Origin of the sequence: Pseudoalteromonas porphyrae (assembly GCF_001298125.1) — a bacterium.
In the GTDB taxonomy this organism is placed as follows: Bacteria; Pseudomonadota; Gammaproteobacteria; order Enterobacterales; family Alteromonadaceae; genus Pseudoalteromonas; species Pseudoalteromonas neustonica.
The window spans coordinates 1-57,671 of sequence record NZ_LHPH01000017.1 but is presented as its reverse complement, the minus strand read 5'-3'; the positions used below and the strand labels follow the sequence as shown (position 1 = coordinate 57,671).

Annotated in this window: 58 protein-coding genes and 4 tRNA genes (1 of these 62 running past the window's edge); 30 read left to right on the top strand and 32 right to left on the bottom strand. The window is 39.1% G+C overall.

Annotated elements, in window-relative coordinates; translation table 11 throughout:
• From htpG to ADS77_RS14450, 10 genes are all read right to left on the bottom strand, one after another.
• On the bottom strand, positions 1-929 hold the start of the coding sequence (gene htpG / locus ADS77_RS14490; RefSeq protein WP_054205764.1) for a molecular chaperone HtpG. The gene continues 985 nt to the left of window position 1, outside the view; only the first 929 of its 1,914 coding nucleotides appear in the window; the start codon lies at positions 927-929; the stop codon falls past the left edge of the window.
• Between the two features lie 143 nt (positions 930-1,072).
• Positions 1,073-1,786 carry an RluA family pseudouridine synthase gene (locus tag ADS77_RS14485; RefSeq protein WP_054455056.1) on the bottom strand — a complete coding sequence of 238 codons (714 nt, stop codon included), beginning with the start codon at positions 1,784-1,786 and terminating at the stop codon, positions 1,073-1,075.
• A 128-nt stretch (positions 1,787-1,914) separates the two neighbouring features.
• Positions 1,915-2,523, bottom strand: a complete 609-nt coding sequence (gene recR / locus ADS77_RS14480; RefSeq protein ID WP_054205762.1) for a recombination mediator RecR — start codon at positions 2,521-2,523, stop codon at positions 1,915-1,917.
• Positions 2,524-2,531: 8 nt separating this feature from the next.
• Positions 2,532-2,858: a YbaB/EbfC family nucleoid-associated protein gene (locus ADS77_RS14475; protein WP_004588122.1), complete on the bottom strand. Its 327-nt coding sequence runs from the start codon at positions 2,856-2,858 to the stop codon at positions 2,532-2,534.
• A gap of 58 nt (positions 2,859-2,916) precedes the next feature.
• Positions 2,917-5,256: a DNA polymerase III subunit gamma/tau gene (dnaX, locus tag ADS77_RS14470; protein ID WP_054455053.1), complete on the bottom strand. Its 2,340-nt coding sequence runs from the start codon at positions 5,254-5,256 to the stop codon at positions 2,917-2,919.
• 3 nt (positions 5,257-5,259) lie between these two features.
• The gene (apt, locus tag ADS77_RS14465; RefSeq protein WP_054205791.1) at positions 5,260-5,799 is read right to left on the bottom strand and encodes an adenine phosphoribosyltransferase; all 540 of its coding nucleotides are present in this window, start codon (positions 5,797-5,799) and stop codon (positions 5,260-5,262) included.
• Positions 5,800-6,025: 226 nt separating this feature from the next.
• Complete coding sequence (locus ADS77_RS22890; protein WP_268794909.1) at positions 6,026-6,148, bottom strand: hypothetical protein; 123 nt, start codon at positions 6,146-6,148, stop codon at positions 6,026-6,028.
• Positions 6,149-6,219: 71 nt separating this feature from the next.
• On the bottom strand, positions 6,220-6,969 hold the full coding sequence (locus tag ADS77_RS14460; protein WP_054455050.1) for a DUF2063 domain-containing protein: 750 nt from the start codon (positions 6,967-6,969) through the stop codon (positions 6,220-6,222).
• A gap of 1 nt (position 6,970) precedes the next feature.
• Positions 6,971-7,795 carry a DUF692 domain-containing protein gene (locus ADS77_RS14455; protein ID WP_082355699.1) on the bottom strand — a complete coding sequence of 275 codons (825 nt, stop codon included), beginning with the start codon at positions 7,793-7,795 and terminating at the stop codon, positions 6,971-6,973.
• Positions 7,796-7,897: 102 nt separating this feature from the next.
• The gene (locus ADS77_RS14450) at positions 7,898-8,386 is read right to left on the bottom strand and encodes a hypothetical protein (RefSeq protein WP_054455047.1); all 489 of its coding nucleotides are present in this window, start codon (positions 8,384-8,386) and stop codon (positions 7,898-7,900) included.
• 362 nt (positions 8,387-8,748) lie between these two features.
• On the opposite strand from ADS77_RS14450, the gene ADS77_RS14445 reads away from it, so the two are divergent.
• Positions 8,749-9,705: a tRNA-dihydrouridine synthase gene (locus ADS77_RS14445; RefSeq protein ID WP_054205758.1), complete on the top strand. Its 957-nt coding sequence runs from the start codon at positions 8,749-8,751 to the stop codon at positions 9,703-9,705.
• Between the two features lie 71 nt (positions 9,706-9,776).
• Positions 9,777-10,130 carry a TraR/DksA C4-type zinc finger protein gene (locus ADS77_RS14440; RefSeq protein WP_054205757.1) on the top strand — a complete coding sequence of 118 codons (354 nt, stop codon included), beginning with the start codon at positions 9,777-9,779 and terminating at the stop codon, positions 10,128-10,130.
• Between the two features lie 7 nt (positions 10,131-10,137).
• Here ADS77_RS14440 and ADS77_RS14435 read toward each other — a convergent pair whose 3' ends face one another.
• From ADS77_RS14435 to pyrC, 10 genes are all read right to left on the bottom strand, one after another.
• Entirely contained in the window at positions 10,138-11,190 is a 1,053-nt protein-coding gene (locus tag ADS77_RS14435) for a hypothetical protein (RefSeq protein WP_054205756.1), read from the bottom strand.
• A 63-nt stretch (positions 11,191-11,253) separates the two neighbouring features.
• Entirely contained in the window at positions 11,254-12,513 is a 1,260-nt protein-coding gene (locus ADS77_RS14430; protein ID WP_054205755.1) for a tetratricopeptide repeat protein, read from the bottom strand.
• A gap of 10 nt (positions 12,514-12,523) precedes the next feature.
• Complete coding sequence (locus tag ADS77_RS14425; protein ID WP_054205754.1) at positions 12,524-13,141, bottom strand: energy transducer TonB; 618 nt, start codon at positions 13,139-13,141, stop codon at positions 12,524-12,526.
• Positions 13,141-13,545 (bottom strand): ExbD/TolR family protein, encoded by a 405-nt coding sequence (locus ADS77_RS14420; protein WP_054205753.1) that lies wholly within the window; start codon positions 13,543-13,545, stop codon positions 13,141-13,143. Before ADS77_RS14420 ends, ADS77_RS14425 begins: the two co-directional genes overlap by 1 nt.
• A 14-nt stretch (positions 13,546-13,559) precedes the next feature.
• Positions 13,560-14,084 carry a MotA/TolQ/ExbB proton channel family protein gene (locus ADS77_RS14415; protein ID WP_054205752.1) on the bottom strand — a complete coding sequence of 175 codons (525 nt, stop codon included), beginning with the start codon at positions 14,082-14,084 and terminating at the stop codon, positions 13,560-13,562.
• Positions 14,084-15,448, bottom strand: coding sequence for a MotA/TolQ/ExbB proton channel family protein (locus ADS77_RS14410; protein ID WP_054205751.1), 1,365 nt, complete (start codon positions 15,446-15,448; stop codon positions 14,084-14,086). Before ADS77_RS14410 ends, ADS77_RS14415 begins: the two co-directional genes overlap by 1 nt.
• A 6-nt stretch (positions 15,449-15,454) precedes the next feature.
• Complete coding sequence (locus ADS77_RS14405; protein ID WP_054205750.1) at positions 15,455-16,225, bottom strand: DUF3450 domain-containing protein; 771 nt, start codon at positions 16,223-16,225, stop codon at positions 15,455-15,457.
• 461 nt (positions 16,226-16,686) lie between these two features.
• Positions 16,687-17,298 (bottom strand): response regulator transcription factor, encoded by a 612-nt coding sequence (locus ADS77_RS14400; RefSeq protein WP_054205749.1) that lies wholly within the window; start codon positions 17,296-17,298, stop codon positions 16,687-16,689.
• A 397-nt stretch (positions 17,299-17,695) separates the two neighbouring features.
• Positions 17,696-17,899 carry a cold-shock protein gene (locus ADS77_RS14395; RefSeq protein WP_054205748.1) on the bottom strand — a complete coding sequence of 68 codons (204 nt, stop codon included), beginning with the start codon at positions 17,897-17,899 and terminating at the stop codon, positions 17,696-17,698.
• Positions 17,900-18,214: 315 nt separating this feature from the next.
• Positions 18,215-19,267 carry a dihydroorotase gene (pyrC, locus tag ADS77_RS14390; RefSeq protein WP_054455044.1) on the bottom strand — a complete coding sequence of 351 codons (1,053 nt, stop codon included), beginning with the start codon at positions 19,265-19,267 and terminating at the stop codon, positions 18,215-18,217.
• Between the two features lie 404 nt (positions 19,268-19,671).
• Here pyrC and ADS77_RS14385 point away from each other — a divergent pair, with 404 nt between their 5' ends.
• Entirely contained in the window at positions 19,672-22,041 is a 2,370-nt protein-coding gene (locus tag ADS77_RS14385) for an EAL domain-containing protein (protein WP_054205746.1), read from the top strand.
• Positions 22,042-22,096: 55 nt separating this feature from the next.
• Here the strand turns inward: ADS77_RS14385 and ADS77_RS14380 are convergent, their stop codons facing one another.
• Both ADS77_RS14380 and bamC read right to left on the bottom strand, forming a co-directional pair.
• Entirely contained in the window at positions 22,097-23,485 is a 1,389-nt protein-coding gene (locus ADS77_RS14380; RefSeq protein ID WP_054455042.1) for a YjiH family protein, read from the bottom strand.
• 67 nt (positions 23,486-23,552) lie between these two features.
• Entirely contained in the window at positions 23,553-24,611 is a 1,059-nt protein-coding gene (gene bamC, locus ADS77_RS14375; RefSeq protein ID WP_054455041.1) for an outer membrane protein assembly factor BamC, read from the bottom strand.
• A 351-nt stretch (positions 24,612-24,962) separates the two neighbouring features.
• Here bamC and ADS77_RS14370 point away from each other — a divergent pair, with 351 nt between their 5' ends.
• Both ADS77_RS14370 and bcp read left to right on the top strand, forming a co-directional pair.
• A complete protein-coding gene (locus tag ADS77_RS14370) occupies positions 24,963-25,496 on the top strand; it encodes a glycine cleavage system protein R (protein ID WP_054205743.1) in 534 nt (177 codons plus the stop codon).
• Positions 25,497-25,506: 10 nt separating this feature from the next.
• Positions 25,507-25,986, top strand: coding sequence for a thioredoxin-dependent thiol peroxidase (bcp, locus tag ADS77_RS14365; protein WP_054455040.1), 480 nt, complete (start codon positions 25,507-25,509; stop codon positions 25,984-25,986).
• Between the two features lie 435 nt (positions 25,987-26,421).
• On the opposite strand, the gene ADS77_RS22385 is transcribed toward bcp, so the two are convergent.
• The gene (locus ADS77_RS22385; RefSeq protein WP_161803887.1) at positions 26,422-26,574 is read right to left on the bottom strand and encodes a hypothetical protein; all 153 of its coding nucleotides are present in this window, start codon (positions 26,572-26,574) and stop codon (positions 26,422-26,424) included.
• Positions 26,575-27,268: 694 nt separating this feature from the next.
• Between ADS77_RS22385 and ADS77_RS14360 the strand changes: the two genes are divergently transcribed.
• The 10 genes from ADS77_RS14360 to ADS77_RS14315 all read left to right on the top strand — a co-directional run bounded on the left by ADS77_RS14360 (position 27,269) and on the right by ADS77_RS14315 (position 35,124).
• On the top strand, positions 27,269-28,378 hold the full coding sequence (locus ADS77_RS14360) for an AAA family ATPase (protein ID WP_054455038.1): 1,110 nt from the start codon (positions 27,269-27,271) through the stop codon (positions 28,376-28,378).
• Between the two features lie 139 nt (positions 28,379-28,517).
• Positions 28,518-29,123, top strand: a complete 606-nt coding sequence (locus ADS77_RS14355) for an RNA polymerase sigma factor (protein ID WP_054455036.1) — start codon at positions 28,518-28,520, stop codon at positions 29,121-29,123.
• A 208-nt stretch (positions 29,124-29,331) separates the two neighbouring features.
• Positions 29,332-29,952, top strand: coding sequence for a hypothetical protein (locus tag ADS77_RS14350; RefSeq protein WP_054205733.1), 621 nt, complete (start codon positions 29,332-29,334; stop codon positions 29,950-29,952).
• Between the two features lie 15 nt (positions 29,953-29,967).
• A complete protein-coding gene (locus ADS77_RS14345; protein ID WP_054455034.1) occupies positions 29,968-30,588 on the top strand; it encodes a hypothetical protein in 621 nt (206 codons plus the stop codon).
• A gap of 254 nt (positions 30,589-30,842) precedes the next feature.
• A complete protein-coding gene (locus tag ADS77_RS14340) occupies positions 30,843-31,346 on the top strand; it encodes a hypothetical protein (protein WP_054205731.1) in 504 nt (167 codons plus the stop codon).
• A gap of 59 nt (positions 31,347-31,405) precedes the next feature.
• The gene (locus ADS77_RS14335; protein WP_054205730.1) at positions 31,406-32,026 is read left to right on the top strand and encodes a hypothetical protein; all 621 of its coding nucleotides are present in this window, start codon (positions 31,406-31,408) and stop codon (positions 32,024-32,026) included.
• Positions 32,027-32,088: 62 nt separating this feature from the next.
• The gene (locus tag ADS77_RS14330) at positions 32,089-32,709 is read left to right on the top strand and encodes a hypothetical protein (RefSeq protein ID WP_054455032.1); all 621 of its coding nucleotides are present in this window, start codon (positions 32,089-32,091) and stop codon (positions 32,707-32,709) included.
• A 334-nt stretch (positions 32,710-33,043) separates the two neighbouring features.
• Positions 33,044-33,265, top strand: coding sequence for a hypothetical protein (locus ADS77_RS14325; RefSeq protein WP_054455030.1), 222 nt, complete (start codon positions 33,044-33,046; stop codon positions 33,263-33,265).
• 253 nt (positions 33,266-33,518) lie between these two features.
• Positions 33,519-34,379: a glycosyl hydrolase family 18 protein gene (locus ADS77_RS14320; protein WP_054455028.1), complete on the top strand. Its 861-nt coding sequence runs from the start codon at positions 33,519-33,521 to the stop codon at positions 34,377-34,379.
• Positions 34,380-34,731: 352 nt separating this feature from the next.
• Positions 34,732-35,124, top strand: coding sequence for a LysM peptidoglycan-binding domain-containing protein (locus ADS77_RS14315; RefSeq protein ID WP_054205724.1), 393 nt, complete (start codon positions 34,732-34,734; stop codon positions 35,122-35,124).
• Between the two features lie 222 nt (positions 35,125-35,346).
• Here ADS77_RS14315 and ADS77_RS14310 read toward each other — a convergent pair whose 3' ends face one another.
• The gene (locus ADS77_RS14310) at positions 35,347-36,090 is read right to left on the bottom strand and encodes a class I SAM-dependent DNA methyltransferase (RefSeq protein WP_054455026.1); all 744 of its coding nucleotides are present in this window, start codon (positions 36,088-36,090) and stop codon (positions 35,347-35,349) included.
• A gap of 272 nt (positions 36,091-36,362) precedes the next feature.
• On the bottom strand, positions 36,363-37,028 hold the full coding sequence (queE, locus tag ADS77_RS14305) for a 7-carboxy-7-deazaguanine synthase QueE (RefSeq protein ID WP_054455024.1): 666 nt from the start codon (positions 37,026-37,028) through the stop codon (positions 36,363-36,365).
• Between the two features lie 130 nt (positions 37,029-37,158).
• On the opposite strand from queE, the gene queC reads away from it, so the two are divergent.
• Positions 37,159-37,839 (top strand): 7-cyano-7-deazaguanine synthase QueC, encoded by a 681-nt coding sequence (queC, locus tag ADS77_RS14300; protein WP_268794910.1) that lies wholly within the window; start codon positions 37,159-37,161, stop codon positions 37,837-37,839.
• Between the two features lie 87 nt (positions 37,840-37,926).
• Here queC and ADS77_RS14295 read toward each other — a convergent pair whose 3' ends face one another.
• Positions 37,927-38,376 carry a methyltransferase family protein gene (locus tag ADS77_RS14295; protein ID WP_054205720.1) on the bottom strand — a complete coding sequence of 150 codons (450 nt, stop codon included), beginning with the start codon at positions 38,374-38,376 and terminating at the stop codon, positions 37,927-37,929.
• A gap of 203 nt (positions 38,377-38,579) precedes the next feature.
• Here ADS77_RS14295 and ADS77_RS14290 point away from each other — a divergent pair, with 203 nt between their 5' ends.
• Entirely contained in the window at positions 38,580-38,822 is a 243-nt protein-coding gene (locus ADS77_RS14290; protein ID WP_054205719.1) for a hypothetical protein, read from the top strand.
• Here ADS77_RS14290 and ADS77_RS14285 read toward each other — a convergent pair.
• The 5 genes from ADS77_RS14285 to ADS77_RS14265 all read right to left on the bottom strand — a co-directional run bounded on the left by ADS77_RS14285 (position 38,817) and on the right by ADS77_RS14265 (position 44,905).
• Positions 38,817-39,833: a hypothetical protein gene (locus tag ADS77_RS14285; RefSeq protein ID WP_054455019.1), complete on the bottom strand. Its 1,017-nt coding sequence runs from the start codon at positions 39,831-39,833 to the stop codon at positions 38,817-38,819. The two genes, ADS77_RS14290 and ADS77_RS14285, sit on opposite strands and share 6 nt — an antisense overlap.
• Positions 39,834-39,925: 92 nt before the next feature.
• Entirely contained in the window at positions 39,926-40,600 is a 675-nt protein-coding gene (locus ADS77_RS14280; protein ID WP_054455017.1) for a tRNA (adenine(22)-N(1))-methyltransferase, read from the bottom strand.
• The gene (locus ADS77_RS14275; protein WP_054455015.1) at positions 40,601-41,536 is read right to left on the bottom strand and encodes a class I SAM-dependent methyltransferase; all 936 of its coding nucleotides are present in this window, start codon (positions 41,534-41,536) and stop codon (positions 40,601-40,603) included.
• A complete protein-coding gene (uvrB, locus tag ADS77_RS14270; protein WP_054205715.1) occupies positions 41,529-43,529 on the bottom strand; it encodes an excinuclease ABC subunit UvrB in 2,001 nt (666 codons plus the stop codon). The genes ADS77_RS14275 and uvrB overlap by 8 nt, the downstream gene beginning before the upstream one ends.
• On the bottom strand, positions 43,526-44,905 hold the full coding sequence (locus ADS77_RS14265) for an MATE family efflux transporter (protein WP_054455013.1): 1,380 nt from the start codon (positions 44,903-44,905) through the stop codon (positions 43,526-43,528). The genes uvrB and ADS77_RS14265 overlap by 4 nt, the downstream gene beginning before the upstream one ends.
• 1,087 nt (positions 44,906-45,992) lie before the next feature.
• Between ADS77_RS14265 and ADS77_RS14260 the strand changes: the two genes are divergently transcribed.
• The 13 genes from ADS77_RS14260 to ADS77_RS14200 all read left to right on the top strand — a co-directional run bounded on the left by ADS77_RS14260 (position 45,993) and on the right by ADS77_RS14200 (position 56,724).
• A tRNA-Asn gene (locus tag ADS77_RS14260) sits at positions 45,993-46,069 on the top strand.
• Between the two features lie 21 nt (positions 46,070-46,090).
• Positions 46,091-46,167: transfer RNA gene (locus ADS77_RS14255), tRNA-Asn, on the top strand.
• A 23-nt stretch (positions 46,168-46,190) separates the two neighbouring features.
• Positions 46,191-46,267: transfer RNA gene (locus tag ADS77_RS14250), tRNA-Asn, on the top strand.
• Between the two features lie 21 nt (positions 46,268-46,288).
• Positions 46,289-46,365, top strand: a tRNA-Asn gene (locus ADS77_RS14245).
• A gap of 157 nt (positions 46,366-46,522) precedes the next feature.
• Entirely contained in the window at positions 46,523-48,466 is a 1,944-nt protein-coding gene (locus ADS77_RS14240) for an EAL domain-containing protein (protein ID WP_054205713.1), read from the top strand.
• An 818-nt stretch (positions 48,467-49,284) separates the two neighbouring features.
• Positions 49,285-49,866, top strand: a complete 582-nt coding sequence (gene rsxA, locus ADS77_RS14235; RefSeq protein WP_054205712.1) for an electron transport complex subunit RsxA — start codon at positions 49,285-49,287, stop codon at positions 49,864-49,866.
• Position 49,867: 1 nt separating this feature from the next.
• Positions 49,868-50,422 (top strand): electron transport complex subunit RsxB, encoded by a 555-nt coding sequence (gene rsxB / locus ADS77_RS14230; RefSeq protein ID WP_054205711.1) that lies wholly within the window; start codon positions 49,868-49,870, stop codon positions 50,420-50,422.
• An 8-nt stretch (positions 50,423-50,430) separates the two neighbouring features.
• Entirely contained in the window at positions 50,431-52,983 is a 2,553-nt protein-coding gene (rsxC, locus tag ADS77_RS14225; RefSeq protein WP_054455011.1) for an electron transport complex subunit RsxC, read from the top strand.
• The gene (gene rsxD / locus ADS77_RS14220; protein ID WP_054455009.1) at positions 52,980-54,038 is read left to right on the top strand and encodes an electron transport complex subunit RsxD; all 1,059 of its coding nucleotides are present in this window, start codon (positions 52,980-52,982) and stop codon (positions 54,036-54,038) included. Before rsxC ends, rsxD begins: the two co-directional genes overlap by 4 nt.
• Complete coding sequence (rsxG, locus tag ADS77_RS14215; protein ID WP_054455007.1) at positions 54,035-54,673, top strand: electron transport complex subunit RsxG; 639 nt, start codon at positions 54,035-54,037, stop codon at positions 54,671-54,673. The genes rsxD and rsxG overlap by 4 nt, the downstream gene beginning before the upstream one ends.
• Positions 54,670-55,380 carry an electron transport complex subunit E gene (locus tag ADS77_RS14210; protein ID WP_054455005.1) on the top strand — a complete coding sequence of 237 codons (711 nt, stop codon included), beginning with the start codon at positions 54,670-54,672 and terminating at the stop codon, positions 55,378-55,380. The genes rsxG and ADS77_RS14210 overlap by 4 nt, the downstream gene beginning before the upstream one ends.
• Before the next feature lie 36 nt (positions 55,381-55,416).
• Positions 55,417-56,049, top strand: coding sequence for an endonuclease III (gene nth / locus ADS77_RS14205; protein WP_054205706.1), 633 nt, complete (start codon positions 55,417-55,419; stop codon positions 56,047-56,049).
• Between the two features lie 252 nt (positions 56,050-56,301).
• A complete protein-coding gene (locus ADS77_RS14200) occupies positions 56,302-56,724 on the top strand; it encodes a hypothetical protein (protein ID WP_054205705.1) in 423 nt (140 codons plus the stop codon).
• A 263-nt stretch (positions 56,725-56,987) separates the two neighbouring features.
• On the opposite strand, the gene ADS77_RS14195 is transcribed toward ADS77_RS14200, so the two are convergent.
• Positions 56,988-57,455, bottom strand: coding sequence for a hypothetical protein (locus ADS77_RS14195; RefSeq protein WP_054455003.1), 468 nt, complete (start codon positions 57,453-57,455; stop codon positions 56,988-56,990).
• Positions 57,456-57,671: the final 216 nt, after the last annotated feature.

The following is a 57,671-nucleotide window of genomic DNA, read 5'->3' as shown; positions in this document are numbered from 1 at the left end:
ACATAAAGCTTTAAACCACTTTGGCGTTCACGGTTCCATAAATCAAATGGGGCCTTCTTAGGGATATAAAGTAGGCTTGTATATTCAGTTTTACCTTCTACTTTATTATGTCCCCAGCTAAGCGGCTCTTCCCAGTCATGGCTTACATGCTTATAAAATTCTTTGTACTCTTCATCAGAAAGCTCTGATTTATCGCGAGTCCAAAGTGCAGTCGCGCGGTTAATGCTTTCCCACTCACCTGGTACTGCTGGTGTTTTTTCGCCATCTTCACCTTCAGACTCAGGTACTTCTGCTTTGTACATTTGTACAGGTGTAGAAATATGATCTGAGTATTTAGTCACGATGCTACGCAGACGCCAATCATCAGCAAACTCTGTTTCATCTTCACGAAGGTGTAAAATGATGTCTGTTCCGCGGCCTTCTTTTTCAATTTCTTGTAATGTGTATTCGCCTTCGCCTTGCGACTGCCATTCAACACCGGCTGCTTCACCAGCTTTGCGAGTGCGAACAGTAACTAAGTCTGCAACAATAAATGCTGAGTAAAAACCAACACCAAATTGGCCAATTAACTGTGAGTCTTTACCTTGATCACCTGTTAAGTTTTTAAAAAACTCAGCTGTGCCTGATTTAGCAATTGTGCCTAAAGAGCTGATCACTTCATCGCGTGTCATACCAATGCCGTTATCAGAAATAGTGACCGTATTGGCTTCTTTGTCTGCACTGATACGTACTCTAAGATCAGCATCACCTTGGTAAAGCTCACCGTTTGAAAGTGCTAAAAAGCGTAATTTATCTGCCGCATCTGAGGCATTTGACACAAGCTCACGTAAAAATATTTCTTTATTTGAATAAAGTGAGTGGATCATCAGGTTTAATAGTTGTTTAACTTCCGTTTGAAAGCCTAATGTTTCTTTTTGTGCTGCAGTCATTGTGTTTCTCCAATTAGCAAAGTCTCTGCGTTATGCACTTAATATGGGGCGCGGTTCGTTAACTTCAAGGGGAAATATAAAAAAGGCAAACGAAATAATTATTTAAACTGAGTAAATAGGCTATTAACATTTAAACTTAACGCTTAAAATAAACATGGCGAATGGCCGTGGATCTGCTCGCCACTTTTTGGATGCTGAAAAAATAAGTCACTGGCGTGTAAAAGCAACCGTGCTGCCATTGCTTCGCTCGTTTCATTTTTATATAGATCACAACCCAAAATAGGGTGACCCATCTCTTTACTGTGGATCCTAAGTTGATGAGTACGCCCTGTCATAGGCATATACTGCACTAAACTTCGCTTTGGTTGGTCAATACGCTTTAATACCTTGTAGTCACTTACTGCGGTTTTGCCTGTAATCTCACAAATTTTAACTAAAGGGAAAAGTAACGTGTCTTTCGCTATCGGTGCGATAACCTGCCCTTCATCTTTCACAACCCACCCTTGTAACATCGCTATATAGTGTTTTGTAATCGCTCGGTTCTGAAATTGCTTATTAAGCTGCTTTGATGATTCAGCATTTAGCCCCACGACCATAATACCTGATGTGCCATAATCTAATCGATGCGGTAATTTGGCTTCAGGGAAAGGCGGACTAACTCCTGCTTGCCCATTTACTAATCGATAATGTACCGAGTCCCAATTAAGTGGATTTCTACCCGACAAGCTCAATAAACCACTGGGTTTGTTGATTAATAAAATATCTTCATCCTGATAGAGTATGTCTAAAAAGCCGGTGCATATTGGGGCGACAAAATCATCAACTATGCTGGGAGTTATTACGTGCTGTTCAGGCATTTATATTCCTGCTAATACCAATTTTATTAAAAACATATTTATGTGAGTTTTGCTAAAAGCCATTAAAAAGCCTGCATAACTAAGTTAATGCAGGCTTTTTCTTTCAAAGTGTTTAATTACGCTAACAGTTAATTTTCGGTAACTGCCCTGCGACCACTAAACGCATGCATTAATGTCATGCCATCGAGTAAGTCAAGCTCACCACCGACAGGTATACCATGAGCAATACGCGAAGCCTCTACTTTATAACGATGACAAAGCTGCGCAATATAATGCGCAGTGGTTTCACCTTCGACCGTTGGATTGGTGGCTAAAATCACTTCGTTAATACCGCCTTGCTGTAGCTTTTTCTCAAGGGTATCTAAGCCTATTTCGTTAGGACCAATACCATCAATAGGTGATAAATGCCCCATCAAAACAAAGTATAAACCTTGATACTGCCCTGTTTGTTCAATAGCCAAGACATCAGTAGGCGATTCAACAACACATAAAACACCACTGTCTTGGCGCTTTATGCTTAAACAAATATCACAGTGTGGCTGCTCTGCAAATGTACGACACGATTGACAATGACCAATTGCAGTCATCGCTTTTGTTAATGCATTACCCAGCTGGCTCCCACCTTTACGGTCGCGCTCAAGTAAATGAAATGCAATACGTTGCGCTGATTTTGGGCCAATGCCCGGTAAGCAGCGTAATGCTTCTATTAACTGACTTAAACTCTCTGAAAGTTGCATATTTTAACTTAAAACGGCATTTTCATGCCTGGTGGTAATTGCATACCGCCAGTAACTTTGCCCATACGCTCTTGTGTTTCATCAGCTACACGGCGTACTGCGTCATTACATGCTGCTGCAAGTAAGTCTTCAATCATGTCTTTATCATCTTCCATTAAACTTTCATCAAGCTCAACGCGGCGAACATTATGATTACCAAGCATCGTTACTTTAACAAGACCTGCACCTGCTTCACCAACAACTTCCATCGTTGCGATTTCGTCTTGGGCTTTTTGCATGCGCTCTTGCATTTGTTGCGCTTGCTTCATCATGTTACCCATTCCACCTTTAAACATAACTCTCTCTCTTTATATAATCTTTAATTGGCATGAAGATAAGGGCTATTGCAAAAAATTACAATGCCTGAATACTGTTTTCGTCGATTATTGCAGAAAATACCTGCTGTAATTGCACGATATTTTCATCGCTGTTGATCACATCAATCGCCTGCTGGTGACGCCCCGCATCTATTTTTTGCTGGATTAAATAAGGGGAATCAATCACCCCGACTTCAAAGTTAATGCTTAATTCAACATTATGCTCATAAATACTGGCCAGTGCTGCCGTTAATTTTTGTCTCAGCATAGGTGTATCAAGGTGTTTTTGCGATGCGTCAACTTCTAAATGTAATTGTTGCTGCTGTTTTGAATAAATTGAGTGCAGTGCAAATTGGCGCATCCGCCCGCCAAGCCCCATTCGCTTAATTAAATAAGCCCATTCATCTTGTTGATGCGCAAAACGGATATCGCTGATCGGGCTTTGAAAATCATCGGGCACTTGAATGTTTATTTCTGGCTCAGGTGCAGCCACCATTTTTTGTGGATTAATTTGCTCTAGTAACTCTGGCGCTAAATTTTCAGTAATTGTTTGATGTTTTTCTTTAAAGTCAGGTTTTATAATTTTATTTGGTGCAATGTTTGCCGTGTAGCCGTTAGCCTCAGCTTGGCTAGTTGTCCCCGCTATTTGGGGTTGGGACTTTTTTACCGGTGTACTGCGCTCAACCGCCGGTATCGTCGTCGTTACCGGCTCTGCTGATACTTTGCCACCAGAAAGCGTGCCTGCACCCGAAATATTTCTATCACGTAAAATACGTGCGATTGCAGACTGCGCTTGTGCTTCTTTTTGACTAATATCTGTGGTAGCGGAATAGTCAGAAAGTGAATTATTACTTGGTACAACCGCCGCGTTTCCAATTGGTTCAATGCTATGCTGATGGTCACTAATATTTTGTTTTTGAGCATGGTTAGTATCGCCATCAAAGCCTTGATCCACAGCGTTACTCATCACATCATCATATTGTGATGCTAATTGTTGCTCAAGCTCAGTTTCTGGATCAGCTGCAGCTACATGAGCAGGTGCTATATCAACTGGCGCAGTTGGCTCTTGCTCCATCGCCACTGTGTTGTGGGGAACTGCGGCCGGTTTTTTCTCTGATGCGGTGGCCGCTGATGTAGTAGCTGATGTTCCCGCTGGCAATCTAACTTGATCGTCATTACGCTCTGATGGTGCTTGCTTGTTTTTATTTAGAATGTCTCTGAGCGAGCCTGCTCGAGAACGTTTTTCATCCGCTGATGATCCAGCCGATACTGTGTTGGCAACTATTTGGTTATCAATTGGTTGAAATGCTAATAAACGCAGCATAATCATCTCAAAGCCTAAACGCGGCTCTGGCGCCCATTGGAGATCTTTTTTACCATTGAGCAGTAATTGATAATAAATTTGAATTTGCTGTGAGTCACAACTCAACGCTACTTCGCTAATAAATTCACGATTATATTCATCTAATTTTGCAGCGTCTGGGACTAATTGCGTCAATTGCGCTAGATGCGTCAGACCAATTAAATCATCTAAAAGGGCTATATAATTTGGGTTTTGAGTGGCAATCTGCTCTATTTGCGCCATCAATGCAGCGCCATCTTGCGCCAATAATGCCACTAGCAAGTGCTGGCTATAATGGTTGTCCATCAACCCTAACATTGCTTGTACCGCTTGATGCTTAATATCACCATTGGTTTGGGCAATGGCTTGATCAGTTAAACTCAATGCATCACGCATACTGCCATCAGCAGCTTTAGCGATAATTTGCAGTGCTTGGGTTTCAAAACTTAACTGTTCTTCGCCTAATACATATTCAAGTTGCTGGAGTATTTCGGGTTGCGATAACGCATTAAGATTAAACTGCAAACAGCGAGATAAAATGGTAACCGGTAGTTTTTGTGGATCGGTAGTCGCCAATAAAAACTTAACGTGTTCAGGTGGCTCTTCCAAGGTTTTTAATAATGCATTAAAACTGTGCTTTGAGAGCATGTGTACTTCATCGATCAGGTACACTTTGTAACGGCCACGCGTTGGCGCATATTGTACATTATCGAGAATTTCTCGAGTATCTTCCACTTTGGTCCGAGATGCCGCATCTATTTCAAGTAAATCAATATAACGACCCGTTTCAATATCGACACAACTACTGCACTTTCCACAAGGCTCAGCCGAAATGCCTTCATCACAATTTAAGCTTTTTGCAAAAATACGTGCGATGGTGGTTTTACCCACCCCGCGTGTCCCAGTGAACAAATAAGCGTGATGCAGTCTATTTTGCGTCAAAGCATTTACCAATGCTTGTTTCACATGGGACTGACCGACCAATTCATGAAAGGTCTGTGGACGCCATTTTCTCGCTAGGACTTGATAACTCATTAATTACTCGCCTTCGAATTCAACCAATTTTAGGATTTTAATGCCCATTTTTGCAATACGTTGCTCGCCACCTAGTTCAGGTAAAGAGACTACAAATGCCGCATCTGTGGCATGGCCACCAAGCTTGTGAACTAACTTAGCCGTTGCTTCAATCGTACCACCAGTCGCTAATAAGTCATCCACTAATAATACTTTGTCGCCAGGGACAATAGCATCCGTATGTAGCTCTAATACATCTTCACCATACTCTAGTTGATAATCTTGCGAGATCACTTCGCGCGGTAGTTTACCTGGTTTACGAACTGGAATGAAAGGGATACCTAGTGCATATGAAAGTGGCGCACCAAAAATAAAGCCACGTGATTCAGTACCAATGATCTTTGTGAAGCCTTGATCTTTATAAGCAGTTATAAATGCATTAATCGTCGCTTGAAACGCGGCAGGGTCAGCCATCAACGTAGTTACATCACGGAACATAATGCCCGCTTTTGGGTAATCTGCAATGGTGGTAATGCTGTCTTTAATAATAGATGGAGTTGTCATAATTTTAGCTGTCATACATGTAATATTACAAAGCAGGTAATTATATACCCAAGCCACCCCAAGAAGCGAGTTTCAGTAGGAATAAAACGTGATTTATAAAAACCACAGGAGGCAATTTAGAATATCTGTTAATGTACGAGGCGTGTGGTATAAGTAAAGTGTTGGTAAGGAGTTAAAATGATAAGACTGCACAAAATACAGCCTTAGTATAATTTACTAGGGTAAATTAAGACACGGTTGTGATCCAACCTAATATTGCATTTAAACACCCAACTACTGCAAATATAGCTAAAAACGCAATAAAATACATAGCGTTAAATGGGTCTTTAAAATCTTTATCTTCTGACATGGGGACTACCTTTATTAAGCGCGACAAATAAAGCGCATATGATAGTCGATGTAAAAAAATCAATAAAGCGTTTAACCTTGATTTTTTGTCACGATCACACCACGTTCAACCATCGCGGTTAATGTCTGGGTAGCCCCTTGCAATAATTGCTCTTCTGTAAATTGCGGTGCGTGCTGAGCGACTTGCTCAATAACCGTAGCTAAATAAATTCCTGATGTTGACTCTATTATAGATAAGAGTAATGCTGTCATTGCATTGGTAGCTATAAACTGCACTTCATCTTCAGTATCACGATATACAACAAAGTAATGCGGCTGTTGCGATGGTTCTGAAGGTTGAAATTCGCTAGTAATGTGTTGCACTGGGTATTGATAACTTAAATTTCGGGCACAGCTACTAAGGTAAAGCGGTGTGTTACTTAGCTGTGTGGTGATAATTCGTTCCATAATGTCTAGCTGTGTAATCGATACATCAAGTTCTATCCATTCATAATGCGCAAGTTCAAGCATAAAAGCGGGATCACTTTCTAGCATTTTATAGTCGCTACTTAAATAATGAATAAACTCTCCCGCAATATCCAAAAAATAAGGGGATTGGCAATCGTGCTCAGCAAAAAAACAGCGAACTAACTGTAACCAGTCATCATCACTGTAGAGTGTTTTCAGAACCGGGAAACCAGATGAAATAAAGCCATTTATATTATTAAAAAATAAGTCGCGATAGATAGCCATTCGGCGATCTTCAATACCGTTAGGCTTTGGGTGCAATTGTGGTTCACGAATATGCGCCATAAACGCGTGTTGCGTGTCAATAAAGTTCATATCAGGCACTTTCTTTACTCTGAGGTATAGCGTTCTTCGCTTGTAGACAATGAATTATATCCAGTTCTTTAACTAGATCGGGAATAGCAGGAATATTAAAGTCACGCTCTAATAAGGTAGGAAATACCCCGTGATATTTATAAGCGCTATCGAGTAGTTGCCATACAGGGTCTATTACATCTGCGCCGTGAGTATCAATAATTAAATCATCGGCTTCATTGTAATGTCCAGCAACATGGCCATAAGCAATACGCTCTGACGGTAAGTTTGCTAAGAAATGGTCGCCGTCATAGCCATGATTTATTGAATTTACATAAATGTTATTTACATCGAGTAATAACTTACAATCAGCTTGTTGTAATATCTCAGTGGTAAATGCAAGCTCGCTCATTTGTTGACCTGGAGCCGCATAATAGGACACATTTTCAATAGCAATTTGCTGCTCTAAAATATCCTGTACTTGCTTAATACGCGGTACAACATGTTTAATTGCTTCTTCAGTGAATGGGATGGGCATTAGATCATACATATGACCAGTACCAGAGCAATAACTAAGATGTTCACTAAAGCGCTTTATGTTATGTGTTTCAAAAAATACTTTTAACGATTTAATAAACGCAATATCTAACGGTTCAGGCGAGCCAATCGATAACGATAAACCATGACAGACAAAGTTATTTGTATCAGTAAGTGATTTAAATTGCTTGGCAAATCGCCCTCCGAGTTTTAGCCAATTTTCCGGAGCCACTTCCATAAAATCAATTTGCTTTGGTACCTGAATGAGTAATTCATCCAACATTTCTCGGCGTAAACCAAGCCCCACCATACCAAATTCATCTTTATTAGATATTCCCATAGATACTCCTTAATTTAAAAAGGCCCGCAAAGGCCTTTTTAATAGAATTAACTTAATGCTATTACAAAGTGATTAGTGGCTACCGCCACATTTACCTTCACCACATTTGCCTTCTTTTTTCGCTTTTGTGTCTTTTGCATCGCCGCCACATTTACCTTCGCCGCATTTGCCTTCTTTTTTCGCTTTTGCGTCTTTAGCATCGCCGCCACATTTACCTTCGCCGCATTTTCCTTCTTTTTTCGCTTTTGCGTCTTTAGCGTCGCCGCCACATTTACCTTCGCCGCACTTACCTTCTTTTTTCGCTTTTGCGTCTTTAGCATCACCGCCACATTTACCTTCGCCGCACTTGCCTTCTTTTTTCGCTTTGTCATCTTTAGTTTTAGCATCGCCACCGCATTTACCTTCGCCACATTTACCCTCTGTAGCATCAACTTGGTAGCCAGTTACCATTTGCTGAAATTCAAATGGGTTTGCATGAACATCAGCAGAAATAAAACTTGTGCTGCCTACAACTACCGCGCCTAATGTTAACGCAATTGAATTCTTTTTAATTGTATTCATTTTATGACTCTCTCTAAAACATAAAGGTTATACTAAGTAGACCTTGCTAAAAAAATAATATTTCATTCAATCACAACTTTTTATTAATTTTTTACCAGAGCCCTACAAAATACGCACAACAGAAGATAACTATGAGAGTAAAATAAGGATTTATCAAGGTTATATTTATATCCAAGCCACCAGAGAATTTAAGATCAAGGCGATTTATACTGCGTTATTGATTTTAACAATAGAGCAAACTATTACTTGCAACCAATGCCTTACCTAAATCACTTTTTACTCCAACTGAAACTGCATCTTGAGGTGGCTTAGGTATACAGGTAAACTACGCCTCCTTTTCAGTTGTATAAAGTTCCCCTATCATGAAATTAGTTTTAGCGCCTATGGAAGGGGTTGTCGATTTTAAAATGCGTCAACTGCTCACCGAAATTGGTGGCTTTGATCTATGCGTAACCGAATTTGTGCGCGTTATTGATGCCTGCCTGCCAGATAAAGTATTTCATCGCTATTGCCCTGAGCTTCATAATAATGGCTTAACTCGCTCAGGAACACCCGTGCGTATTCAATTACTTGGGCAAGTTGCGCACGCATTAGCTGCAAACGCAGTAAGAGCGATAGAACTTGGTTCACATGGTGTTGATCTAAACTTCGGTTGCCCTGCTAAAACGGTTAATAAGAGTAAAGGCGGCGCTGTACTGTTAAAAGATCCAGAGCATATGTATGAAATCATCAAAGCTGTACGTGATGCTGTGCCAAGCGAGCATCAAGTAACAGCTAAAATCAGATTAGGCTTTGATGATGATAGTAACAGTCAAGAAATTGTTGATGCTGTTGTCAGTGCTGGCGCTAGTAGCATTGCCATTCATGCCCGCACAAAACGTGATGGCTATAACCCACCCGCTTATTGGGAAAAAATTCCTCCATTAATCAAAGGTAAAGATATTGCTGTTGTAGCAAATGGTGAGATTTGGCAAGTAGAGGATGCCATACTATGCCAAAAGCGAAGTGGTTGTGCCGATTTAATGTTGGGTCGTGGTGCACTTTCGCATCCTGATTTAGCACGCAAAATTAAAGCTCATTTTAATGGCGAGCAATATGTCAGTCTTCAATGGGAACATGTGCTGTATCATCTAATTCATTCTGCTATACACCATGACCCAGCTAAAGATGAAAAGTATTTTGCTTCTCGTACTAAGCAGTGGTTGGGCTATTTAAAACGTCAATATAGCCAAGCTGATATTTTATTCGATGAGATCAGGCGTCTTAAAACAAAAGAAGACGTTGCCGATGTTTTGAAAAAATACGCTATTGCACCTTAATTTGACGCACATCATAGTGCGCTTTTTTTTATTGATGAATACTACAGCATTGCTCAATGGGGAAACTAATAATGATCAATGCTCAAAACCACCTGCTAATACTAAATGGCGAATTAAAGAAAGTAAGAACGTCTTTACTCTCAGCACTGTCGAACTCAAGTAACCTATTACACCATTCGCTCGTTGAAACATTAAAACAAAATAATCCAGAGCACTGGCTAGAATTAACTGATAGGCAGCTTGGGAATGAATATAGATCGCTTATTATTCGTCTAGAACAGCTAGAAGCCGCAGTCTGCCAAGTAGATATTGGGCAATATGGTTATTGCTGTGACTGTGAAGAAAAAATTGACTCGCAACGTTTAAATGCAGATCCAACAATTCAACGTTGTGCCAGCTGCGAGTCTAAGATAAAAAGTAATTAGTTCACGTTTACTTTTTATCTAAAAGAAATGAAAAGCTAAAGCTCGATCCAGGATAAAAAACAATGTCCTCAACCAAGTATTGAGCTTGCTGCGGTGTTAAGCTTAAGTGCTTAAGCAAGTTAACTTTGGCTTGTTGTGGTGTCCAAGCATGGTAGTGAATACCAACGTCGGTCTCCATCATCGCCAACCAAAATACTTGATCTGGTGCTGTTAGCTCTGATTTTTTACTTAACACAGCTTTAGTAAGGTCTTGATAATTTTGTGCCCAGTCAAAACCTATGCTCTCAATCGCGGTTGGTTTGAGCCACTGCTCTAATACTGAATACTGATGATCTAGCGCCAACGTCAATCCAAAACTTTCCCTTTGTCTTACTTTTAATTCAGACTGTACCGCTACCAACCAATTTAATGGAGGCTTAGTCATACCAGAAAAATAATTTAATTTACTTTGATACCATGGACCCCCATTCGCTAAGCCATGTAAACCTGCGCTTCCTCTAGGTATATAAGCTAATAAGTACTCATTAAAACCTTGTAATGCTAATTGTACATTTGAAGGTAAGCTGGGCCGATTTAAACTTACACTCACCTGCTGTTTTAACATACCCAATTCGATTGAATTTAGCTTTAGATTGCTTTCCTTGGCAAGTATCAACTGCTGTTGATTAAAATTAATCCAGCTTGCTATCTGCTGTGATATATCGAGCGTCTGATTATAGTTAAGCATATTTTCAAGCACAGGAATATGTGCTGGCCAGGGAAAATAGCGCTCAGGAAAACGCTCAGCAATAATTAAATAATCCAACAGCCTTTGCTCTGTTGGCTCTAAATCAAACGTATTAATTCCTTGATAAATTAAATGCCGTTTTTCTAAATAAGCGTTTGTGAATGGCCATTGCTCCTCACTCACTTGCTTAATTGATCCGTTAGTTTTTAGTAATTGGTTTAATGTTTGCAGGGTCTGTAAAGCATGATCTTTTGTTTGATACTGCGTGTGACTTTCACCACATCCACTTAATAAAAAACCGAGAAAGCACACCGTTAGTAAATGTTTTATCATGAGTATAATCCAATAAAAAAAGCCCCTATGGGGCTTTTTATAAATTGCTACAGCAAATTAAAGTTAAATCTTAACACCGTTGCGAGCGGCTTTATCTTTAATATAAGTTGACCAACCTTTTGCAAACTTACGTGTGCGAGGATCATCCATTGCTTTAACAATAGCAGCATAAGCTTGCTTATACTTTTCTTGATAGTAATAAGCTTCTGCTAAATCTGTATATATAGTTCCTTTCTTATCAGAACCTAATTCCAGAGCTTTGTTCAAACGAACAACGGCTGCACTATAGTTTTGCGACTGAAGCAATAATGAACCTGCTTTGCGGTAAAACTCAGCATCGTCATCAAATTTTGCCGCTTCTTCATAGTACTTAGCTGCTTTCTCTATTTCTTGAGAGCGATGGTAATTACTTGCCACTGCAGAGATATTTTGTTTTGTACGTTTAACTTTCTTCTCATTGATCGCATCTTCTAAAACTTTAGCAGCTTTAAAAGGTATTGCATTCAAAGAGTAGAAGTTAGACAAAACTTTATAATCAACTTCAGTTTCAAAGTAGCCATTATTAAATGCGACTTCCATCGTCGAAAGACCGGTTTTATAGTCTTCCGTCTGGAGGTAGTATTTACCTAAGCCTACCCATGCTTTTTTATCATCAGGCCAAACACGAACAATCTCTTCACCAACTTTAACCATATTTTTATAGTCTTTAAGTTCAAAATAAGAACCTAATTTTAATTGGTAAGGGCCTTTATTTGGCTCTTTTTGAAGTTTAATTGCCTTATCTGCCGGTTCAAAAACATCTTTGAATTTTCCTAGCTGATGATTCGCTTGGGCGATGCGTGTGTAAACAGTTGCATCTTCTTGACCAGTAAAGTCCATCCACGCAACATACGCTTTTTTCGCTTTTTCATACTGCTCTGTGCCAGCTAACATATCACCTAATGTTTTTAAGCTTTGCTCATGATCAGCAAAGTTTAAAATATCAGGCGCAACAGCTAGTTCTAGGTATTTAATCGCAACTTTATACTGCTCTTTTTGCGCATACATACTACCTAAGTAGCGGTTAACTGTCGCTTTATCAAAGTCATCTGATGGCTCAAGCTCTTTAAGCATAGCAATTGCTTCATCAAGCTTTTCTTCGTTATAAAGCTCAAACGCTTTAATAACTTTCTTACCAACACGCTCTCCCATCACTCTAGTTTTTACTTTTTTACGCTCTTCTATCTTTGCGTAATCAGGCGCCGCTAAAGCAGGTGCAGTAAATACTGCACCTGAGAAAGACATAAGTACCGCAAGTGCTGTTACTTTAGATAAATTTCTCATACTTGCCTCCTTAATTGCCTTGGTTAAGTTTAAAGTCTAGCTGAACTTGTAAACCAACTTGTTTTTGTGGTTTTCCGTCAATAATCTTAGGACGGTACTTCCACTTACCAAGCGCACGTTTAGCTTCTCTATCAAAGATACGTTTAGGGTCTGCGTCGATAACATCGATGTCAGTCACTCCACCTAGCTCATCAATTGAGAATGAAAGTTGTACCCAACCTTCTTTACCATCACGTGCTGCTTGTGTTGGATATTTAGGTTCAATTCGAACGATAGGTGTCGCATCACCGTCACGTCCAAATGCACCTGGACCACTTAAACCACCTGCCGAACTTCCCACATCGATGCTGCCCATATTAAATGACATAGCACCCGGATTTGGGTTGTTGTTTTCCGGCTGTGGCGGCTGCGGTTTAGGCGGCTGCTTTGGCGGTGGTGGAGGCGGAGGCGGTACACGCTTCCTCTCTTGCACCTTAGATTCAGGCGGATTCGTCATAATTTCGACTATGATCTGCTCTTTTTGTTCCGTATTACGGTCAGCCCCACCAGAGATGAGGAAAGCCATGAAGTAGAACAAGCCGAAAGTAACTGCCCCACCTGCAATCAGTGAAAACAGAAAACGAATCATTACTGATCTCCAGCTATTGAAATTCTCAGGTTATCGCCCGTCGCTTTAATCTGGTCCATAACTTTAACCACTACGCCATGTTTTGCATCTTTGTCAGCTTGCAAAATTACAACTTCAGTAGGTTGTTCTGCTAATAAACTTTCAATTTTTGCTGAAACACGTTCAACATCAACTTGCTGTTTATCAATCCAGATTTCGCCGTTGTCACGAATAGCAATAAAAATGTTAGCATTTTTTTGCTTCGTAGCTTGGGCCGCTTTTGGTTTATTGACCTCGATACCAGCCTCTTTAACGAACGATGTAGTTACGATAAAGAAAATAAGCATGATAAATACGATGTCAAGCATCGGTGTCATATCGACCGTTGCATCTTCTTCTTCACGAAAACGTTGTTTACGTGCCATATTTAATTCTCTCTCTAGTGATGAGGCATACTATCAATAAGTTTGGCTTTCACCATTTTAGCTTTTGTCTCAAGACGTGAGCTAAAAAATACTCCAGATAGTGCCGCAACCATTCCAGCCATTGTTGGGATTGTTGCCATTGAAATACCTGATGCCATTAAACGTGCATTACCCGTACCTTGGCTTGCCATGGTTTCAAAAACCGCGATCATGCCTGTTACTGTACCAAGTAAGCCAATTAAAGGACAAACAGCTACCAATGTTTTAATCAACAACATACGCTGATCTAATTTTTCAGACGCTTCAGAAATCCATGCTTCACGGATTCTGTGTGCGTACCAAGACGTAGTGTCTTGGCGGGCATCCCACTTAGCTATAATTCCCTTCGATAAACGAGGAAACTCTGCAAGTAAGAACCAATAGCGCTCAATCATTAAAACCCACATAAGAAAGAGTGCTATCGCGACCACGTATAAAACCTGGCCGCCTGTGCCAACAAAATCCCTGATAGATTCCCAGATTTCCATCAGGACTAGCATTAGGCTTTCTCCTTCTCCGCGTGAGTAGCGATGATACCTGCGCTTTGCTCATCAAGGATGTGTAATACCGACTTACTACGACCCGCAACAACAGCGTGAAGAAGAATAAGTGGTAGTGCAGCAATTAGACCTAGCGCAGTAGTTACAAGTGCTAGAGAGATGTTACCTGCCATGATCTTCGGATCACCTGTACCGAACAATGTGATTGTTTGGAACGTTAAGATCATACCGATTACCGTACCTAGTAGACCAAGTAGTGGCGCGATTGCAGCAAGGATTTTGATAATGTTGATACCAGCTTCAATGCGTGGCGTTTCACGAAGAATCGCTTCATCAAGCTTAAGCTCAAGGTTTTCAACGTCTTGATTCTTATTATCATGGTACACTTTAAGAATACGACCCAATGGGTTATTTGTATTCGGTGTAGCAAGATTTTTAAGCTGGCTGTTGATTTTGCTTTTTGTAAGCGTTAGGTCAACAAAACGAGCTAGGAAGATTAATAAACCTAAGCCTAACAACGCAGTGATGATGTAACCAACAACGTCACCTTGATGATAGTACTCTTCAAGTGTCGCTTTTTGTGTATTGATACGTAAGATCGCACCACGAGTTGGATCCACATAAACACCAGCAAAGTTATCAGATGAAGTATTTGCTAAATCATCAATACCTGCAAGGATAAAACCGTCTGGTTGCTTACCTAGTGGCTGAATCGATTTAGTTTCAGGTGAATAGATTAAGTATCCGTCATCTGTTACTAAGTTGAAGTTACCAATACGCGTTACTTTCTTGATAGATGCATTACCGTCAAGACCTGCAACTTCAGTTTCAAATGTTGAAACCTTCGCTGACTCAGTCATTTCAGTTTGTAAAGAAATCCAAAGCTCTTCAAGTTCACGAACTGTTGGTAATTCTTTAGCAGCAGCTAATGAACGTAAGATTTCAGCACGGCCTGGCTTTTCAGCAGATACAAGTGACGCTTCAATTGAACCGATTGCATCTTGAGCTGCACGACGTACAACACCAAACATCTCACCTAAAGTACCTTGTGCACTTTGTAGAGCTGCTGCTTTCTCATTCATTGTATTTTCGTTTTGTGCATATTCTTTAGTTAAACGAGTTCCACGCGACTTTTCAGACGCTAATTGGCTTTTCGCTTTATTAAGTAACGCTTGCTTGTCAGCACGAGCAGAAAGAAACTCTTGCTCACGTTGCTTATTGATTTTGCCTTCAGAGATACGCTCTTGTTTTACTTGCTCAAGAATTTTATCTAGAGCAGCAGAACTTGCATGTGCATTAAGCGCGGTACCTGCAGAAACAGACAGTACTGCTGCAACAGCAAAACCTTTAAATAGTTTCTTCATTATTGATTACTCCGCGCCAAAGATTGGTAGTTTAACAAGTTCTAATGTCGCTTGCTTACGCGCCATACGGATAACTTCTTTAACAGGTTTTAGGTATTCATCACCTAATTCTTTCCACTGCTTAGTGTTGTTATCCCAAACCCACGCGTGCTTAAGGTCAAACGATTGTGCAACATAAGTGATACGACCTAATTGGCCGAAATCAACATTTATGCTTTTGCCATCAACTTCTAAAGTACCTTGTGAAGCAGCAACTAAAGAGCTGTATGCAGCTTCAATAGTGTAGGCTTCTAATACTTGACGGAATTTCTCTGATGTAGTTACAGAAGAAGAAACCATTGTTTCACGTAATCTTTCAACACGCGCTAAACGATTGTCACTGTTAAACGGAACGTCCGCTTTGATGAATTGCTCGAGCGTATCGATCATGCGATACATCAAAGGCACAACGTTTTGTTTTGTGTTGTCGATAGTAGCGATTTGACGGTCAAACGATTCAATTTGTGCATTTTGGTCAGCGACCAAACGTGCAACGTGATCGTTGTATACTTTCAAAAGCTCAGTTTCATCAACAATGCTACGGTACTCAGCGATAAGCTCTTGAGTTTGACCGTATACGTTGTCAATTTTAGTTTGAGACTTAACCGCAGCCGTTTGAATTTTTAGACCTGCGTTTTGCACGTCCTTCAAAGGATCTGCAATCACATTGCTGCTTGCGAATGCAAATGCGCCAACCAACGCAGTTGCTACAAGACTCTTTCTGATTTTAACAGACATAGTTCCCAACCAATTAAGTAATGTTACTTTTATAATTTAATTATCCTCCGAAGAAGACAACCCTGATATCTTTTAATAGATATCAACCCTCCAATAATGCTAAATGCAATGCACGCTGTCAACTTGATGTTTGGAATTAACTAGAAATAAATCTTCAGAAGCAACATAAACTAAAATACAAAAAACAAAGGATTAACATAAATGCAACAGGTGGGTTTTTCGAAGGTCTATAAAAGCCGCTAACTAACGACGGTTTTTTTTTAAATAAATTAAAGACGCACATAAATGTAACATTTCATGTCAAAGCGAGGTTTAAAAAAAATATTTCAGGAAACTTTAATATAAGCTTAATCATTCAGTAAAAAAGCGTTTTTATGCACGGGTTGAAACAAAAATGAAAGGAATTAGCTGTAAAATGTATTAAATTACACAGGGTGTACTTAACTTCTTACAGCTAAATTTTAAAAAGAGTCTTCTTTTACAAGTTTCGCCAGTGAAATGACTGAGTCAACACCTAGCTTTTCGAATATCTTCGTTTTATAGGTGCTGACTGTTTTATTACTTATAAACAATTTTTCACCTATATCCTTATTAGATAGCCCTTCTATAAGATATCGCATGACAGTAAGTTCACGCTCAGTAAGTATTTCATCTAGATCTTTATCGTTACTAACCAAATCACCTTGCGGGAAAAAAGTAAAACCACGTAAAATTAATTCAACTGCAGAAGTGATATCTTCTAAGCTCTCAGCCTTATTGATAAACCCTTGAGCTCCCAACTTTGCGGCGGTACGAATTATATGCTTATCTTGTTTAGCGGATAAAAAAAGAACATGCCCTTTATACCCATCTAAAAGCGCGCGTTTATATAAGCTAAAGCCGTCAGAATCTTCCAATTCAATATCTAAAATAATAAGCGTGATATTATTTTTCTTTAAAGCATCCAATGCCGCTTTTTGACTAGCGACTGTATATATATCACCAACTAATGCAGATGTACCTAAGGTGGTTTTTATCGCTGCACATACCATTGGGTGATCATCAACGATCAGTACGTTATTTCTAATATTCATTAATTAGCAAACCCTTTACTTACTTTGTAATGCTTAAACTTAGTGTAAACCAAGATAGCTAATTGTTCCTGCTTCTTGCCAAGCATTTTGATGTGGCAATCGTCGCAATCAGTGAATGAACTTTATAATGAATATAAAATTTACTATGTGTTCTTCATTCAGAAAATATAATTTATGTTATAGATGTTAATTCTAAAGTATAAGGATAACGAATATAAACAAACTGATACAGGATAAAAACAAGGATGAATATAAAATTCAGTAATTGGGATGCGGAATGATTTAATAAATAATGTTTTAGTATTGCTAAAAAATGTAATTTTATAAAAATTTTAGGAGGATTATGGTGAAACAGGGCTCTGTTTCACCACGATGAACTTAGGTTCACATAATAAAATTATGCTAGTTCTACGTTCTCAGCTTCAGGGCCTTTTTGGCCTTGCTTGATGCCGAAAGACACTTGCTGGCCTTCGCTTAGAGTGCGAAAACCTGAACCAGTGATAGCGCTGAAATGTACGAATACGTCAGGGCCATTCTCTTGTTCAATAAAACCAAAGCCTTTAGCTTCGTTGAAAAACTTTACTTTACCAGTAACCGACATACTAAATTTTCCTGTAAGTCAATAATTAAAATTCAGCCATATTATTATGGCAATATCCTCCCTGAGTCAATGCCCAAAAATCTGGAGGTATAGTACAGGAACAAGTAATAACCTAACCGGTAACCTTAAACGCAGCACAATATCCGTAAATTCAATACGCAAAAACTCAAAGCAATATAAGATTAGCACAATAAAAACGTTTTTGCTCTATTAATTAGTAAATATTTTGTCTGCCAATTCGCAATGCACGAAACACTATCTAACTGATTAATTTTAAAACTAAAAACGTACTTTAACTATAGGCTAAACCGCGATTTATTTAACTTGCCACTCAATAACTGATTCAGCTTTTATTGGTACTACGTGATCACCACCAAGCGGGTAACTTGCTGGTACTGTCCATGGCTGTTTTATTAAAGTAACGGTGTCTGTGTTACGTGCTAAACCATAGAAATCTGGACCATAATGACTTGCAAACCCTTCAAGTTTATCTAAAGCCCCAGCATCCTCAAAAGCTTCTGCATAAAGCTCTAATGCAGCATGAGCTGTGTACGCACCCGCACATCCGCATGCAGCTTCTTTTTTGTCTTTGTAATGCGGTGCAGAGTCTGTACCCAAGAAAAACTTTTTACTTCCGCTAGTCGCAGCGTCTATTAGTGCATGCTGGTGCGTGTTTCGCTTTAAAATAGGTAAGCAGTAGTAATGAGGGCGGATCCCACCGGCAAGCATATGATTCCGATTATAAAGCAAATGATGTGCTGTAATCGTCGCTGCAACATTTTCTGATGCATTATTAACAAAATCAACAGCATCTTTAGTCGTAATATGCTCAAGAACAATTTTAAGCTCAGGGAAGTCTTTAACAACATCAACCATAATAGTATCTAAAAATACTTTTTCACGATCAAAAATATCGATTGAAGAATCAGTAACCTCACCATGGATCAATAATAACATCCCCACTTCTTGCATGGCTTCCAGCACCGGATAAATGTTTTTCATGGATGTAACACCAGAATCAGAATTCGTCGTTGCACCAGCAGGGTATACTTTTGCAGCGACTATTTTACCAGTTGCATGCGCTTTTTTTATTTCTTCTGGTGAGGTTTTATCTGTTAAATAAAGCACCATCAATGGTTCAAAGCTGCCTTGTGGGCCTGCAGCCATAATACGCGCTCGATATGATAAAGCTGTTTCAGTACAAATTGCGGGTGGTACTAAGTTAGGCATTATTATAGCGCGGCCCATATATCGACTAATATCACGAACGGTATCTTTGAGTTGATCACCATCTCGTAAATGAACATGCCAATCATCTGGACGAGTTATAGTTAATGTTGACTGAGTATTGAGGGCTTTATTTGTCATTACTTATTTCCACGGCTGAATTTAGTTGATCATATGCATATGATTCATCTGAGTAAAGATTTTATTGCCCTTTTTTACTCGGGCGTGTTGACCTTTCGTGATTAATCTTGCAGCAGTCTATTTGGTATCTAGGCAAGGCAGCGCCTATGGTGTGTGGTTGTTCCCCATAAATAGGCGATAACGCAGTATAAATGCCAAACATGCGCTGCCCAAAGGGTTCTTCCTAGGGCCTCATAAGGACCCCCCCACAAATTGTGAAAGCATTGCATCTTCAATACCTTGGCTGTTCGTTTGTATTTACACACTCACGTTGATTTTTTTCATATATACTTTGTTTATAAGTTAATATTCCGTTAACGTATATTGATATGAACTATAAGAATTAGAAAAACCACACGTGCCTTATGCAAAATAAAATAGATTTATCTTCTGCTCTTGAAGTAAAAACAGAACAACTGAGCATTATTAATCAGTTTTCATCAAGCTTATTACAATTAGATAGACTCGATGAACTGTTTGAATATGCCACGACAGAAGTCGTTAAACGCTTAGGTTTTGTCGATTGTGTGATATATATCGCAGATGAAAAAAATGCCACCCTTCATGAAGTCGCATCAATGGGCGTATCTAACTCAGCGAGTGATTACTCCATAGAACGTAGTATCATTAATTTCAATCAAGGGATCACCGGTTATGTTGCATCAACAGGTCGCGCAGTAATTAGTGGCGATGTAAGTACAGATAGCCGCTATATTGCTGATGCCCGCCCTGCCAGATCAGAGCTGTGCGTTCCATTAATTTACAAAGAGAAAATTTTAGGCGTTATTGACTGCGAACACCCAGTACACAATTACTTTACTGATGCTCATTTAGAAATTTTAACCACTGTGGCACATTTACTAAGCGCCAAAATTAATCATGTCAATACTGTAGAAAACCTACAGCAAACAGTCAGCCAGCTAAATACGGCACAAAAGCTTGAAAGTACATTATTGCAAATTGCTAATTTGACTTACCAAGCAAATGATTTAGATACATTTTTAGAGTCACTTCATGGCATATTGACAAACCTATTAAGGGCTGACAACTTCTTAGTTGCACTTTACGATAAGCAAATAGACATTTTGGACATCGTCTATATTGTTGAGCAGGGTGTTCGCTCAAATGCTCATAAAAAAATATCAAAAGAGCAACTTAAAAATACGGCTTCATATTATTTGCTCAATTCAGAACAACCTTTATTACTAAATAAAGAAGAATACCAACAACACATTCAAGCTGGCCATTTTAAAATGGTGGGCAGGCAGTCAGAATCGTGGCTGGGTGTCCCTTTCAAAGTAAGTGATAATATTAGTGGTGTAATTGTTGTACAGAGCTACGATAAAACACATCATTATGATGATCATGATTTAGCACTTTTAACATACGTGAGTCGCCAGATCAGTCTGACAATTGACAGACAGCTCTCACGACAAGCACTCGAATATCGCGCCTTACATGATGAGTTAACGGGGTTGGCAAACCGCTCCTTATTGATTGATCGTATTAAGCATGCCATTTTAAAACTGACTCGTACCCCCAAAGGCACTTACCATGCTTTGCTCTACCTCGATCTTGACCGTTTTAAAAGTATTAACGATTCACTTGGCCATGAAGTTGGTGACCATTTTTTAATCGCCATTTGTAAATCCATTAAAGCAACCATCCGTAACACAGATACCTTTGCACGATTGGGCGGCGATGAATTTTCAATCCTTATGGAAAATATCACCCATAAAAATCAAGTAACTGAAGCACTAAAACGAATAAAAAAAGCCTTAGCTGAACCACTTAACATTGATGGGCATTTACTCCAAGCCTCAACAAGTATTGGTGTTGCTTTTTGCGATAATAAAAACGATAAAGCTTATAAGCTATTACAGCATGCTGATGCGGCTATGTATGAGGCTAAATCGAATGGCCGCAGCCAAGTTCGCTTCTTTAATAATACCATGCGTAAAAAGCTAAAAAGTCATGCTGATATTGAAAATGATCTACAACACGGTATTGAGCACAATGAATTTGAATTGTATTTTCAACCAATTTTTACCATTGGTGATTGTCATGTAGTTGGTTTTGAAGCTTTAGTTCGCTGGCATCACCCAACAAAAGGCTTTGTGCCACCCAATGATTTTATTCCAATTGCTGAGAATACCGGTCAAATTATTAACCTTGATCTACATCTGCTTGAGCTGGCTGCTAAACAAATTTCAACTTGGCAACAACAGGGAAAGCGCTTTTTACGGATCACTGTCAATGTGTCGTCGAGGCACTTTGCGAGTCTTGATTTCGTCTCACAAATTCATGCAATTTATAATACCTATCAACTGCCTTTAGGTTCTTTGTGTTTAGAAATAACTGAGTCAGGATTAATAGAGAACCTTGAGCTGGCAACCAAAATTATTGAAGGTCTATCACCATTAAAAGTTAAACTGTGCTTAGATGATTTTGGTACAGGCTATTCAGCACTTGGCTATTTACATCAGCTCCCTATCCATGTGCTAAAAATTGATAAAAGCTTTATTGATCACCTCAAAGACACGCCAACTCCACTTGTTGACGCTATTTTATCATTGGCATCATCACTTGAACTTGATGTAGTTGCTGAAGGCATTGAAACCCAACAACAATTAACCACACTACAACAAACAAAATGTAATTACGGGCAAGGTTTTCTAAAAGCCAAACCATTGCCTGCATGCCAAGCTATCCTCTTAATTGATCAACCACTTTAAATAGCTCACAAAAAAGCCCCGATAAACAGGGCTTTTTTGTATCTGAGTCTCTAAATCAACCAACTAACCAATGTGCCATAAGCGCTATCACCGGAAGTGTTACCAAGGTTCTCAGGATAAAGATTGTGAACAACTCCAAAATGTTCACGGGGATTTTACTGCCCAGTAATAGTGCACCTACTTCCGACATATAAATTAATTGCGTCACGCTCATTGCGGCAATGATAAAACGCGTTACATCACTTTCAATCGAACCTGCCGCTAAAATTGATGGAATAAACATATCGGCAAAACCAACCATAATTGTTTGCGCAGCGGCTTCAGCTTCAGGCACTTGTAATAACTCTAAAAACGGAATAAATGGCATACCTAAATATTGAAAAACCGGCGTATATTCAGCAATAATCAATGCAAATGTGCCCACAGCCATTACAACTGGTAATACAGCAAACACCATATCAAGCGCGTTATGAACGCCTTCTTTTAATGTTCCCTTTAACCCGGGTGCTTTTTCAGCCTTAGCTAATGCAACATCCAATGAATGCTTAAATAACGTTTTACCTTCAGGTACTAATTCAGCGTTAACATCAGGCTTCGTACCGTCAATTAATAAGTCTTTTTTAAAGCGTAACGGTGGTAATCGAGGTACTATAATCGCGGCCACAACCCCGGCTAAACATACCGTTGCATAAAATGGGGCAAATAGGTATTCCAGTTTTACTTGGCCAATAACCACTAAACAAAAAGTGATTGAAACAGCAGAGAAAGTGGTACCAATAATCGCAGCTTCACGTTGTGTATAGTATTTATCTTCATATTGACGCGCGGTCATTAAAATTCCTACGCTCCCATCACCCAACCAAGAGGCAACACAGTTAACCGCACTACGCCCTGGCACCCCAAATAATGGACGCATCACTTTCGTTAATAAAGTCCCCACTAATTCAAGTAAACCAAAGTTAAGCAATAAAGGAAGTAATAAACCCGCTAAAATAAATACCGAAAATAATACAGGCAGTAAATCTTTTAATACCAGCAGCCCTGTATTTTCAGACGTTATCGCATGAGGTCCAACTTGAAAGTAAGTTAATAGTACAAACAGCATACCTAGTAGCCTAGTGACTAACCAAATCCAACTCACATTAAACAAATGATTAAGTAAGCGAAATTTTGTTAAGCTTTTTGGCCTTAGTACACTGAATATAATCGACATTACGCCTGCAACACAAATAACAAACGCGATCAGACCTAAAGCAATATCTGCAAATGAAGCCTGCACTGCTTTAGCCATTACCGCGATTGGTATCGTCATGATCTCGCCAGATGGAACCGGTGTCATAAATAAGAACACGCCAATCAAAGAGGGGACTAAAAAGGCAAACCATACTCTTAAATCGTAGCTCTTTTGATGCTGCTGCGGGCTGGGTGAGTTTAACTTAGACATATTTTCAACCTGTTAAAACCACAAAAAGAGCCAAATGCTCTTTTTGTGGTTATTATTTTATTTTTGATTAAATTTTAATACCGCGCTGACGCAAGGCATTTTCTAATGCTTGTTGTAGATCGTTCATAGTGCCAGGCTCCAATGTTGCCCCTTTATCATCCATCCAAGTTAAACTAGTGCCGCCCTCTTTCGTTCGGCTAACGAGTATTTGGTATTGCCCTTCATCAATTGGTAATTCAGCAAGTTCATCACCCCAAATTGAATCCCAGACGCTTGATTCAGGCTTTTTATAGTCAGCCGTTATAAGGCCTTTTTCTTGGTTTATCTCTACAATTGTAAAAGATAAGCGCTCTAAGAAACCAGAAAAGCGCTCAAAAATAACTGAGTAATCTTGCTCTGTTACCAATGCCGCATTGCCTTTATTATCAAAGCCCATCTCAAGAGAAATAATGCCTTGCTGCTTACGCATTTCAACCTGAAGCTGACGGTAGCGATAATCAAATTCAGCAATTACTTGATTTAATGCACGTACTTCTAACTGTTGCTGCAAAAGCGGCGTTAGTTTTTCACTTGCACTTTTATAATCAACCAGTTTAGAACTCAACGAAGCTGTACGCTGGTGTGATTTTTCTTCCAATGTAAAAATAAAACGCTGTTGTGATACAGGCGCACTATCAGCAAACCAGCCATCATCTGGTTTTATAATTGAGTACCAATCGGTTTCAATCGTACCCGTTGTATTATCTTCTTTTTGCACTCGTGTTTGTTGTTCAGCCAAAACAGCTTTAACCGATTCAGTGATAAATTTATTTAAATCGACAATGCCGTCATTTTTATCAAAAAATACACGCGCTTGTTTATCCGTTTCTTCAACCCAACTGCCTTTAGCTACAGTTAAAACCTGTGCTGGCGGGCGGTAATTTGTGGAATCTGGATTATTATCATAAGCAGCCACTTCCATTTTATAAGTGGGGTCTTGCGCTGGTTGCGCCAATTGCCCAGGCACCTGTACTGGTGCAGTTGCACGATAATTACGTTTATGATGCGCTTCATCAGTAAAAACACTACATCCTGACAAGCCTACCAATACACTCACTGCAAGCGCTTTTGGGATCCAATACTGCACAGATAATTCTCCTTAGCATACCCTTAATTGTTTTAACAAATATATGAGTGGGTTATGCCGATTTGGTTCAGTGTAAAATCAAGATTAACTTTACATTTCTTATTTTTATGCAAAACCCGTTGTTTTGAAGAGCCACTCAATACATATTATGAGCGCGGTTATGCAAAATTTTAACTATGGTACTTTCCCATGCCACTAAAAACAAGAAACACCGTGATTTTATACGGTGTAAATTAAGGTGCTCTGTAGTTTAGCACCTAATTTGTGTTAAACTTCGCCGCCATACAGCCACTATTACTGGCTTAGCTCGCGCTGTCTGTTGTAATAAACATAACTTAGGTATTTGAATTTATGACTGTTTTTTCAAACCATCAGATCGTATTAACTGCAATTGGCGAAGATCGCCCTGGTATTGTTAGTGAATTAACCCAATTAGTCAGTGACTGTCATTGCAACATCATCGACAGTCGCATTGCCATCTTAGGGAATGAATTTACGTTTATTATGTTGTTATCTGGTGACATGTCTGCAATAAGCCGAATTGAACACACCTTGCCTCTCAAAGGCATGGAGTTAGGTTTGCTGACTATGATGAAGCGCACAGCCAGTCATAAACAAAGTGAATTTTGTGCAGGCTATACGCTCGAGTACACTGGTATAGACACCCCTGGCACACTTAGTAAAGTAACTCGCTTCTTTGCAGATAATCAAATTAGCATTTGTTCTCTAAAATCAGATACGTTTGATGAAGATGAGCATGTAAAAATGCGCTGTGAAATTGAGTTTAATATTCCCGTAGACGTTGACATTGATACCTTTAAAGTTCAATTTGAGGATCTATCACGCACCCTTAACGTAGACTATATTTTTAGACGCATTCGATAAGGAATAAACCATGAATACAATCAGTCCATTACAAGCAGGCGATAAAGCGCCTAGCTTTAGCTTACAAAACCAAGATGGTGAGCTAATCGTTCTTGAAGAGTTATTGAAAGACCAGCAAGTACTCGTGTACTTTTATCCAAAAGCATCAACACCTGGCTGCACTGTGCAAGCTGAAAACCTACGAGATGAAAAAGACGTATTAGCGCAATTAAATACCCGCGTTGTTGGTATAAGCCCTGATCCAGTTAAAAAATTAAAGAACTTTGAAACGAAAAAAGACCTTAATTTTGACCTACTCTCAGACGAAGATCACGCCATTGCAGAAGCATTTGGTGTATGGGGCTATAAAAAATTCATGGGCAAAGAATACGACGGTATTCACCGTTTAAGTTTCTTAATTGGTCAAGATGGCAAAATTACATACTTGTTTGATAAGTTTAAAACCAAAGATCACCATCAAGTGGTGTTGGATTATTTGACTAAAGACTGAGCTGTAAGCTGTTAAGAATATACATAAGCGTTGCCAATGTGCAGCGCTTTTTTATTGGCAATAGTAAAATAAGCCGTCCCTCTAAATTGATAGTTACAAAACAGAGTGGATGCTGAGCTATCGCTATCTAGCCACACAATCACGTATTTACTGTTAATGCCGGCATGCGAATTGAATTTAATGATTAACGAGAAGTAATTAATACAAAACTCTCGTGTATCAGTCAAAATACAGTGATGATATTACCACCGTAGGTTGATTTGAGTAAAACCCAACGAAAATACAGGACCAAGCAACTTAATAGCATGAATAGGTGAAGTGTGTCGCGAGTAAAAGCGCAGATTCCCAGTGGTTATGATGTCTGAAGTCAAGATTTGTCACATTGGTCTTTTCCTCTTGGGGTCTACTTTATTCCTCTTATTTACTTAGCTACCGTTATTCACCAATAAACTCAATTGAGAAACCTTTGCCTTTTTCTCCTGACACATAAACTGTAATACTTTTTTCTTTATTCAAGAATTGATAATTGAGCTTTTTGGGGAAATCATTACTGGCAACTTTAGCAACATAGAAAATCTCCACAGACATTTCGACTAACCGTAAAGTTTCAGTACTTACAATTTTATCCTTTTCGATCGAATACTTTTAACCAGAGCCTTCAAAAGTTTTGTCACTTATCCGCTTCCATGATTCATTAATTTACTACTTTCAGAATTCCAATTACCAACAAGCCATATTAATGATTCAACCGTATCACAAGCTTTTGATTCAATTAGTTACTCCTGTTTCACGTAAAATATAAAGTGAGGATTTGATGTTATTTTAGTTGGCATTTTGAAAGATATTACAGGTGCTTGAATGGCTTATTTGAGGTAAGTCAAACTTATGTAATGCTCTGTAATATTAAAAAACTCAACAAAAAAGTAGACTTATAATTCCAAAACTTTTGCACTATTAAGCGATCAATTATCGCTATTTTAATACAAATACAAGAGAGTTATGAGGAATAGCCTAATGGAAACGGAAACGCTTACGAACGGACGCATAAATATTAATGCGCATGCCCTACAGTTACTGAGAAAAAAAAGCTTTAAGTCAAGAGCAGCTGGCTCAAGAATGTACCGATAAAAGGCTGCCTATTTCAGTTTCATCAATAAAAAGAGCTGAAGCTGGGAAAAAAATACTCTTTAGAACATTATCTATATTTGCACGCTTCTTTCAAGTCAGCATTGACGTATTACTTCCTAATTCGCCTATCCCTGTTTGGTTATACACTCATTTAATGAAGCAATCAGTAGATCCCTGCCTAGGTAGAGAATGGGAATTACATCAATTACATTCATTATTGAGTTATGCTGAAAGTCAAAACTGCACCAAAACCATTTATATTTACGGTATAACTGGCAGCGGGAAAACCCATTTACTTAATCACTTTATTGATTGTGTTAAATCTGCAGGAAAACGTAATTTAGCGTTTAGCCAACCACATAATTGCCCTGCTCATAAACTCAAATTTTCGATCTTTAATTTTATAAAACAACTACTGCAAATTGAAAGTACTGCCACGGATATGGTGATTACAAAAAAAGTAAATTTAGTCGCAAGTTCTTCTCTAAGTTATTTAAGGACCCTGCAATTATTAGGGTTTTCTCTCAGTAAAAATCAACGTAACACGCTAGCAAAACAAACACTCCAGCAAATGAATAAAATAGATCAGCAGATAGCCTATGATTTAATTGATTATGCAGTTCATAAAAGAATCGCACTAATTACTATCGATGATGTGCATCATTTAACCTATACACAGATTCAATTTTTACGCTTATTCATAGAAATAGAATACGCACAGCCTATTTTATTTATTCTTATTGCCCAGCCAAAAGATCTACTGACCTCGCCACCTGATTGGTTGTCTCTTGCGCACACCATGCCATTAAAACAACTCAGTCTAGACGCCCAAACTCGCTTAGCAAAACATTGCCTTGCCAAAAAAGGGTTTGCTATTGCGAAATATCAAACCGAAGTAAAAGTGGCAATAGAGCGCGCTGCTGGCAACCCCGCTTTTTTACAGCAATTACTGCTCACTCCTGATTATCAAAGCTTCCAATCCACTAAGTTACAACAATTTATAGACAATACACTGGCCGATATGCCGGTCGAGCTTACTGAGCTTTTCCAATATGCGGCTTTACAAGGATTTCATTTTAGTGCCAGCCAATTAACTCAATTTACGCATAAAAAACATATTCATGCACCGCTGTGTTTAGCCCAAAAAATGTTGAGCAGCGGCTTAGTCGTACGTGAATCGGATCATTACAGTTTCTCACATCCGTTAATTTGGGAAGGCATTAAAAACCATCAACCTCTATTTATTAAAAATTCAGTTAAATAATGCAAGTGAGCCGGATCTGAGCCGGTATAAGCAACGATAAAAAAATATCTTTTCGTTGAACTAAACAATATGCGCATTCACATACCCAAAATTTTGCATGCGCATATTTACTTCTATTCAATCAATGAAAGGAAAAATCATGTCTGCACAGTTGAAAACAACGCCAAATACGCTCTCTTGGATTGGCAATAATACTGATGACCTAAATCACAAACAAGTTATTAGCCAACTCAAAACCGATCCCGAGCAGTTTTGGCAATACTGGTTAAGGTTGGAAAAAAAAGTATTTAATTACTGTTTGTATAGTTTAACTAAAAATTTCCATGATGCTGAAGATCTGTCTCATGACACCATGCTAAAAGCTTATCAAAAGTTGCCGGAAGCAAAATCAGATATAAAATTACAGGCTTGGTTATTTCAGCTTGCCCGTAATCATTATTTTGACCAATTAAGAAAAAATCAGACGTACTTTAAATACCAAACGGTGCTGTTAGCTGAAGAGCAAGATAACGAAGCTGAAATATTTAACGAGGTCGTTAATAAAAGCACCAGTTGTTTTATTGAAAAGACAATTAAAAATATGCCGGAGAAATATCGTATAGTCGCGTTAGATTATTTCTTTAATGACAAATGCTACAAGCAAATCAGTCAGGAACAAGCACAAACCGAATCTCAAATTAGAAAATTGATTTTTCGTACCCGCAAACATATCACTCCACTAATTGTTGATTATTTAGTTAATTAAGTTGGAACAGAACTTAAGTCTTAAACGTTTATATAACAGCACCACAAAACACTGAGTGAAATAAGATACTTTAAATTAAGTATCTTATTAATCACTTGGTAAAACGGCTGATTAATTATCCGAAACAGGATCTAGGTTCTAAACGCTTATATGACAGAGTAGTAAATGAACATAATCAGAAACTAATATTAACACTAAGGAATTCAATATGTTTTGTGATACTCAGATCACCTATATTAATAAATCATTGAATAAAGATATGCCTAAAATATTTGTCTTCGCGACTAACGAACTACCCTCGTTTAACGCGTTACAAGATGGTATTGCCTGGAAAGTCATTTCAAAGATAGGTAGAGAGTCAATGAGCCGTTTTACTTACCCGGCTCAAACTAAAATATTTGCAAGTTGGGGAGATGACTGTAACCAGACCAGATCTTTAAATTGTACCCAAGGTAAACGTTATACGGTGACAGAAACCAACACAGGAATAATATTAGTTGAAAATGGTAATGCCGTCAGAAGTGATGAAATAGAGCTAACCAATGAGATAAAAGTTCAAAATGGTGTAAGTGCTTACTTGAGTAAAAATGATAGCGTGTTAGTGCGGAAAAATATTGTTGCTTATGGTCAAAAAGCATCATTCCGTTTGTTACCTAAACTGTACTGGGGGATCGCATCTGAAATTAATCAATCGGATGCTATAGGTTCAGCCGTACTAGATTCAGATAACTTTTTTGTGCAAAATCTGGAAAGTGTTTCGATGGCTACTGTGTCATTAAACGGAAATGCAAAAGAAGGGTACACATTTAAGATCGAAGATCAAAAATAAAAGGTCGCACAGCTTATGAATACTCAGATCAAGTTCATTAATCAGTCGATGAATAAAAGCTTGCCACACGTTTTTATTTTTGCTGAAAGTGGCATGCATGATTTTAATCCAATTACAGACGGTATTGCCTGGCGGGTGCTGAAAAATGTTGGCCAAGGCTCAATCGCTTCACTTATTTATGAGCCTGATTTTACTATCAGAGCTGGTTGGAATAATGGCGCTGACACGACCAGAATGTTACTTGCTGAAGTTGGTAAACAGTACCAAATAATTGAAGATAATACTGGCGTGATCTTGGAAAAATCCGGTAATGCCGCTACAAAAGACATCATTGAGCTTGTGAATAACATCCAAGTTGATAGTGGGGTTTCTGCTCAGCTTTGTAATGGTGGTAAGGCCATCATAGGAAAAAAAATCGTCGGTTATCAGCAAAGTGCCATTTTTAAACCAAGTAATAAACTTTATTGGGGATTAGCATCAGAAATTAGCGAAGGTAAAGGGCTCGCTTCTAAATCGGTAGTGTTAAATTCAAATCGTTTTTTTGAGCTGGATTTAAGCGGTGTAGCAGAGGTATTAGTCTCACTCAATGGTAATGCCAAAGATGGCTATCATTTTCAGGTTGAGCAGTACAGCTAAAAAGACATAACAGATATGAATGCTTTTGAAATTAATAGACTTAACCCAGTTGCGCTTAACCGACTATTAAACATGGATGGTATTTGGTATTACTGCCAATTAAAAAACGGTAATACAAAAATCAGCTGTCGACAACTTGAACTGTCTATTGCTCAGTTCGATACGATAAAAAAAAAGTAACCCAATTGGGCGGTGAAATTGTGTCGTCCAATATTAAGCAAACCTTAGATAAACCCAACCAAAGGAAACAAAGAATGAGTAACTCTATTGTGATCACTTCGAGCTATAAAATTGTTGACCAAGGAGCTTTTAAGGCTTCATTGACTGAAAATTTAGGCTCAGATGCTAATTTACAAAAAAATATTAAAGCCAAACTGGATAAAGTCGCTGAAGAAGCGGAACAAAATAAGCTGGAAGGCAGCACTGTATCTATAGATTCAATGATTAAGACAGTATCAAGTGATGCTCAAGATGCTATTCAACTGACTGTTACAGATAGCACATCAACACTTACTGTCTCTGAGTCATTTAATATGACACTGGAAGTTGTAGTAACCGATACGTTAAAAACCGCAAACGGTGTTGATTCTAAAGTTTCTTATACTAAAAGCTTCCCATTAAATGAGCCATCAGTTTCTGGCGTTACAAGTGTGATAGCTGCGTTAAATTCATTCCCTGAAGGGAAACTTTTTGATAAAACCTTAACGTCTGTGGAAGTAAAATCAGACGGCACAGATGTTAGCAGTAAAGCGAGTTAGCTGCCGTTTGCTAACCAAACTCATGTAAATAACCCCCAACAAACCCAAGTAGGAAAATTATGCCTTCAAATATTGAAATTACTTATGTAAACAAATCTATGAACAAAGACTTACCTAAAGTTTTTGTTTTCACTAAAAACGAAACGCCTACCTTTGATGCGCTAAAAGAAGGTGTGGCCTGGCGAGTGATCCCAGATATTGGTCGCGCTTCTTCCAGCACCTTTGTTTTTCCAATTGAAACCAGTGTTGGAGCGACTTGGCAAGAAGGACAAAATAAAACGCAAGTTCTACCATCGGTGATTGGTAAGCGTTACACCGTCGATAAAGATGATACTGGCGTAGTATTAGCTGCAAATGGTAATGCGTCAGACACTAAGTCAATTGATGTTAATAACAGTGTTAACGTACCTAATGGGATCAGTGCTCAGCTATATAAAGACGGTAAATTGATGATGGAAAAGAAAATTGTCGGTTTTGGTCAAAAAGCGACCTTTGTACTTAAACCTAAATTATATTGGGGTGTGGCTTCAGAGATTGAAGAAAGTCAGTTACTAAATTCCGCAGTACTTAATACCGACAGCTTCTTTGAGCAGGATCTGGAAGGTGTCACTAAAGCAACCATTTCACTTAATGGTAATGCCGAAGACGGTTACAGCTTTAAAATCGAAAGTCAACAATAAACCCATTATGGCAAAAAAGCCATTTATAACATTAAAACCACTTACTCAATGAGAGATAAATTATGCCTTCAAATATTGAAATTACTTATGTAAACAAATCTATGAACAAAGACTTACCTAAAATTTTTGTTTTCACTAAAAACGAAACACCTACCTTTGATGCGTTAAAAGAAGGTGTGGCCTGGCGAGTGATCCCGGATATTGGCCGCGCTTCTTCCAGCAGCTTTATTTTTCCTATTGAAACCAGTGTTGGAGCGACTTGGCAAGAAGGACAAAATAAAACGCAAATGTTGAATTCAACAATCGGTAAACGCTATACGGTTAGTAAAAATGATACCGGTGTTGTATTAGCTGCAAATGGTAATGCGTCAGACACTAAATCAATTGATGTTAATAATGATGTACATGTGTCAGAGGGGATCAGTGCTCAGCTATATAAAGACGGCAAGTTGATGATGGAAAAAAGAATCGTCGGGTTTGGTCAAAAAGCAACGTTTGTACTTAAACCTAAGTTGTACTGGGGCGTCGCTTCGGAAATTGAAGAAAGCCAGTTATTAAATTCAGCGGTACTTAATACCGATAGCTTCTTTGAGCAGGATCTGGAAGGTGTCACTAAAGCAACCATTTCACTTAATGGTAATGCCGAAGACGGCTTCAGCTTTAAAATTGAAAGTCAGCAATAAACTTTTAAGTAAAGAATTAACCCATCACTAAACAATCAAATTAATCACTTACTTCCCCAACGTTATTTTACGTTCATCTTTGTAACAATAGAGCTGCAATTAAATTGCCTATTATTAATAAGAAAGGGCTACTCATCGCTCAAATATAGGGAAGGTATATCTTAAATTTGGTTGGTTAATGGGAGTTGATAGTGGCCTTTTAAGACCTTAATCAGGTGTTAAAAGGCCATAGACGATGAATAGATAGTGGGAATAAATACCATTATCTTTAAACCCTATTGTTATAGGCAAGTGACAGAGCCTGTAACAACATAATAAATAAAGGAAGTAATTAATGGATATCTTAATCAAGAATGAAGCAGGAACAGCCCCTGTAGCAACAGCTCAAAGTGATGACGCGAACATAAACGCCAATGATTTACATGTAACAAACCTTGATCCTACTGGTTTAATTATTCTTAATTCTGACTATCTCGTTGGTTTAGATGATGGTACAGGTATGGTTGGGCGTACTTGCATAGAAAAAAATGGCAATACAGCGACATTTAGAAAATAGTCATAACAACTATCTAAAACCGATGAAAGTGGGCTTTAGCTTAATTGTTAAAATAAAGAGGTCAGTTACTTATCTAATGATACTTCCTATTTTACGGTAGGGTTTTAATCGTAATTGAAGCGCTTCATTAGAGAAGTAGCTCGACCCTTTACTCCTTATCTGAACAAACTCATACAACTCAATTAACTACAGGGTCAAAGCCAAATGTCTAACATGGTTGCTTGCCCTGATATATACACAAAAGGATATCTATATGAGTAATAATAAAGCACTGATGGTTGGCTACCTACAAAGCTGGTCAAACATCACATTTACACAAGCAGCGGAGCAAGGTTATACCGCGATTGTGATGGCATTTGGTAAAATTGATGGTGCCACTGTTGGTATTTTTGGTGATGCATTTGCTGCATCTCCTTCAGAAACAGCTTTGAAAGCAGACATAAAAAAAGCCAAATCAAAGGGTGTACAGCAGGTATTATTTTCAGTCGGTGGTGAAATTAATACCTATAATCCAAATGACGTTTCAACAGTCGTGCTTGCTCAGAATCTAGTTGAATACCTAACAGATTATGGTTTCACTGGCGTAGATTTTGATTTGGAAATTAATGGTGATGGTAAATATTTGGATGAGCTTTGTCAGGCCATAAAACAACTTGCTCCAACATTACTTATTACAGCTGCCCCTCAGGTAAATCAATTCGCTCCAGGTTCTGATTTATACTTGGTTTCGACTGGTCATTGTCGTATGTACGATCAGGCAATAAATAATAATCGTTTTGATTATTTGTTTATTCAGGCATACAACAATCCATTCCCTGATATTGATGGCAGTAAAGAAACAAATGTGGACTTTATATCTAAAAGTTTTATTAACTTTAAAAAGTCTATTCCTGCAGAGACTCTAATTGTGATTGGTGAGCCAGCTAATAGAGATGCGGCCGGAACGAGTATTTTTACTGTTCCTGATGTTCCTGCAAATATTTACCCGTTAATTAGCGATCAATACCAAGCTATTTGCAAAGACCCACAGTTTGGTGGTGCTATGGTTTGGAGTATTAATTTAGATGCACAAACAAACTATCAGTTTGTTAAAGCAGTAAAAGATACTATCTGACCTTTTGCTGTATTTCACAAATCCTATGCTTTACCGTAGTGTATTATAAGTGGGAACACTCCTTGTACACATTGATAACACAGTAAAAAAATACACTTCTCTTTTTTGCGTTTTTTGGTGTGTAAAATCTAGATTTAAGATCTGTGAATATTTCAGCCTATTTAATGAACCGAAGTGGCGGGAAAATACGCAAAATGTCACTTTTACTAATAAAATCATTCATTTTACCATGTTGGTAAAATGAATGATTTATAGTAAACGCAGCTTATTAACCATGTGTAACCTAGCTCTTTGTTATCTTTAAAAATATATTTCCCCAACTAACTTTCCATACATATCAAGGATAAACGCTATGCATTCCGTATTACATTATACAGTTCAACCAGGTGACACCCTTACACTGATCACAATTTCAATAAGAGCCAGTGCAGGTGTTGGAGTTAAAGACGTTATAGCAGTTAACCCTGAAGTTAACTTCGACCCTCTATCAGAAAACACTTTGCTCAAAATACCTTACTACTCGGCAGGCGGGCATTTTATATATCAAACTCGGATAGGCGATACTACGAAGTCAATTTGTGAGGGGTTAGCCAATACTGCAACACTTACGGTACTCGATTTAATTAACCACAACTACGCAATAAGCAAACATAAAAAAACGCTAGATCTAAGCAAGTTAAAGGTGAACCAAGTTTTATCTATTCCCTACACACCGGCATTGAATACCTTAACGGTAGCGCCATAATATACTAATAAACTACATCTATATTCAATATATGGAGCTGTTTTTTTACGTTGCTTTTTTATATCTTTGGGCCTATATAATGGCCGCACCAGTCTACTATTCAATGCAGTCCTTTACACTGATCGTTGATGCTACTTAACTTAATTGCTAATAGGTAAGTATCTGATATGAGACTAACAAAGTTTGGCTTTACTTTTTATTTTCTACTTTCTACTTTCTACTTTAAATTTTTACACAAGCAAAAATAGCATTGCCTGATCTTTCATCCCAAGCGGTTATTTTTTCATAATCATGCGCAAACACATGTATTTCAAAGTAAGGCTTTAGGGCTTCTTTTAACTCGGCAAAGCCCAAAGCAACCATCGGATGTTCATCGTGCCATACGAGAGTGTCGTCTGCTGTTACTTTTGTAATACTGAGTTTTAATGACTGTTTTTCGCCACTGCCACTGTAGCCCCATCCTGAGCGAAATGTGAATAAACTATTTTCGTTTTCAGCGGTATGCTCTACAAATGAATCACTATCTATTTTATTTTTGTCAACGACGTTAAAACAAAATATACCGCCATCTTTTAATGCCTTGTGTGCACTAACAATACATTCTTTTAATTTATCAATACCATCACAGTAATGGATTGAATACAAAAAGCAGGTAATTAAATCCAATTGCTCAGTGACAACAAATTCACTCATGTTTTGCAGTGAGAATTGCGCTTCTGGGCAGCGAATTGTTGCTCTGTCTAGCATTGGTTGATTTATGTCGAGTCCACTACTTTGATAACCGTAGTTAATAAAATGACGAACATGCGGGCCCGTGCCGCACGCTAAATCAAGATGCGTATTTCCCTTATTACCAAAGATTTGGTGCAACCTATGAATAGAAGAGCTTTGGGCTTGATAATCTATATCTGCGCACATTAAGTCATAGTAATCGGAGAGATCTGTGTATAGCGCGTTTGCGGACATATAAGCCTAGTCGTTTGTAGTGTGTATATTGAGTCGCGCATAATAAACTAATTATCACGATTTACGAAGTGGATATATCATACTAATCTGTATAAATATTTGAACAATTTAACGAATTAAGTAGACCCTATATCTAAGCTAGTTGGTATAAGTAAAGTGGTTTGTTGGGTTTCGTTGTACCCAACTCAACCTACTCAGCTTTATTTTAACACCAGGCTAAAATTAAGGCTTACGGATGAAAACTTACAGCCCCGCTAACCCGGCGCCGCCGCTTAGCTTATTCCTAAATATTTGTGTACTTGCACTGATAAGCGCCAGTTTTTTTCAATGCAAATTTCAATCGCCAGTTTTGTAGCTGATACCTTTTGGCTAATTGGTTGCAGGTAAACAAGTTTAGGGCTTACGCCTGTTTTAGCGAATAACTCTTCAAGTTCTTCTACGTGCTTTTGCATCGCGATGGGGTGTTTTATTTCATCAGCGCGCTTCATTGCTGCACTGAGCACCTCGTAGCCGCCACGCATATTAATTTTAGGTGAAACAGTAACCCACGTTTGTGCTGGCGCTAAAATCTCAAATGTGCCGCTGGTTTCAATCTGTGTACTAAAGCCATTTTCATGCAGTAAATTACAGACAGGATTTAAGTCGTACATACATGGCTCGCCGCCAGTGATCACCACATGCTTTGCACGATAGCCTCGCGCTGCAAATAGCGCTAAAATTTGTTCTGCAGATGCATCTGCCCAGTGATCTGAATCGGCTTTTTTTTCAACGGTTTCATCCAGAGAGACTTTAAATACATTGTCTACTTCCCACGTTTGTTTAGTATCACACCAAGCACAGCCCACAGGGCAACCTTGCAAACGCAAAAAGATCGAAGGCGTGCCTGTAAAACTCGCTTCACCTTGGATTGTTTCGAATATTTCATTAATTTTGTACAAAAGACATCTCACTTACTGCTTGGCATTTATTACGAGCACAGTACCCTGATTTGAAAAATCAAAAACCACGGTCAAAAATTGTTATTTATGCTCCAGCCGTGTAGTATATCGCGCCCTGATATAAACCTCTATTAAAACTAAGAGCAAAACAGTTATGACGCAAAAAGTAGTTGTGATTTATTCCGGCGGTATGGACTCATTTACCGTATTAAATAAAGCCCTGCAGCAAGGCCACGATGTTTATGCCCTGTCATTTGACTATGGTCAGCGTCATGTAAAAGAGCTTAAAGTTGCTGCAAATGTGTGTGAAAAATTAAACGTTCCGCACAAAATCGTTGATATTTCAGCAATTAATCAATTAATTGGCGGCTCGTCGTTAACTGACGATATTGAAGTCCCTGAAGGTCACTACGAAGCTGAGAACATGAAAAGCACCATAGTTCCTAACCGCAACATGATTTTGCTATCACTGGCCGTAGGTTATGCTGTATCGCTAAAAGCGAGCCAAGTTTATTATGGCGCTCACTCTGGAGATCATGCTATTTACCCTGATTGCCGTCCTGAGTTTGTACAAAAGATGGATGATGTTTGCCGTATTGCTAACTACGATGCAGTGGAAATTTTCAGCCCATACTTGAACAACACTAAAATAGATATTCTAACCGATGGGATCAAAATGGGTTTAGATTATAGCCAAACATGGACCTGCTATAACGGTCGTGAAAAGGCTTGTGGTAAATGTGGTGCTTGCCAAGAACGTTTAGAAGCATTTACTCTGAATAACATAACAGATCCAATTGAGTACGAATAACTAAATATTAGCCCAAGCAAGATTTATAAATTTACGATGTTTGGGTATACAGAGGCTATTATTTTATTATAACAATAGCCTTTTTACTTAAAGCCAACGCCTTACCCGCGCTTTGTAGTCACTGTAGTCTTGCCCAAATAACCTTTGTAGTGCATGTTCCTCTGGAATTATTTGAAACACCGTCAAATAAAAAACAAACCCAAACACACACAAAATAGCCCATAGAGAACCCAACCAGACACCCCAGCCTGCGAGTATAAATGCAAAACCAACATACATAGGGTTACGGGTGTATTTATAAATACCCTTGCTTACTAAGCGTGTGGCTTGCTCTGGCTTACTTGGATTAACCGTAGTTTTTGCTAAACGAAAACTCACTACACCCGCAATACAAAATATGCTGCCAATGACTACTAACACTACAGCTAAATAAACAATAAAAGTAGTAAAATCAATCACGCTGTAATGTGCAATGATCGCCATTAGTACGGCAAAAAACAGTACAACAATAACGGGGGGAATTTTATTTTTTAGCATAATTATTTATTCACTTTCGCTGATAAGCATAGATAAGTACGATTCAATAAATATGGGGCCATTGTATAATTTAACACGTGCTATTTCACCAAAACCAGATCGAAACAAAGCATATTTACAAATTAAGTTACAATTGTCAGCTTTATACTCGCAAATATAAGGTTATACTTTGTGCTAACAACGGTATTTTAAGGAAAGAAGTTATGTCTGGTACTACGATGATAGTGTTAATCGTATTTATATCTGTAGGTTCAGGTGTGATTTACGATATGTATAAAAAGCACCTTGAGTTTAAACACAAGATGCAAAATAACAACAGTGATTCAAACAAACAACTGAGCGCGGTAAACGCTGAAGTGCTTGCACTCAAAGAACGAGTACAAACGCTTGAAGCTATCGTGACTGATTCTAGCTTTGCGGTAAAACAAGAAATAAATAAGCTATAACACGTTAAATTGGTATAAGTGCGCATTTTCTGGCTGCTCAATCCCATGAGCAGCTAAAAAACCACTGATAGCTTGATTACATCCTTGGGGCGCTCTACCACTGTCAATTTCAAAATTAAGTTGATTTGCAGATTGCTTACCTAATGAACACAAATTTAGTGCATTATGAGAGCGCAGCACAACACTTAGCAGCCCTATTTGCTCAGCTACAACGTGCTGGCTAAAACGCGCAAATCCATTGTATTTAAAATGCTCGTTAACATAATCATTACTGATTTTAATTAACGCATTTATTAAGCCATGTAAAAAACCGTTTGCTGAGCTATCTGATGCCAAAAATACAACCGTCTTAGCATTAAACTCACCTAACTGACACTCATCGCACGTAAGTTGTACTGTGTATAAGTAGTTATCGCTATTGATAGCCTGTATTGCAATTAAACGTAACTGCTCACCTGCAAATATACATCGCGCGATAATGGCATCAATGTCATTAGCCGGATAATTTTGATTACAGATCAATTCCGAATTTTGCGCCATTAAAGGCAAATCATGATGGTTATTAAATGGCGTACTTAAACCACTTTCGTGTGTTAACTGAAAAAGTTCACGTACTTCGTGCTCTCTTGCAACTTTTAAAGCCAGCAAAGCAGTTTGAATGAGCTCTGACGTAGGCAAGTTTTCTTCAACATACCAACGCCTACCAAACAGCAGTTTTTTAGCTTTGTTGCCGCTTTGGTAATTATCAGGGCTAAGTATCGCAACTTGCAGATAAATTTGATTGTCTTTTTTTGCAGCAAGCACCCTAAAGTGAGCTGAAAATTCAATATTACTTAGTACTTCATTAACACTGTCGAGAGAGTGTTGGTAACGTAAAAAGTGCTGCGGTACAACCCAATTTTTATTAGCAAGTTGTACCAACGGTGCATATGAAATTGGCTGCTCAAAGCTTTGTGGCCATTTAGTGTTATTTTTTGGATGTGAACCAATCTGTGTGTTTTTATCGAGCATAAATAAACCAAATATATTTGCGCAAGGCAGGCGTAAATTATATGTACTCTACGAGAGTAATATGACAAATAGATCACACAAGACCTGTTATTTTAGGTTTTTAATTCAACTAATTGTTGATAATCATTGAGCACGTTTTGAAAATATACAGGGTCTTTATTTATCATACGTGTGTAATGCTTAATTAACTGGCAAAGATACATTCTATGAGCTGTGTTGTTTTCTTCCCACATAATTGTACCTGTTGAGCTAATAGGTTGTTCGCTTTCAAAACTAACGTGTAAAACTTCATAAAAACGTTTATTTTCTAATACTATTTGCTCTGTAACTAAGCCTAAGCCTAATTTATGCAGCCCTTTTCTCAAGCTATAAGTATGATGTACTGGGCATAAAATAAAGCTTAATTTTGATAAATCATGATTGGTGTTATTTATTATTATTTGCTGTACTAACTTAAGCAATAATTCCCCTCCCACACCAGCAATAATAACAAGTTGCTTTGCTGAAGGAGTTAGTTCAAGACAGCCAACGTCCTGACACTTTACCTGCCACTGTTTAGCTGTTTGCGCGCAGCTAAAACGAGTTAATGTTTTGCTCAAATCAGCCATTAATGCAGGCACAATATCAACAAAAATAATTTTATCCGCAAGATTGCGCTTTAAAATCGCCATACCTAAAAACCCATGATCACAGCAACAATCCCAAATGATATCGTAAGACTCTGTGATCAATGTGTTTATAGTATTAAGGCGGTTACTCAATTTCATTTATAGTGACGATTGCGACGTTTTATAGATCAACACTTTTAAGCTTCTATCACTGTCTACATCAACAAAACCTTGCGTAGGTGCTAAACGTTTAACAAACTCAATTGCACCTTGCGTATGCTCGCTAATGAGCATTTTAAACGACTCTTCGCTTAATTCTGGGCTGTTAGCGCATAACAATAGCTGCGTGTTGCTATTGAGTACCTCTGGCAAGCGACGCAATACTTTTTGATAATCTTTAGTGAGTATAAAGCTGCCTTTTTGAAAGCTGGGTGGATCAACAATAATTAAATCAAAAGGCCCTGCTTTTTTGAGCTTGCCAAACGATTTTAAAATATCGTGCGGTAAAAAACTTACGCCGCGATCAAAGCCATTTAATTGGTGATTTTGTTTGCCAGTGCGTAGCACTCCTTTATTCATATCCATGTTTACAACACTATCTGCACCACCATGCATTGCCGCCACTGAAAACCCACACGTGTACGAAAATAAGTTAAGCACCTTAGCGTGTTTACTCTGCGCTTGCACAAACTCTCGACCACTGCGCATATCAGGGAAAATACCGGTGTTTTGGCGGCTCATTAAGTCAACTAAAAAGGTCGCAGCGCCTTCTTTTACTGTATGCGGTTGTGGTAACTCGCCATATAACAAGCTGTTTTTTGTTTGTAGGCCTGCGCGCTGTTGAAACACCAGCGACGTAACGAGTTCTTTTGCGTGCGTTTGTGACCACTGCCATACAAGCTCGCTTAACTGCAATAATGTTTGATCATCCACTTCTTCATACGATACTAAAAATAAACATGGCGGATAAAAATCAATATTTAAATGACTTAATTGCGGCGTAGTGTGCCCACGGCCATGAAAAACACGGCAAAGTTCATTGTTTGCCAAAGGCGCACCTTCGAGTGCTGTAATAAGGGGTGTAAAATTATGCATTTTTAATTAACTGTTGTTGTAGTTCATGGATTTCATCACGTACAGATGCGGCTTTTTCAAATTCTAAGTCACTGGCATAGGCATGCATTTTTGCATCAAGTTGCTTGATTTGCACTGCAATCTCTTTAGCGCTTAGCACTTGTTTACTTTCTTTACGGATCAGTTTTAAATTGTCTTTTGGACCCGCTTGTTCGCCGGTATCCATAATATCGGTGATTTTCTTAATTAACGCTTGCGGCTCAAGGCCATGCTTTACATTATAAGCATGTTGGATCTCACGGCGGCGCTGCGTTTCGTCAATCGCTTTAGCCATTGATTTAGTCACGCGATCGCCATATAAAATTGCACGACCATTAAGATGACGAGCGGCACGGCCAATCGTTTGAATAATTGCGCGTGCTGAACGTAAAAAGCCTTCTTTATCTGCATCAAGTATCGCAACAAGCGACACTTCTGGCATATCTAAACCTTCTCGAAGTAAGTTAATGCCCACTAACACATCAAATACACCGGCCCTAAAATCACGAATTATCTCAATCCGCTCAACAGTATCTATATCCGAATGCAAGTAACGCACTTTTACATCATGCTCAGCAAGGTAATCGGTTAAATCTTCTGACATACGTTTAGTCAACGTGGTTACTAATACCCGTTCATCAATCTCAACGCGCTTGTATATCTCCGACAGTAAATCATCAACTTGTGTAGCTACTGGACGCACTTCAATTTGTGGGTCAAGTAAGCCCGTTGGGCGAATAACTTGCTCAGCAATGTCATCACCGCAGCGTTCAAGCTCAAAATCACCAGGGGTTGCTGAGACATAAATAGTTTGCGGTGCAATTGCTTCAAATTCTTCAAAACGCAGTGGTCGGTTATCCATCGCTGATGGCATACGAAAACCATATTCTACGAGGTTTTCTTTACGACTACGGTCGCCTTTATACATGGCGCCTATTTGCGAGACTGTAACGTGGGATTCGTCGATGATCATCAATGCATCATCAGGTAAATAATCGAGTAAAGTTGGTGGTGGATCGCCCGGTGTACGCCCTGATAAATAACGACTGTAGTTTTCTATGCCTGAGCAATAACCCAGCTCGGTCATCATTTCAATATCGTACTGAGTGCGTTGTGCAACTCGCTGCTCTTCGACTAACTTATTCGCACTGAGCAACTGCGCACGACGATCTTTTAATTCAGCCTTGATATGCTCAACCGCATCAAGAATTTTTTCTCTAGGTGTCACGTAGTGCGTTTTAGGATAGATAGTTGCACGGACAATGTGTTTCTCAACAGCGCCCGTTAATGGGTCAAAAATGCTCAAGCGTTCTATTTCATCATCAAACATTTCTACTCGTACTGCAAACGTGTCTGACTCCGCAGGGAAAATGTCCACAACTTCACCACGAACGCGATAAGTACCACGACTAAAATCAATATCGTTACGTGTATATTGAATTTCAGCTAAGCGACGCAGCATATCGCGCTGATCAACTTTTTCGCCTACTTTTAATAACAGCATCATCTTCATATATGATTTAGGATCGCCCAAACCATAAATAGCTGATACCGATGCCACAATAATCGTATCCCGGCGCTCTAATAACGCTTTTGTTGCACTGAGCCGCATTTGTTCTATGTGTTCGTTAATTGATGCATCTTTTTCAATAAATGTGTCACTTGAAACTACATACGCCTCAGGCTGATAGTAATCATAATACGATACAAAATATTCAACTGCGTTATGAGGAAAAAACTCTTTCATCTCGCCATATAGCTGCGCTGCTAACGTTTTATTATGTGCCATGATGATCGTTGGACGATTCAAATCACTTATTATGTTAGCCATTGTAAACGTTTTACCCGTGCCCGTTGCGCCTAACAAAGTTTGATGAGCAAGGCCAGCTTCTAGCCCTTCACACAACTGAGCAATCGCGCTTGGTTGGTCGCCACTAGGGGTAAACTTTGATACCAATTGAAAATGGTCACTCATGCATGGCACTCCTTAATTGGTTGATTACTTATTGCATTAAGCTCTTTCATAAACCATTTATATGCCACTATACCTGTAAAAACATTACCAATAGCTGCACCAATTAATAGCCCCTTCAGACCTGCAAGCTCATTACCTAAATAAGCAAAAGGGATATAAAATATAAATAATCTAATCACACTTAAAAACAATGCATTCATTGGTTTATGCAACGCGTTGAATGACGAATTTGATAAAATAATAACACCTTGAAAACCATAACTCAGCGGCAAAATATATATAAATAATTGTATAACATCGATAACCACTTGCTCTTTACCGAACAATTGACTGATTACCCCCGCGCATGCAATCAATACTAAATAAATAATAAATTGCCAGATCATCACAAACTTTAAAGTTGTTGTGTAAGCTTCTTTAACTCGTCCAAGTTTACCTGCTCCAAAGTTTTGGCTGATAAACGGCGGTAAAGTCATCGATAAAGCTAACACCACTAAACTAGCAATTGACTCAATCCGACTTCCGACCCCAAATGCCGCAACGGCCTCTGGCCCATGAAACGCCACAAGCATCGTCATGATCGCCATTGCAATAGGAGTAAGCATATTAGCGCCCGCTGCTGGTAATCCAATTTTTAAAATTTTACGAATTGAACTTATCGCAGTTTGTTTTTTTGCTTTTAAACTGAGAAGCCTTTTTTTTACGGCTAGTAAATATAAAATGATCACTACAGCCACAGACCACGCAATGACACTGGCTATTGCTGCGCCTTGAATACCTAGTGCGGGAATGGGTCCGAAACCAAAAATAAGCATTGGATCAAGCACCGCGTTAATCAGCCCTGCCCCGCCCATTACAATACTGGGTGTTGTTGTATCACCACTGGCCCTCAACACTGAGTTACCAACCATTGGCGTAATTAAAAATACACTACCAATAAACCAAACACTCATATAATCATGGATAAACGGCAATACCTGTTCACTGGCACCTAATAAAGTAAATATTGGATTGATCAGCACATAACCCAGCAACGATAAACACAACACCATTACCACTGCAATTAACAATGCCATGCTGGCATCAAAACGTGCTTCTTCTAATTTATTACTCCCCAGCGCTTTAGCAATAACAGCTGATGTACCAATGCCAAGCCCGATCGCCAAACTAATGACGGTAAACGTAACCGGAAAGGTAAAACTCACCGCAGCTAAGGGTTCTGTTCCAAGTAAACTAATAAAAAATGTATCAACGATATTAAACATCATTAACGTGATCATGCCGAATATCATCGGGATCGTCATTTTTTTCAATGTTGGTAATATGGGGGCATTTAATAAATCGGGAGATGTTTTGGTCTGCAAGGTTGCACGCATGAGAATAAATAAGCCTCTTTTACTAAGCAGACTATTTTAAAGCATCATCGCTTTGCAAGCCACGCATTTATACACTGAATGTAAATTGAGTTAGAAAACCGCTGATAAAGTAAGGAAAACTTACTTTTTTACGCCCTTCATAAATAAATTTGTATTAAACCCCTATTAAAACAATAAAAATACATTTAGATAACTAAAATTACAAAAACGCTGCGTGAAACGCTGATTTTTTACACAATAATTTTGTATATCAAATCGTCACGAATAAATTTACTCATCAAAGGCGCTACTTTTACAATGCTTTATTAAACCACTGTTTTATAAGCATTAAAAAAAACTGATTTTAATGCTTGATATCCTTACAGAGCCCTAGAACAGTAGTCCCGCAGATGTTCTTAAAGTTTCATAAACAGAGTTATCCACAGAAACCGTGGATAACTCTCTCAAAGCCGCATTTATAAAGGCTTCTGAAGCAACCTCAAATACTGCTCTATAACTTAGTTGGCAAATACTAACTTTAACAGAATTGACTTAAACAGCTCAAAAAACAAACTTAGCGTGTAAATACACTATCTTTGAGTCTCACTAAACCTCTTTTCTGTACACTCCATATAAGCTAGTTAGCTGTTTTTAAATATAACTACCTACAATAATTTGAAATGAAAGCATGCCACCGCGTTACTAACGTATTTTTATTAAGGCTCTCTTTATTTTACTTGTTCATCTATAAATACAGTTCGGAACAAATCAAGAAGTTAATATTTAATCAATAAAAAGTACTGAACACATTATTTTAATTCTCATAGAAAAAGACTGATTTTATAAATTTGACTCCATTTAAGTATCCAAATAATCATTTACGTGATTATTCAATTATCGCGTTTGTTTAAATAACAGCCGCTTTTGTGGTTTTGCCTGTTTTTAAACCGCGGGTAACTAATCAATAAACAGGCAATCTCTGTCATAAAACCATCAGATCGAACATAAAAACATCGAATAGACTTCTTTTTTTAATTTATGACTTTTATGTGTTGACAGTTTGCGGCGCGGTCATTAATATTTCGCCCCGTTGAAAGGCATATACGCTTCCCCCTTAGCTCAGTTGGTTAGAGCGACGGACTGTTAATCCGCAGGTCCCCCGTTCGAGTCGGGGAGGGGGAGCCAATTTTTTCAACCATAAACGATTCCCCCTTAGCTCAGTTGGTTAGAGCGACGGACTGTTAATCCGCAGGTCCCCCGTTCGAGTCGGGGAGGGGGAGCCAAGTTTATGTAATATGATTGTAGTTCCCCCTTAGCTCAGTTGGTTAGAGCGACGGACTGTTAATCCGCAGGTCCCCCGTTCGAGTCGGGGAGGGGGAGCCAAATCATATAAGTTATTGTAGTTCCCCCTTAGCTCAGTTGGTTAGAGCGACGGACTGTTAATCCGCAGGTCCCCCGTTCGAGTCGGGGAGGGGGAGCCAACTTAACTTGCACAAATCAAATAGACTTTCCTGTATAATTCCACTACCCTACACATATCAAATTAATACACTCTGTTAATCATACTGACAAGTATAAGAAATTTTGATTGATCAAGGATTTGACTCCTTCCCTTTTGGACGACTGAAAGACTAAGACATGGCTGGCTTTAAAAAACTTATATTTATACAATTGTTATCTTGGCTACTATTTGCAAGTGTTGGTGGTTACTTTATAGCTGCGGCCTTCGACGGTGCTGCAAGTAATGCCCAAAAGAAAGCACAACTCGTAGTTAGTAACTATATTAACTCTCATTCTATCTCTGAAATAAACCCAGAGAAAATTCAGCGCGCACTTGCTGATGGAAATACATTTTCTTCTTTTATATTGCGTGATTACGACGGTAAAGAAGTAATCAATATCCAATCCCCTATTCAACTACCCGCTTTTGCTAAATTTGTTGAATCAAGGTTTAATTCTATTCGGCCACAATTTGCCGTTAATAGCGCCGCTGACATCAAAGTAGAATTTACAATCAACGCTGTTAGCCTTGCTTCCCTGTTACAACAAGCCCTATTTATCGTTATTTTGATTTCAGGCATTGTAGCAATCATCCCTGTTATTTTTATGAAAGCGATGTTCAAACGCTTAAATAGAAATATCAGTATGACCGTAGCAGAAGTTATTGATGTTTATATTAATCAAAACCAAGTAGAAGCAGGTCTTGAAACAGCGATTGATAACAGTAAGATAAAACGACTGGGCGCAGATTTAATTCCGAGCTTTAATCGTTTATCTCACTTTTTACAAAGTAAACATGACGATATTGAAAATGCCGCTCATTCTATAAAACAAGAAGCATATAAAGATGTAGTAACTGAGCTGGGCAATCGTAATATGTTTGTAGAGTATTATGAAAAGAATATCGAAAGCAGTGAAAAGAGCACCTTTGGTTCGTTAGCCATGATACGCTGTAGTGAATTACAATCAATAAACCAAACACGCGGTTACCAAAGAGGTGATGAATACATCAAAGCTGTTGCTGATATTATCAAGCATATTAGTGGCACATACACTGACAGCAAAGTGTTTCGCTTAAATAGCTCTGATTTTGCGGTTGTTTTACCCAATGTCCCGCTTAAAGAATCTGAACGTTTTGGTGATAATTTACAATCACGCTTTACTCAATACCAACAAAACCAAGAACTAAGCTCGGTGGCAAACACAGGCATTGTTGGTTACGAGAAAGGTAAACCATTGGGAGAGTTACTCTCAATTGTAGATAATGCTATGAGCATGGCACAATCAAAACAAACAAATGCATGGCATGTACAGCGCGAAACTGATTTAGTAAATAATGTGAGTGCTGGTTTTGGTAATCAAAATTGGCGTAAAGTTATAAATGAAGTAATAGAAGCCGAACGTGTTCATTTAGTAATGCAAAATATAATGCCAATTGGTAAAAGTATTAAAGCCTATGCTGAAATACAAGTGCGTTTTAAAACCGCTGAAAACCAAGTTCTTCCTACGGCCTCATTTTTAGCGATGGCTGAAAAACTGGATATGGCGATTGAAATTGATCGTTTAATTATTGATACTTCTCTTGAAAAAATAAAAAGTCGTAATTTCTCTGAAAAATATTTTGGACTCAACGTTACTGCATCCAGTGCCCATAATGATCAATTTGTTATTTGGTTAGAAAGGCGCTTACTTAAAGAGACGAATATTGCTTCAAAGCTGGTATTTGAAGTCAGTGAGTTTGGCTTACAACAAAATATTAAAGCCAGTAAACGCTTTATTGATATGATACATCGTGTTGGTGCGCGTATTACAGTTGAGCGGTTTGGTGTTGGTTTAACCTCATTTAAATTTTTCCGTGATTTGAAACCTGATTTTATCAAAATGGATGCAAGTTATACTCGCGGTCTTGAAGAAGATAAAAACAATCAGTATTTCATGCGTTTAATGGTAGATTTAGCACACCGAATTGGGGTTAGCGTTTTCGCTGAAGGTGTTGAAAGCCAAGAAGAAAAACACATTGTTGAAACTTTATGTTTAGATGGCGTACAAGGTTATTACATCGAAAAACCAAAAGATATATAGAAACACCTTAAAAGATTCAACGCTTAGTTATATAAAAAGGGCTCCAGCATATGCAGAGCCCTTTTTGCTATCTCAGGCTTAAGATCCCCCTCTGTAGCAAAATCGTATCTAACTTTTAACGCACTCGTTAGCTTAATCCAATAGCTATACCCAAGCCACCTCAAGATGCGAGTTTCAGTTGGAATTAAAAGCAATTTAGGCAAGGCATTGATTGCAAATAATGGTTGTTCCCTTGTTAAAATCAATAACGCAGTATAAATTGCTTTTAAACCAACCCGTTGGGCGTTTCACAGGCGCTTACTCTCAGCGTTGTTACTTCTTAAAAGGGACTGCCATTGTTGCAAAGTAACGCCTTGATATTAAACACCTGTGAAACGCTGAAGTCTGCATCTTGAGATGGCTTGGGTATATCATAATTATCATATGCAACTGTTATATGAGTAATTAATAATCCCAGGGCAATTAATACCAATCGTGTAAGTTACTGACCACTTATAGCGACAAGTAAATACAGTGATAACAAGGCAGAAATTTTGACATGGTGTTGTTCTCGGCAATTGCTCCTGCATTGCTCTACCTCCTGCATCCATGCAGTCGTACATGAAAAATCACTAACGCTATTAGCGCTTTATTTAGCCCGCTAGAATGGTTAAATATTTAAGTCGATTGGTATAACCTGCGTAGGAACATGCTCATTGTATGAATAACTATGGTATGAAATTATATATTGCATTGGTTTTGTATATTTGCCTTCTACGTGTTGTTAAACAGCCAATAAAAAAGGATAATGTCGACGTTTATTATAGCTTGAGGCGAACATGACAGAATATGTCTTGCTGTTGATCGGCACTGTGTTGGTTAATAACTTTGTATTAGTACAGTTTTTAGGTTTATGCCCATTTATGGGGGTATCTGGCAAGCTAGATACCGCTATAGGCATGTCACTTGCAACCACTTTTGTATTAACTCTTGCCTCGGTAACAAGCTATTTAGTCAATCAATATATTTTGATCCCGCTTGATATTACCTTTTTGCGTACTATGAGCTTTATTTTAGTCATTGCTGTGGTCGTTCAATTTACTGAAATGGTCGTTAGAAAAACCAGCCCGACACTTTATCGCTTACTCGGTATATTTTTACCTTTGATCACCACCAACTGTGCAGTATTGGGTGTTGCCTTGCTAAACATTAAAGAAGATCACTCATTTTTACAATCAGCGGTATATGGCTTTGGTGCTGCCGTTGGCTTTTCTATGGTACTTGTTTTATTCGCAGCACTGCGTGAGCGTTTAGCTGCTGCAGACGTACCTACCCCTTTTAAAGGCGCATCAATTGCCATGATCACAGCTGGTTTGATGTCTATGGCCTTTATGGGCTTTACAGGATTAGTGAAATTTTAACATGACCTTGTTTTATGCATTAATTGCGCTTGGTTCACTTGCGCTCATCTTTGGGTTGATATTAGGGTTTGCCGCTGTGCGCTTTCGTGTACAAAGTAACCCTATTGTAGAACAAATTGACACTATTTTACCGCAAACCCAGTGTGGTCAGTGTGGCTACCCGGGTTGCCGTCCTTATGCTGAAGCTATCGCCAACGGTGACGAGATTAATAAATGCCCTCCCGGTGGTGAGTCAACAGTAAAAAAACTAGCTGATTTAATGGGTGTTGAAGCCAAACCATTAGCTGGCGGCGAGCAAGCTGAGCCAGTTAAAACTGTTGCCTATATTCGTGAGGATGAATGTATTGGTTGCACAAAGTGTATTCAAGCCTGCCCTGTAGATGCCATTGTTGGTGCTACACGCCAAATGCATACAGTGCTTATTGATGAATGTACTGGTTGCGACCTGTGTGTTGAACCCTGCCCTGTAGACTGTATTGATATGCTACCCATTGAGCAAACTAAGCAAAATTGGAAATGGCAGTTAAATACAATTGAAATCACGCAGGTAGATTAGGAAGCCACATGGAACAATTACTAAATCAAATAAAAAAAGGTAAAGTGTGGCCATTTCCAGGTGGGATCCACCCACCTGGGCAAAAAACACTGTCTAGCACACAGCCCATTACTCGCCTACCCCTGCCTGATAAACTTGTTGTGCCTCTTAAGCAACATATTGGTGCCAATGGACAGCTTATAGTTGAAAAAGGCCAACGCGTATTAAAAGGACAAGCGCTTACACAACCTATCGCTAATTGGTCAGTACCTGTTCATGCACCTACATCAGGCGTGATAGAAGATATTTGCCACGCCCCATCTGCGCACCCTTCTGCACTGCCAGAACTCAGTGTAATTATAATACCAGATGGCGAAGATACCTGGTGTGAGCTGCATGTAGCTTCCGCTCCGAGTAAATTATCGCATGAACAACTTATAGATATCATTCATCAAAGTGGTATTGCTGGTATGGGGGGAGCTGGTTTTCCTACTTACATCAAAGCCGATAGTAGAAAGGCCATTGAATATTTAGTTGTCAATGCTGTTGAATGTGAACCTTATATAACCGCTGACGATCTACTTATGCAAGAACATGCACAAGGGATCATTAACGGAATTGAAGTGATGCAGCAATTACTCACTCCAACCCTTACTATTGTTGGCATCGAAGATAATAAACCCGATGCAATTGCAGCGATGAAAAAAGCCGCACAGCACGCTGATAACATCATTGTTCAGACTGTGCCGACTATTTATCCGTCAGGCGGCGAAAAACAGCTGATTAAGTTGCTCACAAACAAAGAAGTACCTAGCGGTGGGATCCCTGCTGATATTGGCGTGCTCGTACAAAATGTGGGTACTTTATTCGCGATTAATCAAGCCGTTTATGAAGGTAAGCCACTTATAGAACGCGTGATCACCGTGACAGGTAATACGATTCATAAGCCCGGCAATGTCTGGGCACTCTTGGGCACAGAGATAAAACACTTACTCGACTGCCAAGGTTTCTCACCTGTACCACAGCAACGTGTTGTAATGGGTGGCCCAATGATGGGGTTTACATTACCCACCGTGCGTATTGGTGTAGTCAAAACGACCAACTGTATTTTAGCCCCTGATCATAATGAACTTGCAGAGCCCGGCCCTGAAAAAGCCTGCATTCGCTGCAGCGCATGTGCAGATGCTTGCCCTGCCTCTTTATTGCCTCAACAATTGCAGTGGTTTGCTAAATCTCAAGAGTACGACAAGTTAAAAGAGCATAACTTATTTGACTGTATTGAATGTGGCGCATGCGCCTATGTTTGCCCAAGTGAGATCCCTCTTGTTCAATACTATCGCGTTGCAAAAGCTGAAATTAAAGAAAAACAAGAAGACCAAATTAAAGCTGAACGCGCAAAAGTACGTTTTGAATTGCGTAATGCCCGATTAGAACGCGAACAAGAAGCCCGAAAAAACCGCCATAAGCGTAAACCTGCCACCGAAAAATCAGCCGATGAAAAACAAAAGATAGCCGATGCGTTAGCTCGCGTAAGTAATAAGCCCGCAAAAGACGATGAAAAATCGGCTGTTGCCGCAGCAATTGCTCGCGCTAAAGCAAAAAAACAAGGCGATCAGCTAGAGCCTGATAATAGCGAAGTAGCAAAAGAGCGTGCCGCACGTAAAGAGCAAGCGCGCCTTTATAAAGAACAAAAAGCCGCTGATACTAATGAGGCTACACATTCAGATGCCCCTGTTGATGACAAAAAGTCTGCTGTGGCTGCCGCCATTGCTCGCGCTAAAGCTAAAAAAGCCGCACAAGCTGATGCATCAACAACTACCGGGGATGCTCCAGTTGATGATAAAAAAGCGGCTGTAGCTGCTGCCATTGCGCGCGCTAAAGCTAAAAAAGCCGCGCAAGCTGATGCATCAACAACGACCGAGGATGCTCCAGTTGATGATAAAAAAGCAGCTGTAGCTGCTGCCATTGCGCGTGCTAAAGCAAAAAAAGCCGCACAAGCAGAGCAACTCGCTGCATCAAAGAATAATAATACTGAAGAAACGACAGTAGAAAACACACCAGCGGATGACAAAAAAGCGGCCGTGGCCGCCGCCATTGCGCGTGCTAAAGCTAAAAAAGCAGCGCAAGCTGAGCAACTCGCTGCATCAGAAAAGGTAAATACTGAAGAAGCGACAATAGAAAATACACCAGTGGATGATAAAAAAGCGGCAATAGCTGCTGCCATTGCGCGTGCTAAAGCTAAAAAAGCCGCGCAAGCTGAGCAACTCGCTGCATCAGAAAAGGTAAATACTGAAGAAGAAACAGTAGAAAATACACCAGTGGATGATAAAAAAGCGGCAATAGCTGCTGCCATTGCACGTGCTAAAGCTAAAAAAGCCGCGAAGGAGCAAGCTGATGAGGCAAATCCTCAAACTGAGACAAGTGAAACATCCGCAACATTCGAGCAAAATATAGAAGCTCAAGCACCCGTAAAAGAAAAACCTGAATTAACAGCTCAAGAGAAGAAAAAAGCCGCTGTAGCTGCCGCCATTGTGCGTGCTAAAGCAAAAAAACTACTAAAAGAAGGAAGTGATAAGTCATGAAGCTAACTATGGCCAGCTCGCCCCATAGCCACAGCCATAAATCACTCAGCAGATTAATGCTCACAGTGATTTTAGCCTGCATTCCTGGACTTATTGCCCAACTGTATTTTTTTGGTACTGGTGTATTAATTCAACTTATTTTAGCGTTAGTGACCGTCAGTGTGTGTGAAGCTATCATTATGCGTATTCGCAAGCGCGCTATTTGGCCTGCACTTAGTGATGGTAGTGCATGGTTAACTGGCGTGTTGTTAGCCCTAAGCATTCCGCCATTAGCCCCATGGTGGGTAATTGTAATAGGTTGCTTTTTCGCTATCGTTATTGTCAAACAGCTTTATGGTGGCCTTGGTTTTAATTTATTTAACCCCGCTATGGCTGCGTATGTGCTATTGCTTATCTCTTTCCCTGTGCAAATGACAAGCTGGCTCCCCGTTAACGAATTACTTGGTAAATCAATCGACTTAAGCCAACAGCTAGCACTGATTTTTAATGGTTTTACGAGCAGTGGTTTCAGCCTAGATCAGATGCGTGTTGGCGTTGATGGCGTAACAATGGCCACACCGCTTGATACGATAAAAACCGACGTAGCCCACGGATTAACCGTGTCAGAGAGTATGCAAAACCCACTATTCAACCAATGGACAGGCCTTGGTTGGGGATGGGTTAACCTTGGTTTCTTAGTCGGTGGTTTATACCTAATTAAAGCAAAAATAATTAATTGGCATATTCCAGTTGGTATAATTGCCATGCTTAGCGTATGCAGTGCGATAGGTTATATCGCATCCCCTGGCACCGAGCCTGGAGTGGTATTTCATTTATTTAGTGGCGCGACAATGATGGGGGCTTTTTTTATTGCAACTGATCCCGTATCGGCCGCCACAACAAATCGCGGACGTTTAATTTACGGCGCATTTATTGGTTTATTGGTGTATTTAATTCGTACCTTTGGTGGTTTTCCTGATGCCATGGCGTTTGCCGTATTACTGCTTAATATGGCAGTACCATTAATTGATTACTACACCCAACCACGCACTTACGGACACGGGGTAAATAAATGATTTTATCGTCGATGGGAAAAAATGGCGCCATTTTAGCCTTGTTTGCACTGTTAACCACAGGTGCAGTCGCCACTATTTTTAGCTTAACCAAGGACAGCATTGCAGAGCAAGAGCGCAAACAGCTCTCATCACAACTGCAAGAAGTGCTTGATGCCCACTTATATGATAATGCCCTCTACGAAGATTGTGCACTAATCGAGAATGATTTACTCAGCGCACGTGACTCGCAAACCGTGTATCGCGCGCGTAAAAATGGCCAAAACATTGCACTCGTTATGCGCCACGTTACGCCTAAGGGTTATAGCGGAAATATAGATTTATTAACCGCGGTATTTGCCAATGGTGAAATCGCAGGCGTGCGTGTAACAAAGCATGAAGAAACGCCCGGTTTAGGGGATAAAATAGAACTTAGAAAATCACCGTGGATCACCGTTTTCAAAGACCAAACAGTGTTAAGCACCGACGATAAGCGTTGGGCCGTAAAAAAAGACGGTGGTAACTTCGACCAGTTTACAGGCGCTACCATCACCCCTCGCGCCGTTGTAGGTTCAGTGAAAGACGCAGTGCTATTCGCTCAACAACACTTTGATGACGTTTTTGCGGCAGAAAACGCATGCTTGGCAGGTCAACTATGAGTCAAACAAATAACCCGTTAAAAGAACTAATCAACGAAGGCATGTGGAAAAACAACCCCGCTCTCGTTCAACTTCTCGGTTTATGCCCATTACTGGCAGTCACCTCCACAATTACCAATGCGCTAGGGCTTGGCTTAGCCACATTACTGGTACTTGTGGGCTCAAACGTTACTATTTCAGCCGTGAGAAATTGGGTACCAAAAGATATTCGTATCCCTGTTTTTGTGATGATCATTGCTGCATTTGTAACGATTATTCAATTATTAATGAACGCATACACATTTGGTTTGTATCAGTCATTGGGGATCTTCATCCCATTGATTGTCACTAACTGCGCCATCATTGGCCGCGCTGAAGCGTATGCCTCTAAAAATCCTGTGCATTTATCAGCGTTTGACGGCCTAATGATGGGCTTAGGGTTTATGGTTGTGCTAGTTGTTTTAGGCGCCATGCGTGAATTAATCGGCCAAGGCACTCTATTTGATGGTGCTGATTTATTACTTGGCCCATGGGCATCCGTTTTACGTATTGAAATTTTTAGTTTTGATAACCAATTTTTGTTAGCTATTTTACCACCCGGCGCATTTTTAGGCTTAGGTTTACTGATCGCCGCTAAAAATGTGATTGACGCACAAATAAAATCAAAGCAAGTTGCTCCACCAGAGCCTGAAAAAGGGCCGCGAGCAAGGGTCACCAGTTTAACTTAAGGGGAAGCGCATTATTTTATAATGCGTTTAAGTTGCATGAATAAAGAAAAACGTCACCAAATACTCACGCGCCTGCGCGACGATAACCCACATCCAGAAACCGAGCTTGAATATTCAAGCCCGTTTGAGCTACTTGTTGCAGTAACGCTATCAGCGCAAGCAACCGATGTGGGCGTAAATAAAGCCACACGTAAGCTGTTTCCGGTTGCCAATACACCACAAGCTATTTTAGATTTAGGTCACGATACACTGCGTGATTACATTAAAACTATCGGTTTATTTAATTCAAAAGCCGCCAACGTTTATAAAATGTGTGAAATTCTCGTCAATCAACATAATAGTATTGTGCCTGAAAATCGCGAAGCCCTAGAAGCCCTACCCGGCGTTGGCCGTAAAACTGCGAATGTAGTGCTCAACACCGCCTTCGGCTGGCCCGTAATAGCGGTAGACACACATATTTTTCGTGTTTCAAACCGAACTAAACTCGCCATGGGTAAAGATGTAGTAGCCGTTGAGCAAAAGCTTGAAAAGGTAGTCCCAAAAGAGTTTAAAGTAGACGTGCATCATTGGCTGATTCTACACGGGCGTTATACCTGTGTAGCGCGTAAGCCAAAATGTGGCAGCTGTATTATTGAAGACTTGTGTGAGTTTAAAGATAAAGTAGAGTAAATTAGTGACTGCTTTGAGCGACAACCGGACGCTGAAAAATTCGTAGCAACATCCAAAATGCGAGACCCGTCATTGAAACTCTATCATTTGGTAAAAATGATATTCTTATTTTATAGGGACAATTGAAACCAACGACGAACATAAATCATCACTGGCTTTTAAAATTAAAAGGTACAACTCAGTTTAATATATGTAATTATTGAATAACGACCATTTTATAATGGAAATTTTTAGCTAATAAAGGATTGATGAATGGCTCTTCTACGAATTTTTTTCACTGTTATTTTTGTTATATCTATCTCAGGATGCATAGGTGCAGGTGTTGTGTACTCTTATGATGAGGAGGAGAGTGTTTCTTTAACTAAATCAGAAGTAAAAAAGCAATTTGGTGAACCTTTAAAAGTAAAATCTGACCAAAAGAAAGAAGTTTGGTATTACAAAGCCAAAGACGAAAGCGTTAATGGTTTTTTTATTGGCCTTGGTATACCATTACCGCTATTTATTTTTCTAGATGAAAAACTTATCGTTGAGTTTGAAGGCGAAACAGCAACAAAATTGATATATAAAAATTCACAGCAAAAAACAGTTGGCGCATTTTGCAAGTTTGTACCAGCTCTGCACCATGGTCCAAATACTTGGTCTTGCCATTTGGGTACTAAATCTGGAGTGGTCTAAGTAATATCTTCCGTTCATAATAGCGATATTATAAATCATGAAACTACTGGTCTTAGAATTGGATTAGTTGATTTTGCTCAGCTTTCACAATCGTCCGCTTCTGGCACTTAGCTGAACTTCGGCAAAGAGCGAATAGCAGGCGGCCGATAAACTCGTTTTTGGACAATGCTGAGTTACGAAAGTAATGAGGCGAGGTTACTTTTAGATTAGAAAATCTATTGGTAACGTTGAACTGAGATTACTCTTACCTCGCCCAATATCTTTTAGGTTATCATGTCCACTAAATTTATAACTATCGGAACACATGCTATTACAGCACTAAACAATGCAATATTTTTAGTACTTTTAGCTATACCCAAACTATCTACTTCACGCAGTGCTTTGCTCTCTATCATTGCATCCTCTTCTTTCGAAAGCCATTGTTTAACCAAGGCTTGTTCAAAATCTTTGTAATTACTTGATTCACATTTTTTTTGAGCTAAAGAATACCCTTCAGTCTTTAACTGCTCAAAAAGAGAACACTTAAATTCCTTAATAGCTTCCTCTTCTACGCTTGTATCTTTTACGGAAATATATCCATTTTTAATTCTTTTTAGGATTCCAGGCTGCATTTTTAAAGCCATCCACTGACGAATATCTAGCGGGTTTTCACCATCCTTAATGGTGATTTCTCCCTCTGATGTTTTTACTAAAGTTGCCGCTGCATATTCTCCCCAGCTTTGATCACCCAATGGCGTTAACTTTGATCACTTACTTTCATTAAGCTTTGATCACGAAAATCACTCGATAATGATCACTTTTGTGTTCTTAATGATTTTGCCGATCAAAGCTTAACGCCACTCGTTACCGAGTTCACGTTTTATCATTTTTGTAGGTATGTTAAACCGTTATCTAAATCGTTTGATGAGGATAACAATAATGTCAACAAGACCTATATCTATGAGTAA

Bases quoted from the DNA above. Each gene is read 5' to 3' on its own strand.
- ADS77_RS14420 (WP_054205753.1), bottom strand. From the start codon at position 13,545: ATGGCACGTAAACAACGTTTTCGTGAAGAAGAAGATGCAACGGTCGAT.
- ADS77_RS14440 (WP_054205757.1), top strand. From the start codon at position 9,777: ATGATCAATGCTCAAAACCACCTGCTAATACTAAATGGCGAATTAAAG.
- ADS77_RS14355 (WP_054455036.1), top strand. From the start codon at position 28,518: ATGTCTGCACAGTTGAAAACAACGCCAAATACGCTCTCTTGGATTGGC.
- rsxG (WP_054455007.1), top strand. From the start codon at position 54,035: ATGATTTTATCGTCGATGGGAAAAAATGGCGCCATTTTAGCCTTGTTT.
- dnaX (WP_054455053.1), bottom strand. From the start codon at position 5,256: ATGAGTTATCAAGTCCTAGCGAGAAAATGGCGTCCACAGACCTTTCAT.
- ADS77_RS14435 (WP_054205756.1), bottom strand. From the start codon at position 11,190: ATGATAAAACATTTACTAACGGTGTGCTTTCTCGGTTTTTTATTAAGT.
- ADS77_RS14350 (WP_054205733.1), top strand. From the start codon at position 29,332: ATGTTTTGTGATACTCAGATCACCTATATTAATAAATCATTGAATAAA.
- ADS77_RS14405 (WP_054205750.1), bottom strand. From the start codon at position 16,225: ATGTCTGTTAAAATCAGAAAGAGTCTTGTAGCAACTGCGTTGGTTGGC.
- ADS77_RS14425 (WP_054205754.1), bottom strand. From the start codon at position 13,141: ATGATTCGTTTTCTGTTTTCACTGATTGCAGGTGGGGCAGTTACTTTC.
- ADS77_RS14380 (WP_054455042.1), bottom strand. From the start codon at position 23,485: ATGTCTAAGTTAAACTCACCCAGCCCGCAGCAGCATCAAAAGAGCTAC.
- ADS77_RS14430 (WP_054205755.1), bottom strand. From the start codon at position 12,513: ATGAGAAATTTATCTAAAGTAACAGCACTTGCGGTACTTATGTCTTTC.
- ADS77_RS14265 (WP_054455013.1), bottom strand. From the start codon at position 44,905: ATGCGTGCAACCTTGCAGACCAAAACATCTCCCGATTTATTAAATGCC.
- ADS77_RS14315 (WP_054205724.1), top strand. From the start codon at position 34,732: ATGCATTCCGTATTACATTATACAGTTCAACCAGGTGACACCCTTACA.
- pyrC (WP_054455044.1), bottom strand. From the start codon at position 19,267: ATGACAAATAAAGCCCTCAATACTCAGTCAACATTAACTATAACTCGT.
- rsxB (WP_054205711.1), top strand. From the start codon at position 49,868: ATGACCTTGTTTTATGCATTAATTGCGCTTGGTTCACTTGCGCTCATC.
- rsxD (WP_054455009.1), top strand. From the start codon at position 52,980: ATGAAGCTAACTATGGCCAGCTCGCCCCATAGCCACAGCCATAAATCA.
- ADS77_RS14275 (WP_054455015.1), bottom strand. From the start codon at position 41,536: ATGCATAATTTTACACCCCTTATTACAGCACTCGAAGGTGCGCCTTTG.
- ADS77_RS14445 (WP_054205758.1), top strand. From the start codon at position 8,749: ATGAAATTAGTTTTAGCGCCTATGGAAGGGGTTGTCGATTTTAAAATG.
- recR (WP_054205762.1), bottom strand. From the start codon at position 2,523: ATGCAACTTTCAGAGAGTTTAAGTCAGTTAATAGAAGCATTACGCTGC.
- ADS77_RS14345 (WP_054455034.1), top strand. From the start codon at position 29,968: ATGAATACTCAGATCAAGTTCATTAATCAGTCGATGAATAAAAGCTTG.
- nth (WP_054205706.1), top strand. From the start codon at position 55,417: ATGAATAAAGAAAAACGTCACCAAATACTCACGCGCCTGCGCGACGAT.
- ADS77_RS14325 (WP_054455030.1), top strand. From the start codon at position 33,044: ATGGATATCTTAATCAAGAATGAAGCAGGAACAGCCCCTGTAGCAACA.
- ADS77_RS14320 (WP_054455028.1), top strand. From the start codon at position 33,519: ATGAGTAATAATAAAGCACTGATGGTTGGCTACCTACAAAGCTGGTCA.
- ADS77_RS14400 (WP_054205749.1), bottom strand. From the start codon at position 17,298: ATGAATATTAGAAATAACGTACTGATCGTTGATGATCACCCAATGGTA.
- ADS77_RS14310 (WP_054455026.1), bottom strand. From the start codon at position 36,090: ATGTCCGCAAACGCGCTATACACAGATCTCTCCGATTACTATGACTTA.
- ADS77_RS14370 (WP_054205743.1), top strand. From the start codon at position 24,963: ATGACTGTTTTTTCAAACCATCAGATCGTATTAACTGCAATTGGCGAA.
- ADS77_RS14330 (WP_054455032.1), top strand. From the start codon at position 32,089: ATGCCTTCAAATATTGAAATTACTTATGTAAACAAATCTATGAACAAA.
- ADS77_RS14285 (WP_054455019.1), bottom strand. From the start codon at position 39,833: ATGCTCGATAAAAACACACAGATTGGTTCACATCCAAAAAATAACACT.
- rsxC (WP_054455011.1), top strand. From the start codon at position 50,431: ATGGAACAATTACTAAATCAAATAAAAAAAGGTAAAGTGTGGCCATTT.
- rsxA (WP_054205712.1), top strand. From the start codon at position 49,285: ATGACAGAATATGTCTTGCTGTTGATCGGCACTGTGTTGGTTAATAAC.
- ADS77_RS22385 (WP_161803887.1), bottom strand. From the start codon at position 26,574: ATGTCTGTGGAGATTTTCTATGTTGCTAAAGTTGCCAGTAATGATTTC.
- ADS77_RS22890 (WP_268794909.1), bottom strand. From the start codon at position 6,148: ATGTCAGAAGATAAAGATTTTAAAGACCCATTTAACGCTATGTATTTT.
- ADS77_RS14210 (WP_054455005.1), top strand. From the start codon at position 54,670: ATGAGTCAAACAAATAACCCGTTAAAAGAACTAATCAACGAAGGCATG.
- ADS77_RS14295 (WP_054205720.1), bottom strand. From the start codon at position 38,376: ATGCTAAAAAATAAAATTCCCCCCGTTATTGTTGTACTGTTTTTTGCC.
- ADS77_RS14460 (WP_054455050.1), bottom strand. From the start codon at position 6,969: ATGAACTTTATTGACACGCAACACGCGTTTATGGCGCATATTCGTGAA.
- ADS77_RS14340 (WP_054205731.1), top strand. From the start codon at position 30,843: ATGAGTAACTCTATTGTGATCACTTCGAGCTATAAAATTGTTGACCAA.
- apt (WP_054205791.1), bottom strand. From the start codon at position 5,799: ATGACAACTCCATCTATTATTAAAGACAGCATTACCACCATTGCAGAT.
- uvrB (WP_054205715.1), bottom strand. From the start codon at position 43,529: ATGAGTGACCATTTTCAATTGGTATCAAAGTTTACCCCTAGTGGCGAC.
- ADS77_RS14240 (WP_054205713.1), top strand. From the start codon at position 46,523: ATGGCTGGCTTTAAAAAACTTATATTTATACAATTGTTATCTTGGCTA.
- ADS77_RS14200 (WP_054205705.1), top strand. From the start codon at position 56,302: ATGGCTCTTCTACGAATTTTTTTCACTGTTATTTTTGTTATATCTATC.
- ADS77_RS14335 (WP_054205730.1), top strand. From the start codon at position 31,406: ATGCCTTCAAATATTGAAATTACTTATGTAAACAAATCTATGAACAAA.
- ADS77_RS14450 (WP_054455047.1), bottom strand. From the start codon at position 8,386: ATGAATACAATTAAAAAGAATTCAATTGCGTTAACATTAGGCGCGGTA.
- ADS77_RS14475 (WP_004588122.1), bottom strand. From the start codon at position 2,858: ATGTTTAAAGGTGGAATGGGTAACATGATGAAGCAAGCGCAACAAATG.
- ADS77_RS14290 (WP_054205719.1), top strand. From the start codon at position 38,580: ATGTCTGGTACTACGATGATAGTGTTAATCGTATTTATATCTGTAGGT.
- ADS77_RS14385 (WP_054205746.1), top strand. From the start codon at position 19,672: ATGCAAAATAAAATAGATTTATCTTCTGCTCTTGAAGTAAAAACAGAA.
- ADS77_RS14280 (WP_054455017.1), bottom strand. From the start codon at position 40,600: ATGAAATTGAGTAACCGCCTTAATACTATAAACACATTGATCACAGAG.
- ADS77_RS14360 (WP_054455038.1), top strand. From the start codon at position 27,269: ATGAAGCAATCAGTAGATCCCTGCCTAGGTAGAGAATGGGAATTACAT.
- ADS77_RS14410 (WP_054205751.1), bottom strand. From the start codon at position 15,448: ATGAAGAAACTATTTAAAGGTTTTGCTGTTGCAGCAGTACTGTCTGTT.
- ADS77_RS14395 (WP_054205748.1), bottom strand. From the start codon at position 17,899: ATGTCGGTTACTGGTAAAGTAAAGTTTTTCAACGAAGCTAAAGGCTTT.
- ADS77_RS14415 (WP_054205752.1), bottom strand. From the start codon at position 14,084: ATGCTAGTCCTGATGGAAATCTGGGAATCTATCAGGGATTTTGTTGGC.
- ADS77_RS14455 (WP_082355699.1), bottom strand. From the start codon at position 7,795: ATGGTGGGGCTTGGTTTACGCCGAGAAATGTTGGATGAATTACTCATT.
- bcp (WP_054455040.1), top strand. From the start codon at position 25,507: ATGAATACAATCAGTCCATTACAAGCAGGCGATAAAGCGCCTAGCTTT.
- ADS77_RS14485 (WP_054455056.1), bottom strand. From the start codon at position 1,786: ATGCCTGAACAGCACGTAATAACTCCCAGCATAGTTGATGATTTTGTC.